Raw genomic sequence first — 57671 nt, forward strand, 5'->3', positions numbered from 1 at the left:
CTTGTGCTTCGATAAAACCGAGAAATTCCTGGTTGCTGACCAGATAGCGGCTAGCCTGGAAATCAGGCAGCTCCGCCTCATGATGGCCATATTCATTATCCCACCCATAAACAAGATCGGTTTTGTTCTTGCCCAGCACCACTTTCCCGGCCGGAACCGTAACCATCCCGTTTTCTGGCGCACTGCCGCTCTCGTGGCAAGGCTGCCAGGCAGAATGAGGCTGCACATAATCAAGTTTGTGCTGGCGGATCAGTACAGAAGACGTTTCCAGGTGAATACGCTCATGCTCCACCCCCATCACAATCGCCCACCACGGGCTTTCCCATGTAATTGGTAGTGTTAGTGATAATGAGCTGATGAGGGCATCTATCTTCTGACGCATGGTGCGGCGATAGGTCATCACCTCCTCAACAGTTGGCCAGTCATAATGCGTGGCATCCAGATCATCCCAGCTCATCTCATCTACACCCACGGCAAAGATGGATTCCAGCCTTGGGTTGATACGCTCCGTCAGCACGCCAGCCAAAACCAGCTTGTTGATAAAGAAAGTGGCGGTATGGCCCAGATAAAAAATCAGAGGATGGCGCAGAGAAATTGGTTTGATGTAATAGGCTGCATCACTGCGCAGAGTTTCGAACAACTGCTCATACCGATCCAGCGTCGTATGAAAATAGGCGCGTACTTCTTCGCGCTTGGCTTCGACATCATCACCGTCCAGCACGGGTGTTCTTTGAAACAATTCAGGTTTAACAGGCATAAGCTATTCAGGACAATGCTCCATCCTTCTTTAGAAATAGCAGATTATAACACCACTTGTATAATGATCGTCGTGAAGAACAGGATCAGGCAGCAACAACTACTCCCCGTGCGGTAATGAAGTAATAAAGTCGAGACCAGTAAGAATGGAATGAAAATACCGGGGTGGAAACCAAACCAAGTAAACATGAAATTAGAAGTTGTTATCGCCGGTATTTTTCCGGCCATAAAAAATTTGTTCCACGATTCAGCGCCTGGGAATGACCGCAAAAGTGTGCGGTTCACTTCTCCTGGCGTCAATGCAGTAATAGCGCCTGTGCGGCCGGTAACGTCCGTGGTTGTCACAGCAATGGCGTGGGGCGCAATCCCAAGGTGTCAGCAGCATATGTGTTTGATTTTAGACACTTTCTTGCCTGTATCTCAGTTCTTTTCACCGGCGGTATCCGTGTTTTTTACACTCTGGACATCAACAATCACATGCTTGGGCATGCTTGCGGCCAGCTTGGATACAGGCCCCTGATACCTGATTTTTTAATGCGCGCTCTAACGCACTCATGCCATCGACATCAGGGTTTTTCCATTTGGGGAAATGCGCGTAAACTGTTTCTCATTTCAGGTGGTCACTGGATGTCCGTCTGCAGTCTCCTCGCAAAGATGAAGGAGTGGGATAAGAAGGTGTGGCGGAAGGGTATTGATGAGCGCACAAAAAAAGCGCCAGTTGTCCGGCGCTTGAGTTTTATTAATAGTTACTTATTTTTGTAATTGTTCAGGCCTGTTTACGACGGCGATTCAGGCCAAATCCCAAAAGTCCGGCACCAAACAGCAACAGGCTGGTGGGTTCGGGAATTTCACTGCCACCGCCACCACCATTTTCTATGCTGCGCAGATCGCGAGCCAGTATGTCGAAATTGGAAAGATCTGGAGGGTTACCACCTTTGTTTTTAAAGGTTATCGTGAAAGTTCCTGCATTGTCTTTTTTGATCTCTCTGTCATCAAAGAAGTAAAAGGCACTGTTGTTACCGCCGTGTATAAAAACGAGAAAATCCATCTGGAATGGATCAGACCATGGACTAACTGCTAAGGTCCATGTGCCTTCTTTGGTTCCAGAGGCGGTTAATGAAAATGTAATACCCTCGTATGCGCCAGAAGCAAGTGCTCCTTTCTTGGATTGTAATAAACCTGTCCATGTTCCGGCAGTGTTGTCAGGTGGTAATCCAGTATCAAAAAATAATTGATTATCATTTGCATAGTTTGTAACTGTAGCGAGATCCTCACTTTTTATACTTCCCAAGCCATTTTCAATGAAGCTATCTGATGCAACGTCGTTAAAAGTTACATCCCCAACCGCACCTGCATTCGCAGTACCAACAATCATCGTCAACATTGCGCAGGCGATACCTGTTTTTAGCGTAGTTGTCAGACGAGTTGCATACTTCTTCTGAGGGGTGGCGATATACTCGCCGTAAAAAGTTTTATCCAATTTTGTCATTATAATTTTCCTCCTGAAATCTTATTATTAATTGATGAAATTCTATCCATTATATTAAGCACAAAACATGCCATATTATTAATTGATTGAAACATAATGAATATTTGCAGGCAACTTCATCAGAAGAATATTTATGTAAAATTTATCGACAAAAAAATGCCCTGTGAGAATAGGGCACTGAATGTTGGAAATTAAAAATAATAAAATGATTAATCAGGGAGTTTTTACAAAATCCTGGTATTACGATGCTCTTTGGGCTGTGGCAACCCAGATCAAAGCCGCTGGATTGCCTCAGGACAGGATGAAAGTTATACAGCCTTCCTAATTCCTGACGCTGACAGTTTGGCTGACAAATTCGCCATCCACGTTACCAGCTTCCACGGTAACGGTAAGCGTGCTGCCGCGCGGGGCGCTATCCCATGTATTCCAGCGGTAATTCAACGAGTTGCCGTCAATAGTAGTAAGGATGTTGCCATTCACTTTCAGGTTGATTTTGCGGGTGTTATTGTCGGCTTTCACTTTGACGTTCTCAAAAAGGCTGACTTTCTGTCCATCCTTGAGATTGAACTGGTTAATTTTGGGTAAAGGTGCTTTCTGTGGATTGTTGTCGGAATTTTTTACACTGACCACCACCGGTGAGGAAGTGCCCCGATTACCGGCAGCATCAAACGCATACGTCACCAGGGTATAGCTGCCATCGGCCAGCGTGGTGGTATTCCAGGTAAAACGGTTGCCCGGTTCGGTGTCTTCCATCGTCTGCTTGCCGTTAATGTGCAGTTCTGTACGCGCCACGCCGATGTTGTCGGAAAAATTTACACTTACGGGTACGTTACCGGAGACTGTGCCACCAGTGGGAGAGGTGATGCTGATGGTCGGCGGTGTGGTATCTGCCGCCGTATTTTTTACGGTGACTTTAACCGGGGCAGAGGTGCCCTGGTTACCGGCAGTATCAAATGCATACGCTACCAGGGTGTAGCTGCCGTCCGCCAGTGTGCTGGTATCCCAGGCGAAGGCGAAAGGTGGCTGGGTATCTTCGATCGCTTTTCTGCCGTTAACGTACAGCTCTACACGCACCACGCCCTTGTTGTCGAAATAATTGACATCCACTAACACATCTCCCAACACTGTGCCACCAGTGGGGGAGGTGATGCTGATAACCGGCGCAATGTTATCCACGTTAAATTGTGCATAAGCAGCATTTACCGCACCGGCAGCATTAATACGCCCGTGGCCGTAGTAGGCGTCATGGCCGGGATCACCGAGATCGAGAGAGGTAGTTTTGAGTATCTGATCGACATCTGCCGGGGCCAGATCCGGATTGGCGGAGAACATCAGTGCAGCGGTGGCGGCGACAATCGGGCTGGAGAAGGACGTGCCGGAAACGGAGCCGTACCCGCCGCCGCGCGTAGTGGTGTAAATACTTGCTCCAGGTGCAGCAACATCCACTGCGGGGCCGTAGCTGGACCAGCTGGCGCGTGTATCGTTACTGCCTGTTGCCGAGGCAACGATCAGCGCATCGCTGGGGGCATAACTGATATATCCGCTGGAATTGCCTGCGGCGACGACCACCACGCCTCCTTTGCTGCGCATATAGTTGGCAGCGGATTGCACAGTCAAGCTGCCGGCTGCGCCTTCATAGCTGATGTTGGCAACACGCGCGCCGTGATCAGCCGCCCAGCGAATGCCATCTGCCATGGCGCTGAAATAGGCGTAAGCGTTGGGATTGGCAATGCGTATTGGCATGATGCGTGCATTCCAGGCTACCCCGGCGCTGCCAATACCGTTATTGGCCGCTGCTGCCGCTGAACCGGCCACTTTGGTGCCGTGGCCATGTACATCGCTGGCATCGTCGTTACCATTGTAAATATTCCAGCCGGGAACCATGTTGGCGGCCAGATCAGGATGGTTACTGTCCACCCCGGTATCAAGAACAGCAATGGTTACGCCATCACCAGTAGCAATATCCCAGGCGACAGGTGCCTGGATTTTGGGTAGCGCCCAACTGCTGTTGAATGCGGGATCAGAAACCATTTGCGCTGGGCCAACCAGTTGATCCAGCTCAACCGCCTTGAAACGGCGATCTTTTTTGAGCTTGTTCATGACCTTGATTTCATCCACGCCATCGGGCAATTCGTAAATATGCGCACTTAGTCTGCTGAGTTTACGTTTGGATTTGACGCCATGCGGTCTGATGGCCTTATCAAACTCTTTTGCGGTCAACCCGGCACGCGGAATGAGCAGCAGACGACCTTTCGCCCAGCGGGAGGGAGAAGCGGTGGTTTTACTGGTTGATTTAGATCTGGCAGCTTCCCGAATATCCTTGCCTGGATTGGCATGGCTATTGCTGGAGAAGATGATCAGGAGAAACAGAAGAATTGAAAAACTGAAGCAATGATATAAGTGATCTGAAAATGGCAAATGAATTGATCTTGCATTTGACATGCACGGCTCCTTGGAAAGATAGGTTATAACGAAGCCGACCCGCAGTACGCATACCTGTATGAAGAAAGGGAGTGGATGCGAACTTCGGCAGTCCCGCTTTCCTGATGCAATCAGGATCGGAAACTTTGCGCCCCTGCCTCACGACAGGTTGGCCTTTGTCGGTTCTACATGATGCAAGACTGGATAACGACAGTTTCAGCGCTACTCTTTATACACATTGTGCTTGGCCAGTGTTGCACTGTGCTGGATTGCTTTGCACTGCTGTGCTCGCAAAGAGCGGGGTGGAGTATACCCATATCAATAAATGCATACCCTGCGAATTATAATTTTAGTGGTTTCGTACCAGGTTGCTTGCCGTTGCCCGTAAAATAGTGTGGAATATGCCGCATGAAAAACGACCAAAAATACAACATCAAGGTGCAAGTGCGTACCACTTATCTGCAGGATCAATCCGATCCCGCGCAGGAGCAGTATGTGTTTGCTTATACGATTACGATCAATAATATCGGCAGCGTGGCTTCGCAGCTGGTGAGCCGTCACTGGATCATCACTGGTGGCGATGGGGAGACACGGGAGGTGCGCGGATTGGGCGTGGTGGGAGAGCAGCCGCTACTTAAACCCGGCGAAAGTTTTGAATACACCAGCGGCACTGCGATTTCCTCAATCGCGGGTTCCATGAAAGGCTCTTATCAGATGGTGGCCGAGGATGGTTTTCATTTTTCGGTGGAAATTCCTGAGTTCATTCTGAGTGTGCCGCGCGTGCTGCACTGATTTGCAAACATCATGCCTGCAGACGTTATGCCTTACGGTACGCTATATCTGATCCCGACCCCGTTGGGGGAAGGCGATCTTAGCTGGATACTCCCTGCCGGAGTTCAGCAGCGAATCAGCCTGCTGGGGCGATTCATCGTCGAACATCCTAAAACAGCGCGTCATTTTCTTAAACAGGTAAATCCACTGTGCGTTGTGCAAACGCTCAAACTGGAAGTGCTGGATGAGCATACTCCCGCCGCTGAGTTGGAGGCACTGCTGGCGCCATTGCTTGCCGGGGAGGATATTGGTTTGTTGTCCGAGGCAGGCTGTCCGGCGATTGCTGATCCCGGCGGGATGCTTGTCCGGCTGGCACATCGCAGGCAGATTCGGGTGGTGCCGTTTGTTGGTCCTTCTGCAATTTTGCTGGCGTTGATGGCTTCCGGGCTGAACGGCCAGCGCTTCCGCTTTCATGGCTACCTGCCGGTTGCCCCGGAGGTGCGCAATAAAAAGATTATCCAGCTGGAAAAGGCATCCATCGCGGCGGATGAGACCCAGATTTTTATCGAAACACCTTACCGCAACCGGAAATTGCTGGAGGCACTAGTGCAGCAATGCCATGTGGAAACGGATTTATGTGTGGCCTGTAATCTGACCCAGGCAGATGAGGTTGTCCTGACGCAAATGATCAGTGAATGGCGGCCAGGCAGCAACTGGCCGGATCTGCACAAGAAACCGACGGTATTTTTACTGCATGGGCGGGGTTAAAGTAAACCCTGAAGCGGCTGCTGGATTACTTCGGCGTACTGCCTCAGGTATTTAGGGAATCTCTGTACGGTGGTTCTTACCCGCTTTTTAAGCCGATCTGCTTTTCATCCAGCGTTTCATAATGACGACAGCGGTGAGATCGCCTGTGACGTTGATAGTCGTGCGGCACATGTCAAGGATACGGTCAACACCGAAAATAATACCGATGCCGGCGGGAGGTACGCCGATGCCGGATAAAATGGTGGCCAGCACGACAATGCCAACGCCAGGGGTGGCGGGAGTGCCGATTGATGCACCCACGATGACGCACATCAGCAAGGCCATCTCGGTGAAACTCAGATCCACGCCGAAGATCTGACACAGGAAAATAGCAGCTACAGCCTGATAAAGTCCGGTGCCGTCCATGTTGATGGTTGCACCAATGGGGATGACGAAGCGGCTGATATCTTCACTGACACCCAGGTTGTTTTCTGCGGTACGGATGGATACTGGCATCACAGCTGCCGAGCTGGAGGTTGAAAAGGCCAGTAGTTGCACTTCACGGATCGCTCGTAAAAAAGTAGTTGGTGAATGGCCACCAAATACGGTTGCTCCGAACAGATACAAACTGAGAATAATGGCCAGCCCCGATAGTACAGAGGTCATATACCAGCCAATGGCGCTGAGGGCGTCAAAGCCCAGGTGAATCATGGCGTCGGTCATCAGGCCAAATACGGCATAAGGTGCCAATGCCATGGCCCAGTCGATAATTTGCATCGCGGCGCCTTGCCCGAACTGACATAGTGCCTCAAATGGTTTTACGATCTCGCGCGGCATGGTCAGCGCGGCAACACCAAAAAAGATGGCGATGATCACAATTTTGAGCATGTCGACGTGCAAAGCTGCTTCGACAAAATTGGAAGGAATCAGACGGGTAATGCGTTGTGGAACAGTCAGTTCATCCAGTATCGGTGTGCTGGAGGTCGATATTGCATCCGTTGCCATTGCATGGGCACTGGCACCCATCATGTGTCCTGGCTGGATAAAGAGAGAGAGTGCCAGGCCGATTGTGACTGCTACAAAAGAAGTCGCTATGAAATAGGGCACGATAAATGTACCCATCTTCTTTAGCTGCCGGGGTGAGCCGCTGCTCAGAATGCCCAGTACGATGGAGCAGATGATTAGCGGAATTACTACCATTTTCAGGATTTCCAGAAATACGGTACCGGGCAGGGCAATCCATTCTGCCGCAGTGAGTGCGATTTCATTTTCCAGCAATGCAAAGCCGCCGGGGGATAATGCAAGCCCTGTGATCGTGCCTAATCCCATCCCCAATAAGATCCTTGCCCATAGCTGCTGGGCAAGCAAAGAGCGCACAGATGTGAATATTTGCTGGTATCTGAAAAATGTCACGGCTAGCTTGCAAAGATTGGAGGTTGGACGTGACTCGGATTGCGAGTGGCCTTGATAGTTTGTAACGAAACCGGTCGCCAGGTTGTTAGAACCTGTTCAATAGCTTACTGAAGGGCGCATTACGGCGTTGAAATTGAACTCAAAATGTTCACTCACATACTTCAAGTATGCTCTGCTTTCTCGTTCAATTTTGCCTTGCACTGCATCCCTTGATCGAGATCTTGAACAGGTTCTTACAACATTGGTTGAATGATTGCTTCGATTTGCCGTTTTTTGATTCGCCCCAGGTGGGTATCGACGATCGTGCCATTGCGATCAATTGTGACGGTAAAAGGCAGGGCGCCTTGCGGGTTGCCCATGGCTTCTGTCAGGGTAAAGGCATCGAATTCTCCGACCAGTACGGGGTAGTTAATGTTGAATTCCTTGCTGAACGCGGTTACTTTTTCGGCATTGTCTATGGCAATTCCAACGATAACCAGATCTTTCTGGTGGTATGTTGCATAGGTATCAATCAATTCCGGAATTTCATCCCGACAGGGCAGGCACCAGGTTGCCCAGAAATTGATAACAATGATTTTTCCCCGCCATTGCGACATGGCCTGGGGGATACCTTCCGGGGTGGATAACGTTGTGTTGAAGAATGTTTCTGCTGCAGCTTTCTTGACGTTATCCGGCAGGGAGGTTGTGATACCCATTTCTCTGGATTTGTAGGCAATACCAGCGGCCAGTGAAAGAATGGCAACAATAATGTAGAACGAAAACTTGTTGGGCTTGGACATAAAGGATTCCGGAAAGAAGTAGATATTTACGCGGTACAACAGATACCGGATCAATTTGGCATTTGCTGTACCGGCGCACTCAAGACGCAGCGAGTATCGCTATGTCTGCAAAATGGTGTAAGTGTGGCTGGTCGCTGTCTGGTTGTCAGAGCAGTATTGCATCCAGCACGGTAACAAAGTCTTTTTTGTCGAGGTAGCCAATAATCTTGATGTCAGGAATCTCAACTCCCTGCTTATCAAAAAACAGAATTCCAGGTGGACCGAAGAGTTTGAAACGCTTGAGCAGTTCGGCGTCATCTGCTGTTCCTTCGGTTACGTTGATCTGAACCAGTTCGACATTCTTCAAACGCGCCTGGACCTGTGGATCGGTAAAGGTGAAGCGTTCCATTTCCTTGCAGGAAATACACCAGTCGGCGTAAAAGTCGATCATGACGTAACGTCCCTGCGATTGGCGGATGAGTTCATCCAGCTCTGCAACTGTTTTTATTTGCTTGAATGGCAGGGGGGCATTCATGCCAGCCGGGGATTCAGCAAGCTGTGCGGAAGGGAGGGATGCAGTCAGGTTAAATTTCGACAAGGGTTGCAGGACATCCCGACTGCCGGAAAGTACGCCGATGAGTAATGCCACACCGGTCAGTAATGCAATAACGCCGATCCCCTTGAGAAATTTACTGAAGCCAGAGGCCTGATTGGGTAGTGGATCAAGCGCATGCAGGTAGATGGCTGAAATGATCAGTAACGCTGCCCAGAGCAGCATGTGGACGACTTCTGTAATTACGGGAGAGATCAGCCAGATGGCCACGGCCAGCAGCAGGACACCAAAAAATTGCTGAATGGATCTCATCCACGCCCCAGCTTTAGGCAATAGCGCGCCAGCAGAAACACCGAGCAACAGCAGTGGAACGCCCATTCCCAATGCCATGACAAACAGGGCGGATCCGCCCAGCACTACATCACGAGTCTGGCTGATATAGATCAATGCGCCAGCCAGTGGGGCGGCAACACAGGGGCTGACGATCAGTGCGGACAGTGCGCCCATCCCAAACACGCCAGCCAGTTGGCCGCCCTTGAAATGACTGGTTTCTTCCATCAGCTTGTTTTGTATGAAAGCAGGCATTTGCAGTTCGTAGAAACCAAACATGGAGAATGCCAGTGCAGTAAAGATGAGTGCGAATGTTCCCAGTACCCAGGCATTTTGCAGTGCGGTGGATAGCATGGCCCCGGATAAGCCTGCGGCAGCACCAGCTGCGGCATAAGTGATCGACATCCCCAGTACATAGGCCAGTGCCAGTATGAAGCCGCGTGTTTTCGACATTTGCTGTCCTTTGCTGGCGATGATTCCGGACAGAATTGGCAACATGGGGAATACGCAGGGCGTGAAAGCGAGCAGCACGCCAATGCCAAAAAAGCCACTCAGAATCAGCCAGAAATTGCCGCTGGCGAACAGGCGTTCTATTTTGTAGGACTCTGTTTCAAATAATGGAGCAGGTTTGGCAGGTGGTTGAAACAATTCGGCAGTGGAATCTGCGCTGGCTGCTTGTACATTGCTGCTGATGGCACCGGCGGCTGTGTCCACCACGGCCTTCAGGGCGGGCAGCAGTAGTTCATTTTCTTTGTTGATCGGCGCATAGCACACACCGATTGGTTCGTTACAACCCTGGTAGGTAGCAGAGAGGGATAGCTGCTCCGGAGCAGATGATTCGCGGCGCAGTGTGATAACAGCTTCCAATGGCTGGTAGTACACTTCAGTGTTGCCAAAGAGCTGGTCATTCTTCATTTTCCCTGATGGCAGGGTGACTTGCTCAATGTGAATCCCTTCACTCTTTGATTCAAAAGCAATCTTGTCACGATAAAGATAGTAATCCCTGGCCGGTGCCAGGCGGGCAATCAGTGTGTGATCATCCCGTACTTCGAGGGACAGCTTGAAGGCCTCATCCGGTGGCAACAATTCCTGCTCGGTCTGATCGATACTCATCCCCAATCGTTGCAGAATACTCATCAACCCCCCGGACCGGCTTTCTTCGGCCATGGTGTGCGTACTGATCAAGCATAGTGACAGTAAAATCAAAATGAATTTTATCCAGCGCATTGGTTATCCTGGTTAAACATCTGTTTCGGTTGTTTCATTAGCGACCCACTGCAAGTAAGCAGGCAACCCGTTATCGAGAGGGACAGCAATAACTTCAGGGAGTTCGTAGGGGTGCTGTGATTTGATCGTTTGTTCCACAGCTTGGTATCGTTGCCGGGTAGTTTTGATCAGAACCGGTATTTCACTGGCCGTTTCAATTTGACCCTGCCAGCGATAAATTGAAGTGCATCCCTGCAGGATATTGACACATGCTGCCAGCTGTTGGTCAACCAGTACTTTTGCCAGCTTCCTGGCGCTTGTTTCATCCGGAAGGTTGGTCAGAATGAGTAAAATTCGAGATGATTCGGTCATTTCATGTGGTTTTAGGTATTGTTGCCCCGGCATAATAATGATCTAAGTTTCTATGATATTCTATTGTAGTTTAAATGCGGTTTCTCGTGGCAATGAGCAAGATAGTGTGAGACAGTACAATGAAGAATCTGTTTTTGTTACTCCAATCCCTTATGATCATTTTTCCGATTGGTGTTTTCTTTACCTACATCATTATGGATGAAGGTGATCAGTTTACCTATGAACATTATCTAATGACGACACTGAGTTCCATTCCCTTTTTTCTGGTTCTGCTGATTAAATATTTTATATCAGGATTTGATGACAACAAGTAGCGTTAGCGTTTCCAGATCAGGTCCGCGTAAAAACCGGATGTTTTGGTATGTGTTAACAGTGGCCGTACTATTTTGTTTCCGGAACCAGCCACTATAAGTGAAATGAGTAGACTTACCCATCTTCTGATTATTTCTATCGTTTGTGTATGTATATTGCCACTGCCGGCTCGGGCTGAAAAAGGCTATGCCAGCGATCAGGTGGAAGTGTTAGTACGAACGGGCCCCAGTCATAAACATGCAATTGTGAAGGTGTTGAAAAGTGGTGCTGAGCTAGAAGTGCTGGAGCGCGACCGGAAGAGCGGGTATGCCAGGGTCAGGACAGCTGGTGGTGCTGAAGGATGGGTGTTGACACGGCACCTGATGGCCGAGCCGGCAGCGAGAGTGTTACTCGAAGCATTAAGCAACCAGTTTTCAGGCGATGACAATCGCCCGGATAATCCGCGTGCGCAGGCTGATCTTATCAGGCATGAGTATGAAACACTGATGCAACGGGCAACGATGCTTGAGAAGAATAACAATCAACTGGAGGCGGAGCTATCCAAAATAAAGCAGTTGGCCGCCAATGCTGTACAGCTTGATAATCAGAATCAGGAACTACGGCAGCAAACAGATGTTTTAACGGCAAAACTTGGCAAACTTGAGCAAGAAAATCAGACGCTGGGCAAGCAGGTCGAACGTGAGTGGTTTTACGCTGGAGGATTGGTGCTGTTTGCCGGTTTATTTTTGGGGCTAGTTATTCCACGTATTCAATGGCGCAAACGGTCACGCTACAGTGATTTTTCTTAAGGGTACCTCGTCTGAAAGCCAATCTTCAGAAGTGATCTTAATGCAGGATCAATGCACTCGGGTGCTGAATACGTATTGAAAAATGGTTTTTCTTGCGTGATACCCAGCCACGTACCTCCAACGGCTTGTTCAGATAAGTTTCCAGACGTGGGAATAAGGCCAGATCCTGGTTGGCAATAGAGATGTCGATATTTTTGCCGATGATAAGGCGGCTGAATCGGCGATTGCGTTTGAGTGCCGTGACCTTTACCCGGTAGCGCTGCCAACCAAATGGTTTTTCGGTTAGTTTGACCAGCTGACGTGGCTGGTATTGCTTCATTGACCAGATCCCCAGTTTCTTTGTTTCTGCCCGTTGTTGTGCCTTGATCAGGGTATTGGCATGCAGCAGGTTTGGAGATATCAGTGTGACAACAGCTAGCCCTTTTTCCACCAGAGACAGGTTGATATGTTCTCCATCTGCAAGATATAGATGAGCAAGCATTCTTTTATAGTGATCTTGCGTTTGCCGATCATGTTCCAGATAAACACTGCGTCCTTGTAGTTTTCCTTGCAGCCATTTTTTTGCTTCAATCCCGCCTGGCTCTGCCGGATGAAACCGGTTTTCGATCTCGGGTGCATTCACACCCAGCAATCTTACCCGTTTGTTATTCTCAAGCACGACGGTATCGCCGTCGATAACTCTAGTGACCCGATATTTGCTCCGTACTGGCTGAGCAGCAAGTTGCAGAGGTTTTGCAGTTGGGGTGGGGATATCAGAATAGAGGATTCGACCATGGGGATTGATAGAGCGATAGATGGTGTCAGCCAGCCCCGGTTGGGCATGCAGAAAAATCAGAAAGATTGTAAAGAGACAAAATTTCAGGAAAGAGAGTGACGGGTTGAGTGGTATCCGGGGGGCTCTGGTAAAATGCATGAATTGGATTATGTTAGGGGAATGTTCGGGTTGGAATGTCTATGCGGCCAGTATTGGAATTAGGATGCAACCTTGGAGATGTTACGCATGTCACTGAAATTTTGGAAGTTAAAAGACAAAAACTGATGGCTACCAGTCCGTTGATTGAATTCAGGAACGTTAATTTTGCCTACGGTACCCGGCCAATTCTGAAAGGTGTCGATATGAGCATATCGCGCGGACAGGTGATTGCCATCATGGGAGGGAGCGGGTCAGGAAAAACGACGCTATTGCGGTTGATTGGAGGTGAAATCAGGCCTTTGGTTGGATCTGTCAGCGTAGCGGGGCAGGTTGTACATGAGCTAGGCCGGAATGAGTTATTCAAGTTACGACGTAAAATGGGTATGCTATTCCAGTTTGGTGCATTATTTACCGATTTGTCAGTGTTCGATAATGTTGCTTTTCAGATGCGTGAACACACGAATTTGCCTGAATCAATGATCCGGGATCTGGTGCTGATGAAATTGCACGCGGTCGGTTTGCGTGGTGCCCAGCATCTGATGCCGGCACAGCTTTCTGGCGGAATGGCGCGGCGCGTGGCACTGGCGCGTTCGATTGCGCTGGATCCTATGCTGATGATGTTCGACGAACCGTTTACTGGTCTGGATCCAATATCATTGAGCGTGATTGGCAGTTTGATTCGCCGCTTGACCGATACACTCGGCATGACTTCCATTATGGTGACACATGACATTCAGGAGTCGCTGCGGATTGTTGATTACGTTTATTTTCTGGCCGACGGGGTGATTGCTGCGCACGGAACGCCTGATGAGGTACGTGCATCAAAAGTGCCGTTCGTACACCAGTTCGTTCATGGTGAAATAGATGGCCCGGTGCCCTTTCATTACCAGGCACAGGCTTATTCTCAGGATTTGGGAATAGGCGTTGGAAGCAATGCCTGACTGGATATTATCAGCATGAATACAGGGAGTGATCAGTTTGGCTAGACGGATCAGGATCGTTATCGAATCCATTGGGCATAGGATGGTTGATAGCATCTGGCGACTTGGATGTGCAACTCATTTTATGCTGTTGGTATTGCTGAAATCTGTTCCCGGTTTTCTGCGTTTTCGTTTGATTACGCGCGAGATCTATTATGCCGGAGTGATGTCGCTGATTATTATTCTGGTATCCGGGCTATTTGTCGGCATGGTGCTGGGATTGCAGGGTTATGAAACGCTGCAGAAATTTGGTTCCGAATCAGCGGTGGGAACATTGGTGGCGTTATCTCTGGTGCGCGAACTGGGGCCAGTGATTGCTGCATTGCTGTTTGCCAGCCGGGCAGGTTCAGCCATGACTGCCGAAATCGGACTGATGAAAGCAACCGAGCAACTGGCCGCCATGGGTATGATGGCAGTGGACCCGATCGCGCGCATCGTTGCGCCGCGATTCTGGGGTGGAGTTTTTTCGATGCCGTTGCTGGCTGCCATGTTTTCTGTGATGGGTGTGTTTGGTGGCTATCTGGTGACGGTGATTTTTATCGGTGTGGACGAGGGCTCTTTTTGGTCACAGATGCAAAGCTCGGTTGATTTCCGTTATGACATTGTAAATGGTGTCATCAAAAGCTGTTTCTTTGGTGTGGTGGTGACGGCCATTGCCGTGTTTGAAGGATTTGATGCACCGCCAACGGCAGAGGGGGTGTCGGGCGCAACGACCCGTACAGTGGTTACTTCCGCGCTGGCAATTTTGGGTCTGGATTTTGTTTTAACTGCATTTATGTTCAGAGGGGTAAGCTGATGCAACGTACCATGATGGATTTTTGGGTGGGCCTGTTCGTCATGGCGGGGATTGGTGCATTGCTGATTCTGGGGTTAAAAGTAGGTAACCTTACGGATTTTCAGACAGATAAAAGCTATGTACTGGTGGGTAATTTCGAGAATATCGGTGGTTTAAAGGTACGTGCGCCCGTAAAAAGTGCGGGTGTAGTGGTGGGCCGTGTCACAGATATTCAGTTTGATGTGCAGACCTATGATGCGGTGGTAACCATGAAGGTGGATACGCGCTATCGGTTTCCTAAGGATACATTTGCTAGCATTTTGACCTCAGGGTTGTTGGGGGAACAGTATATCGGATTATTACCAGGTGGGGATGAGGAGATGCTCGCAGATGGTGAAAAGATTATGAAAACCAACTCGGCGATTGTGTTGGAGGAGATGATCGGGCGCTTCTTGTTCGATAAGGCTTCAGAGAAAAAAAATTTGGATCCGGAAATTTGAAACAGGCGATAAAACATGAAATTATTATTTAATAAGATTATTTTTCTGGCGTTACTGGTTATTGCGCTCCCTGCAGCAGCACAGGACTCTTCACCTGATGCACTGATTAGAAATACAGTTGATGAAGTGATCACCATACTCAATCAGGATGATGGTATCAGGGCAGGCAACCAGGATAAGGTATTAAATCTTATCCGGGAAAAAATATTGCCGCATTTTAACTTCACACGCATGACCCAGCTGGCGATGGGTAAAAATTGGTCACTTGCCGGTCCGGAACAAAAGAAATCACTGGTTAGGGAATTCCGCACGTTACTGGTGCGAACCTATTCCAACTCGCTGACCAGCTATCGTGATGAGATCATCAAGGTCAGCCCAACCAATGTCAACCCGCAGGATACCAGGGCAACAGTCAAGACTCAGGTGATCCAGGGGAGTGGTAAACAGCCGGTGCCGATCGACTATTCCATGGAAAAAAGTAGCAATGGCTGGAAGGTTTACGATGTAACTGTTGCCGGTGTCAGTCTGGTGACCAATTATCGGGGCACCTTTAACAGTCAGATCAGAAACGGTGGTGTGGATGGTCTGATCACAGCACTTGTGGAGAAAAATACATCCATGCAGAGCAAGTAAACAGGCATGGATACGGAAACCGGTATTCGCGTGGAGAAAGATCGTCTTTTTATTCATGGTCCGATAGTTTACGATAATGCGGTTGAAGTCACTCGAGCAGGTGTGGCGGCAATCAAGCTGGACAATCGGGTGATAGACCTGGCAGAGGTTACCCAGGTGGATTCTTCGGCTGTTAGTATGCTACTTGAATGGGTACGTGCTACTCAGATACACGGCCGGAAAATTGAATTTATCAACCTGCCGGGAAATCTGGTTGGTCTTATTGAGTTATATGACGTAGATACTTTAATTCCATCCGGCTGTACAGGTAAATCCGATTGATCGGGCAGGTGTTACCGTTCCTTGTTTTGTTTAATAAATTCTGATTGTTTCCCGTGATGAGATGACCCCAGCTATCGAGATACAGCGGCTAGGCAAGTGCTATGGTGCGCTGGTTGCGCTGGATAATGTCGATCTGGTTATTCAGCCAGGTGAATTCTTCGCGTTGTTGGGCCCTAATGGTGCAGGTAAAACCACGCTGATCAGTATCCTGGCTGGTTTAACCCGTGCAAGTCATGGGACTGCCAGCGTTATGGGGTACGATGTCTTGTCCGGTTATCGTGAAGCGCGAAAAAGGCTGGGTGTGGTTCCACAGGAACTGGTATACGATCCCTTTTTCACCGTACGTGAAACACTGGTGATCCAGTCAGGTTATTTCGGTCTTAAACGAAATGATGTCTGGATTGATGAAATTTTGCATCATCTTGATCTCACAGAAAAAGCACATGCGAATGTACGCGCCTTGTCAGGTGGTATGAAGCGGCGTTTATTGATCGCACAGGCATTAGTACATAAACCTCCGGTGATTATTCTTGATGAACCGACAGCAGGCGTAGATGTGGATTTACGTCAAAGTTTGTGGCAATTCATCCGGCAACTTAATCTTCAGGGGCATACGATTGTTCTGACCACGCATTATCTGGAAGAGGCCGAAGCCTTGTGTAATCGTGTGGCGGTGCTCAAGCAGGGAAAAATTATCGCACTTGATAGTATGCATAACCTTGTGCACAGCACGCGGGGTTACACACTGGAGTTTCGTTTGTCTTCGGAGAAATTGCCATCCGGTTTACAGGCATGGCCAGGTAAACAGGATGGCTGTCTGCACAGTCTGAAAATAAAGGACAGTTCAGAGATTGAAACGGCGTTGTCAATATTACGAGAATCTGGAATACAGGTGTTTGATATTAAACTGCTTCAGCCTGACCTTGAGTCGGTATTCATGAAGCTTATGGAAGCTGATTCGGCAGGTAGCGCATGACCGGTTTTTATACCTTGTTTTACAAGGAATTATTGCGTTTCTGGAAAGTCAGTTTGCAGACGATACTGGCGCCAATCTTGTCCAGCTTGCTTTATCTACTGATTTTTTCTCATGTACTTGCTAATCGGGTGCAAGTTTATGATGGTGTTACTTATGCTGTATTTCTGATTCCCGGGTTGGTAATGATGACGGTTTTGCAAAACTCCTTTGCTAATTCATCTTCCAGCCTGATCCAGTCGAAAATAACGGGGAATCTAGTATTCGTCCTGCTGTCACCCCTGTCTTACCTGGAAATCTTTCTGGCCTATATCAGTGCCTCAACATTGCGTGGACTCATGGTTGGCATGGGTGTGTATGCTGCTGCCCTTCTATTTTATCCGTTGCCCCTGCAGTCGCCACTCTGGGTTATATTATTTGCGTTGCTTGGTAGCGCTCTGCTGGGAGTGCTAGGCGTCATTGCCGGGATTATGTCGGATAAGTTTGATCAACTGGCTGCTTTTCAGAATTTCATTATTCTACCGCTGACTTTTCTTTCCGGTGTGTTTTATTCCATTCATTCTCTGCCACCTGTATGGCAGCTTCTGTCGCATCTGAATCCGTTCTTTTACATGATCGATGGTTTCCGCTATGGTTTTTTTGGTATCTCTGATATTTCGCCTTATATCAGCATGAGCGTTGTGCTGTGCTGTCTCATCGTGATTTCAGGGTGGGCATTATGGATGCTGAAAAGCGGCTACAAAATACGCTCGTAAGCGAAATGGAATAGCTTTTATATTTTTATGGATAAGGAGTAGTTGTGGTTACAGCAGAGTCAATCGAACATTCAATTAAAACTGCGTTGCCTTGTACCTGGATCAAGGTAATAGGGGATGACGGCCATCATTTTAGCGCTGTGATCGTCAGCGAGCAGTTTCAGGGGAAGAATATAGTCAAACAGCATCAACTGGTTTATCAGGCGCTTGGTGACCGGATGCGCGAAGAAATCCATGCGTTATCCATGAAAACCTACACGCCCGAACAGTGGGAAACAGCAAAAAAATCAGCTGATTGATTGTATGGCTGTTCCTGATTACGTCAGTCCGCCCAAGACGAATAACATTGTTTCCTCAATCATCGAACAGCGGGCTGGCCGGGTATTCCAGTGCTTCCTTCATGGCTACCAGTGATAGCACGGCTTCACGCCCATCGATAATGCGGTGATCATAGGAAAGCGCGAGGTAGTTCATGGGCCGAATGACGATCTGACCATTTTCAACTACCGGGCGCTCTTTAGTGGCATGGATACCAAGAATAGCACTTTGTGGCGGATTGATGATCGGCGTGGAGAGCATTGATCCGAAGACACCGCCGTTGGTAATAGAAAAGGTGCCTCCCGTTAGCTCTTCTATGGTCAGTTTTCCATCCTGCGCTCGTTTAGCCAGATCAGCAATCTGTCTTTCAATTTCAGCAAAGGTAAGTTTGTCTGCATCGCGAATAATGGGCACAACCAGGCCGCGCGGGCTGGCTACGGCTATGCCGATGTCGTAATATTCGTGATAGATGATGTCGTTTCCATCCACCGATGCGTTGATGATGGGGAATTTTTTAAGTGCTGCGATAGCTGCCTTAATGAAGAATGAGGTAAACCCGAGTTTGATGCCGTGTTCTTTCTCAAAACTGACCCTGTAACGGGCACGTAAATCCAGAATGGCCTGCATGTTGACTTCATTGAATGTCGTCAGAATAGCTGCGGTGGATTGGGACTGTACCAGCCGTTCTGCAATACGCATGCGTAGACGGGTCATGGGCACACGTTTTTCTTGTCTTGCGGATTGTTCTGTTTGAGAGGCTGATGAGGCTGTGTCAGGCTGAATTTTTCTGACAGGCTGATTCGATGAGGAATCTGGTTGTTGGCTAGTGGCAGAGCTTTCTCGATTCTTGATGTGGTTTAATACATCTTCCTTGGTAATTCGTTCACCACGGCCGGTGCCATGTATGGCTGTTATTTCCTTGGCAGTCAGACCATTCTCGTCTGCGACTCTTTTTGCAGCCGGCATAAGCGGGCGGCCTGGTTGTGGTGATACGTCGTCGGTCTTATCAGCTGCTGGCTGTTTGGGATCGTCAACAGATTCAGCCTGAGCGGTTTGTGCAGGTTGCTGTGGATCTGTTTTCAAGCCTTTTGCTGCAGTGTCGATACGAGCGATGATTTCCCCGCTGGTGACGATAGCCCCATCATTTTTGACGATTTCAACCAGAACACCGGATTGCGGGGCAGGGAGCTCCAGAACCACCTTATCTGTTTCAATATCAATCAGATTTTCACCGCGTTCAATATGTTCTCCCTGTTTTTTAAGCCAATTGATCAGCGTACCTTCTGTCACTGATTCTGAAAATACGGGGACTTTGACTTCGATCAGCATGATGATTTCTCCATAACCTTGTCAGATTGTGTCGCGAAATGCCGCTTCAATTAATTCTCTTTGCCTGAATCTATCCATTGCGAAATACCCGACCGAGGGGGAAGCAGATGAAGGCCGGAGTGCATATCCTAGTTTTTGATCTGGTCGCATGTGGCGCAGCAGGTAGTGCTGAATACGATGCCAGGCACCCTGGTTACCTGGTTCTTCCTGGCACCAGAGGATTTCTTGCGTGCGTGCGTAGTGATTGATTTCCGCCTGAAAATCTTCGTGCGGAAATGGGTAAAGCTGCTCCAGTCGAATGATGGCCATATTGGTGATGGCATGTTCACGTCGATAGGCGATCAGCTCATAGTATATTTTTCCGCTGCAGACGATCAGACGCTTTATTTTCTCTGTTGCAAATGTTCCTGTTTCAGAAATAATAGGCTGAAATTGGTCGTTTGCCAGTTCTTCCAGAGATGAGACTGCTTCCTTGTGACGCAGCATACTTTTTGGGGTAATGACGATCAGCGGTTTGCGTATCGGCCGGATCATCTGTCGCCGGAGTAAATGAAAGATCTGTGCCGGCGTGGAAGGGATACATACCTGGATATTGTATTCAGCACACAGCTGCAGGAATCGTTCCAGGCGCGCGGAGGAATGTTCTGGTCCCTGTCCTTCATAACCATGCGGCAAAAATAAAACCAGGCCGCACAGGCGTCCCCACTTGGCTTCACCTGAAGCGATAAACTGATCGATCACAACCTGAGCGCCGTTGGCAAAATCTCCAAACTGCGCTTCCCAGATGACGAGTTCATCCGGTCGCGCCGTGGCATAACCATATTCAAAACCCAGCACTGCTTCTTCTGAGAGGATTGAATCAATCACAACGAAATCAGATTGTTTAGGAGTGATATAGCGCAGAGGAATATATATGCCATCTTCCCATTGATCCTGTTCACGATTCTGGTCATGCAGGACAGCATGGCGGTGAAAAAATGTACCGCGTCCACTATCCTGTCCGGAAATACGCACCGGATAACCTTCTTTCAGCAAGGCGGCATAGGCCAGGCTTTCGGCCATCCCCCAATCAAGCGGCAAGCTGCCTTCACCCATTTTTCGCCGATCTTCAATGACTTTCTCAACCCTGGGGTGTAATTGGAACGTGGCTGGAATAGTGGTCAGGCGCTCAGACAGATGTTTCAGATCTTCAATAGATACACCGGTTTTTACCGGTTGATTCCATTTCGCGGGGGATAGGAAAGGCGCCCAGTTGGCTGTATTGGGTGATTTGTAGTCGTAGCATATCGTGGTGTTGGGGTTGCGGCCTTCGTCCATGGCATCCTGATAGGATTGCACCATAGCTTCTGCATCGGCTTCCTTGATGACACCCTGTTGGATGAGTCGGTCAGCATAGAGTTTACGAACCCCGGGGTGTTGATGAATAACACGATACATGGAGGGCTGGGTAACCATGGGCTCATCTTGCTCGTTATGACCCAGTTTTCGGAAACAAACCAGATCAATCGCGATGTCCTTGCGGAACTGCATGCGAAAATCAAGCGCTATTTCAGTTGCCAGTATGACTGCATCAGGATCATCTCCGTTGACATGCAGGACCGGCGCATCAATCATCTTGACGACATCTGTGCAATACAGTGTGGAGCGGCTGTCACGCGGGTCTGATGTGGTGAAACCAATCTGGTTATTGATGACGATGTGAACCGTTCCACCTGTACCGTACCCTCGTGTTTGTGACAGGTTCAGTGTTTCCATGACAACACCCTGCCCGGCGAAAGAAGCATCGCCGTGGATCAGCACCGGAACGATCAGATCACCATTTTTATCGCCAATTCGGTGTTGGCGTGCGCGTACAGAGCCTTCCACCACCGGGTTGACGATTTCGAGGTGTGACGGATTGAACGCAAGCGCCAGGCGCATAACACCACCCGGCGTCATGACTGCGGAAGAAAATCCCTGGTGATATTTGACATCGCCGGAAGTCAGCTCCTGCGGCTGTTTGCCTTCAAATTCCTGAAACAGCTCGGAAGGCATTTTCCCCAGCGTATTGACCAGTACACTCAAGCGTCCGCGATGAGCCATTCCCATGACAATTTCCTGTACACCTGCTGTTCCCGCATGTTGCAGCAGTTTATCCAGCATTGGGATGAGACTTTCATTACCTTCCCCGGAAAAGCGTTTCTGGCCAACGTAACGAGTGTGCAGATATTGCTCCAGGCCTTCAGCAGCGGTCAGCCGCTCAAGAATATGGCGTTTGTACTCTGGGGTGAAATTGGGCTGGGAGCAGACGGATTCGAGTCGGTTTTGTAGCCAGCGTTTCTGTTTCACATCCGTGATGTACATGTATTCTGCACCAATGCTGCCGCAATAGGTTTGTTGCAATCTATGCAAAATTTCCTGCAAGGTGGCATGTTCCGGGCCGACAAGAGAGCCGGTATGAAATACCTTGTCCATGTCTACGTCAGTCAACCCGTGAAATTCCGGGTCAAGTTCGGGAACATCCTGTTTTTGCTGCAAATTGAGCGGGTCAAGATTAGCTCTGCGCACGCCCAGGAAGCGGTAGGTGTTGATCAGCTGCAGAACAGCAATTTGTTTACGTTCCTGTACTTCAAAGTCAATAGCTTGCTGTTCCGCCTGTTTTGAGGGAGTGTCGGAAAGGGAAGATTCATGCCGTGCAGCAGATCGAATCAGTGACTCGATAACCGGAGTATGGGAAATGTCCCGGATGGAAATACTTTCTGTTGGCTGCAGTGAGTCGAAATACAGGCGCCATTGATCCGGTACGCTGGTTTGATCTTCCAGATACTGGTCATAGAGCATTTCGATGAATGCCGCATTGGTACCGAACAGTTTTGAATCTTCTAAAAGTTGTTTTATCACGATAGCCACCTGAAGCCTGTGAAATTACCGCAACATATTTTCTGGGGGCAGAGAAAAAGACAAATGGCGAGGTACGGGTAATCTGCTGCTTGTCTTTTATTCTTGCCAGCTGTAGCCGCCAGGTTTGTAAATTTCCTGTTGATCAGATATAGCCATGATTGTCATGGTACATCTCTGCGCGGGACTCCAACATATAATTGGCGGGGTCTACCTATTTTCTGTTCCGGATCAGAGATCATCTCGTTCCACTGCGCAACCCAGCCAACGGTACGTGCGGTAGCAAAAATGGCAGTAAACATGGATGTTGGAATACCCAGCGCCCGTTGTACGATTCCCGAGTAGAAGTCAACGTTGGGGTACAGCTTTCTGGTAATAAAAAAGTCATCTTCCAGGGCGATTCTTTCCAGCTCCAGAGCAAGCTTAAACAGCCGGTCATTATGTAGCCCCAGTTCATCCAGTACTTCGTGGCAGGTGTCGCGCATCAGTGTGGCGCGTGGATCAAAGTTTTTGTAGACCCGATGGCCAAAGCCCATCAGCCGGAAAGGATCATTCTTGTCCTTGGCGCGGGTAATGTATTCATTGATGCGTGAAACGTCTCCGATTTCTTCCAGCATATTGAGGCAGGCTTCATTCGCGCCGCCATGCGCCGGACCCCATAAGCAGGTAATCCCGGCAGAGATGCAGGCAAATGGATTGGCACCGCTTGAGCCCGCCAGACGGACTGTTGATGTGGAAGCATTTTGCTCGTGATCCGCATGCAGAATCAGAATGCGATCCAGTGCCCTGACAATGACCGGGTTGGGAACATATTTCTCGGCTGGCGTGGCAAACATCATGTGCAGGAAGTTTTCCGTAAAGCCCAGATCATTACGAGGATAGATGAAAGGCTGGCCGATATTATATTTATAGGCAATTGCCGTAATGGTTGGTAGTTTGGCAATCAGACGAAATATGGATTGTTCACGATGTGGCGCATCAGAAACGTCCATGGCGTCATGATAAAAAGCAGACAATGCACCCACCACGCCGACCATGACCGCCATGGGATGTGCATCGCGGCGAAATCCGCTGAGAAACTTGATCATTTGCTCATGCAGCATCGTATGGTTTTTGATGTTATTGACGAATTGCTTTTTTTGGTCTGCTGTAGGCAATTCTCCATTCAGCAGCAGATAGCTGACTTCCATGAAGTCACAGCGGGTGGCCAGTTGTTCGATCGGGTAGCCGCGATACAGCAGGATACCTTGATCACCATCGATGAATGTAATGGCTGATTTGCAGCTGGCGGTGGATACAAACCCGGGATCGTAGGTGAACATATTGCTTTGAGCGTATAACGAGCGAATATCAATAACATCAGGACCCTCATTACCGGACAGAATGGGCAGTTCAATCGTTTTCTTGTTTTCACCCGGTGACAAAGTGGCAACATCTTGTGGGGGCATAATTTTCTCCATTTATCCTGCAATTCAAATTTTCCTGATAGATGACCAGGGTTTTGGTTAATTTTCCTGTAAAAGTCTCAATATGGGCCGAAATGCTTCATCAGGTACTCCCGTATTACGGGCAATCATATTCCACAGATCATGATCTGGGTACGTTAGTAGCGCTTCAAACAGTTCATGTTGCTGCTCATCCAGCTGTTCATAATGAGCATCCATGAAGCGCAACAGAACGATATCCAGTTCCAGCATGCCGCGACGACAACGCCAGCGCATGCGGGCCTGGTGGTTCATACCGTTTTATTCAGCATCATGATTTTTATACTTTCTATCGCGGCGGTCGGGTTTAATCCCTTGGGGCAGGCATCGACACAATTCATGATGGAATGGCAACGGAATAAACGGTAGGGGTCCTCCAGATCATCCAGCCGTTCAGAAGTGGCCTGATCCCGGCTGTCGGCCAGAAAACGATAGGCTTGTAGCAATCCGGCCGGCCCGACAAATTTGTCGGGATTCCACCAGAATGAAGGGCAGGCAGAGGTGCAACAGGCACACAGAATGCATTCATAGAGACCATCCAGGCGAGCGCGTTCTCCCTGGGATTGTAAACGCTCGGTTTCTGGCGGCGGGTCATTATTGATCAGATAGGGCTTGATTGAATGATATTGCTTGAAAAACTGGCTCATATCAACAATCAGATCGCGAATAATCGGCAATCCCGGTAGAGGCCGGATTTCCACAGGTTCACGCAGGTCAGCAAGCGGTGTGATGCAGGCAAGATTATTTCGACCATTGATATTCATGGCATCGGAACCGCACACACCTTCCCGACAGGAGCGGCGCAGACTGAGACTGTCATCAATGGCCTTGATACGTATCAGCGCATCCAGCAGCATTTTATCTGTCGGTGCGAGCTCAACGTCATAATCCTGCATGTACGGTTTTTCATCCTTGTCCGGATCATAGCGACTAATCGAGAACAGCATAATGCACTCCTTTTTCCGTTTATTTTAATTTGATCAGAAAAATACCTTGTTCCGAAAGAATACAGATGATTTTATGATAACGTTAAGAAGATGATTACAATGTACCAGGATCGGGGTCAGTTTTTTCGTTATCCGTGCATCTGATTTGATGGCCCAACCTGATGGGCAATGAACCGTTTAACTTGTTCGGCATCTGCTGTCATACGTTCAAAACGCTGGGGCAGTTTCTCCAGGTTATCGTATCCATCCGGTTGTTCCGGTACGAATCCGACTGCTTCCTGGATACTGTCCGCAAACTTGACTGGCAGTGCTGTTTCCAGGCAGATGAGTGGAACATCAGGTTCGCGCAATTCCATACCCACTTTCAGGCCATCTGCTGTGTGTGTGTCAATCAGGATATTGAATTTATGGTGTATCTTTCGAATAGTGGTGATGCGTTCAGCATGGTTGCTGGTTCCAGAAATAATGCCAAAATCCCTGATTTTTTTCCATAGATCAGTATCGGAAAGATCGAATGATCCTCCTTGATCAACCAATTTCCAGAGTTCTTTGATGCGTGCCGCATCCCGACCGGTCAGATCGAAGATAAACCGCTCAAAATTTGATGCTTTGGAGATATCCATTGAAGGGCTGCTGGTTTGCTTCGTTTCAGTTGTTGTGCGGGGACGATATAAACCGGTACGAAAAAACTCATTCAGCACATCATTTTCATTAGTTGCCAGAATCAGTTGCTTGATGGGTAGGCCCATCATACGGGCGACATGGCCGGCAAAAATGTTGCCGAAGTTGCCGGAAGGGACTGAAAAAGATACTGCTTCCCCGTTAGAGCGGGTAACTGCAAAATAGGCCTTGAAGTAATAGATAATTTGCGCGGCGATACGCGCCCAGTTGATCGAATTGACCGCACCGATCCGGTATTTTTGCTTGAATACCTGGTCGTTACTGACAGTTTTGACAATATCCTGGCAATCATCAAATACACCTTCGATAGCAATATTGAAAATGTTGTTATCCTGTAACGAGAACATTTGTGCGGTCTGAAAAGCACTCATTTTTCCGTAAGGTGACAACATGAATACGCGAATGCCCCGTTTGCCGCGCATGGCATATTCTGCACTGGAGCCGGTATCACCAGAAGTTGCGCCCAGGATATTCAATTCATCATTATTTTTTGCAAGCACATACTCGAACAGGTTGCCCAGGAACTGCATGGCGATGTCCTTGAACGCCAGGGTAGGGCCATTAGACAGGTGCAGCAGGTGCAGATTGGATTCCAGTGTCTGGACAGGAGTGACCTCCTCACTGCCAAAAATTTCGTCCGTATAGGTGCGTGTAATTAAGGTGCGCAAATCGTCGGCGGGGATGTCATCCATAAAACGCGACAGAATTTCAAATGCAAGCGACGGGTAGTCAAGCGAGCGCCAGGATTCAAGCTCTGCCGGGCTGATTTTAGGATAAGATTCAGGCATGGCCAGCCCGCCATCCGGAGCCAGTCCGCCTAACAGAATTTCAGTAAATGTTTTGGGCAGCATGCCGCCTCGGGTCGAGAGATAACGCATATTAGTCTGTGATAAACGAGGAAAGAAACAACCAGGTGCTTCGCGTTGGAAGCTGATCAATTCCGAAAGAAATCAAGGATTGAATTGAATATGAATACAGCAAAATTTGAAAAGCTGTGCAATTTTAACTGCCAAGCTCCTCAAGTCGAATCCGAATGATTTTATCAGCCATAGCTGGAAGGTTCTGTATTTTTTCAATAGCTGTATTGATGTTCTTTTCCCTGGTTTTGTGCAAAAGCATAATGATGTTGACCTTGTCTTCCCCATCTGCATGCTCTTTCTGGATCATTGCACTGATGGAGATTTCACTGTCTGCCAGGATGCGGGTGATATCGGCCAGCACACCAGGTTTATCCGTGACCTGCAGCCGCAGGTAATAGGCGGTTTCCACTGCCTCCATCGGTATGATGGGTGTGTCAGACAGCAGCTCCGGCAGGAATGCCAGCACGGGCACCCGGTGTTCCGGGCTGGAGGTGAGCAGACGTGTGACATCTACCAGATCAGCGATCACTGCGCTGGCAGTAGGTTCCGCACCGGCCCCGGCACCATAATACAGCGTCGGCCCGACTGCATCCCCTTTTACGATGATCGCATTCATTACACCTTCTACATTGGCAATCAGTCGTTTGACTGGAATCAGCGCCGGGTGGACACGCAACTCAATGCCATTGGTCGTGCGTTTGGTAATACCCAGCAGTTTGATGCGATAGCCTAATTCTTCAGCATAACGAATATCGTCATTGGCCAGTTTGGTGATTCCTTCGATGTAAGTTTGATCGAACCGAACCGGAATGCCAAAGGCAAGTGCCGCCATGATGGTGATTTTGTGAGCAGCATCGATGCCTTCTATATCATAGGTTGGGTCAGCCTCGGCATAACCCAGCTGCTGTGCGCTGGCGAGAACGGTGCTGAAGTCCAGCCCTTTGACACGCATCTCCGACAGGATGAAGTTACTGGTTCCGTTAATAATGCCGGCAATCCATTCAATGCGGTTGGCTGCCAGACCTTCTCGCAGAGCCTTGATGATGGGAATGCCTCCCGCCACGGCCGCCTCAAATGCGACGATAACATTGCGTTGTTGTGCGGCAGCAAAGATTTCATTGCCATGATTTGCCAGCAGTGCCTTATTGGCAGTAATGACATGTTTGCCGTGAGTAATGGCTTCAAGTATCGCTTGTTTGGCGATAGCTTGCCCTCCGATCAGTTCGACGATGATGTCAATGTCGGGATGTCTGGCAATTTCAAGTGCATCGGATGTGACGACGACATCGTCACCCGCGACCAGAGCACGTGCCTTTTCCTGATCCAGATCGGCGATCATGCGAATGATGATATTGCGACCAGTTCTGCGTGTGATTTCCTGCTGGTTGCGTTTCAGAACGGTATAAGTACCGCTACCAACGGTGCCAACGCCGAGCAGTCCTACATGAATTGGCTTCATAACGGAATTTTTTGTGTATCAATAAGGATAAACCGAAGATTATATACGGAATAAAGTGGAGTACGTTAGTTACCCGCTTGGTTACCGTGCTTTCCAGGAGGTAGGATTAGCAGCTGTGACGAGCGCGATAGCGGCCTAAAAACTGTGCGATACGGCCGATGGCTTCGGTTAGATCGTCACTGTTAGGCAGAAATACAATCCGGAAATGATCGGGCTGAGACCAGTTGAACCCGGTTCCCTGAACGATGAGTACCTTTTCTTCCAGTAGCAGATCCAGTGCAAATTGTTCATCATCTGTAATCGGATAATAGGCGGGGTCCAACCGCGGGAACAGGTACAGTGCGCTTTGGGGTTTAACGCAGGTCACGCCCGGAATGTCGGTGAGCAGTTTCCAGGCCAGGTCACGCTGGCGCTTTAGCCGCCCGGTGGGCATGGTGAGATCGTGAATACTTTGATAGCCACCCAGTGCAGTCTGGATGCCGAATTGTGCTGGAACATTGGCGCACAAACGCATGGATGCCAGCATATTGAGCCCGGCAATGTAATCCCGCGCTCGTGTTTTGTCGCCGGAGACAACTGCCCAGCCGGAACGAAAGCCAGCGGCGCGATAATTTTTGGATAAGCCGTTGAATGTTACAAATGGAACATCATTGGCCAACGAGGCAATTGAAGTATGGCGGGCAGAGTCATAAAGGATTTTGTCGTAGATTTCGTCAGCAAAAATGATCAGGTTGTTTTGTCGGGCAATTTCTATGATATCGCGCAACAAATCATCCGGATACAGTGCGCCAGTAGGGTTGTTGGGGTTGATGATGACGATTGCCCGGGTTCTGCTGTTGACCTTGGCTTTTATGTTTTCCGGATCCGGCAGCCAGTCAGATTGTTCGTCGCATATATAATGTCGCGCGATTCCGCCCGCCAGAGAGACTGCAGCCGTCCATAAGGGATAATCCGGCGAGGGAACCAGCACTTCATCATCATTTTCCAGCAGCGCCTGGGTAGCCAGCATGATCAGTTCTGATACGCCATTCCCGACGTAGATGTCATCCATCCGCACGTTGGCGATATTTTTTTCCTGCGTGTAATGCATGATCGCTTTACGAGCGGCGAACAGCCCTTTGGAATCGCAATAACCGGATGCGGCAGAAAGGTTTTGGATGACATCCTGCAAGATTTCGTCCGGCGCTTCAAACCCGAAGGAAGCAGGGTTGCCGATATTGAGCTTGATGATACGATGCCCATCTTCCTCCATCTGTCTGGCACGATCAAGAACCGGTCCCCGTATGTCATAGCAGACATGGTTGAGTTTGCTGGATTTTTTGATGGGTTGCATGGACGGATAGAGAAAATTCTATTTAAAATACGGAAAAAGCATACCATGTTACGCTGATTTTTATTAAAGGACATTTCTAAAAACTCAGCTGTGCGGGATGTGGTGCAAGGCGTATGGGCGCAGCAACGAGATCTGTCAAACAAGTAACAAGTAGATAGGTGAGGCAGGGAGTACCTGCACAACGTTGCTATTTGTCTGGAAAATCAATTGTTAGAAGTGTCCTGAATGAAAATGGTTGGGCTGATTATCCAGCCGGATCAAAGCTGAATTTTTCGTTACGAAAGGATTTATATGAAATTACATCTTTCGGATAACTCCGGTTTGAACATTTTTTCCGGTTACGGAGATGGTTATGTTGCGGTCAATCAGGTGCGGTATACAGATAGCATGATCGTGCTGCCGGAACAAATTGTTGAACACTGGCCAGTAAGCAGTATTAACCAGTTGGAAATGGAGCATTTTGATCCATTGCTGGCAGTGCAGCCGGAAATTATTTTGCTCGGAACAGGAATATCATTACAGTTTCCAAATGCATCGCTGATAAAAAAAATACTGGCTCGCGGAATTGGATTCGAGACAATGGATACGCACGCAGTATGCAGAACCTACAATATTCTGTCGTCTGAAGGAAGGCATGTTGCTGCCGCAATATTTGTCCGACCCCCAGACAGATAGCAATCCATGGTTCGTTCAGGTTATTTATTTTGATAAAAGAAGACGATAGTGCACAGATGTTATCGTATCCGTTCTGTTTTTCAATGAGAGTAAGTTATGGCTGGTCATCCTGACTATATTTTGTGGCTGGATCAGGTAGGTATGAACGATGTGGCGAGCGTAGGGGGCAAGAATGCCTCGCTGGGGGAGATGATCGGCAATCTTTCCCGCGCCGGGGTGAAAGTGCCTGGCGGATTTGCTACGACAACATACGCTTATCGTGAATTTCTCAGGATCAATGATTTGAATGATCGCATCAATCAATTATTGACCCCACTGGATGTTGACGATGTGGAGGCGTTGGCCGTTGCGGGTAAACAGATTCGCTCTTGGTTGCTTGCCGCCACGCTGCCGGATGATCTGGTAGAAGTAGTGACTCGGGCATACCAGAAGCTCATTGCTGATTCGGGTGAGAAAGTATCCTTTGCAGTACGTTCATCGGCAACAGCTGAGGATCTAGCGGATGCCTCCTTTGCCGGCCAGCAGGAGACGCTGCTGAACGTGCAGGGGCTTGATAACCTGTTCAGTGCACTCAGAAGAGTGTTTGCTTCACTTTATACGGACCGGGCGATTTCCTATCGGACCCATCACGGGTTTCATCATGATCAGGTATTTTTATCTGCGGGCGTACAACGGATGGCGCGCAGCGATAAAGGTGCCAGTGGCGTGATATTTACACTTGATACTGAATCTGGCTTTCGGGATGTGGTGTTTATTACTTCTGCTTATGGTTTGGGGGAAACCGTCGTACAGGGAACAGTCAATCCGGATGAGTTTATTGTTTATAAACAAAATCTTAAGGTGGGATTACCCGCAATTCTTTCCCGCCGGCTGGGAGCCAAGGCAACCGAGATGATCTATAGCGATGAGCAGGCAGGGCAGACGACCGTGGTACAGCCGGTATCGCCGGAACGAAGTCAGCGTTTCAGTTTGTCCGATGAGCAAATTGAATTATTGGCCCGACAGGCGGTGATCATCGAACAGCACTACAACCGGCCGATGGATATCGAATGGGCACTGGATGGAATAGATGGACAGATTTATATTGTCCAGGCCCGCCCGGAAACGGTGAAAAGCCGTGCCGAGCAATCAGTAGAACAATTTCACCTGAGCGGACGAGGCCCGGTGCTGGTGCAGGGGCGCGCGATCGGCCAGAAGATCGGACAGGGAACGGCGCGGGTCATTATGAGCGCGGGGCAGATGGCCGAGATTCAGCCGGGCGACGTGCTGGTAACGGACATGACAGATCCGGATTGGGAGCCAATCATGAAACGAGCCGCAGCGATTGTGACCAATCGTGGCGGGCGTACCTGTCACGCTGCTATTGTTGCGCGCGAGCTGGGCATTCCTGCGGTGGTCGGGTGTGAGCTGGCTACGACAAAAATCAGCGATGGCCAGGCGGTGACCATATCCTGTGCGGAAGGAGATACAGGTTTTGTTTATGAAGGTCTGCTTCCTTTTCAGCATACTTGTTCAGAGATCAGTAAGCTGCCTGAATTACCAGTCAAGATCATGTTGAATATCGGAAATCCTGCGCAGGCTTTTGCATTTTCACAACTGCCCAATCATGGAGTGGGGCTGGCACGTCTGGAATTTATCGTCGCCAACAATATTGGTATCCATCCCCGGGCCGTGCTGGAATTTGATGCGCTTCCGGATGATCTGAAAGCATCTGTCAGTAAGCGAACGACAGGTTACCCCGACCCGGTGTCTTTCTATATTGAGAAACTGGTGGAAGGTATTGCCACGTTGGCGGCAGCTTTTCACCCACATCCGGTGATTGTGCGTCTATCTGATTTTAAATCTAATGAATACGCGAATCTGATTGCGGGAGATCGCTTTGAACCACATGAGGAAAATCCGATGATTGGATTTCGTGGTACTTCACGTTATCTTGCTGATTCTTTTCGTGCCTGCTTTGAGCTAGAGTGTCGGGCTTTGCGCAAGGTACGTGATGAAATGGGTTTTACCAATGTTGAAGTGATGGTTCCTTTTTGTCGAACCCTGGAAGAGGCGCAGCAGATTACAGAATTACTGGCAGCTAATGGATTAAAACGCGGAAGCAATGGGCTACGTTTGATCATGATGTGCGAAATTCCTTCCAATGCTGTGTTGGCTGAAGAATTCCTCGAATACTTCGATGGGTTTTCCATCGGGTCTAATGATATGACCCAGCTGGTACTTGGGCTGGATCGTGATTCGGAGCTGGTTGCTCATTTATTCGATGAGCGTAATCCAGCTGTGAAGCGGCTGCTGAAAATGGCAATTGATGCTTGCCATAAACAGGGGAAATATATTGGTATTTGCGGCCAGGCACCCTCTGATTATCCGGATTTTGCACGCTGGCTGGTTGAACAGGGTATCAGCAGCCTTTCTCTTAATCAGGACACGGTAGTGAGCACCTGGCTGCATCTGGCGGACCGGGAGCAGTAGGGCGATGTTACAACGCAGCGTTTTTTTTCTGTCTGATCGTACGGGCATTACAGCGGAAACACTGGGTCATAGTCTGTTGACCCAGTTCGATGGAATAGAGTGGAAGAAGCACTATGCTTCTTTCCTGGACAGTGCAGCTAAGGTTCAGGAGATCATTGATCGTATCAATACAATTGCGAAGCAGGAAGGTCAGCCATCATTGGTGTTTAGCACATTGCTGGATCCGGTTATCCTCGCTTCTGTCCGTCAGGCTGATTGTTATCTTATTGATTTTTTTGAATCTTGTCTTGGTGTGCTGGAAACGGCGCTGCAACAGTCACCTGTGCGCATACCCGGACGCTCCCATATTCTTGGCCAGGATGCTTCCTATTTTCGACGTATTGCTGCGATTCAGTATGCGCTGAACAGTGATGATGGTAGTAACTCTAAAATTCTTGCCGATGCTGACGTGATTTTGGTAGGAGTATCACGCTCTGGTAAAACCCCAGTGTGTGTGTATCTGGCTTTGCAGTATGGAGTGCTTGCTGCTAATTATCCATTTACGCCAGAAGATATGGGAGTCGTGCGTCTTCCTTCGTTGTTACAACCACTGCGTGAGAAATTGTTTGGATTGACGTTGAGCACGTCACGGCTTCAGGCTGTTCGTGTGGAACGGTATCCGGGCAGTCATTATGCTTCATTCGTTGAATGCCAACGTGAACTTCAGTGGCAAAATGAACTGTACCAGCAGTTTAATATCCCGTTTATCGATACTACCGGAGTATCAATAGAAGAGATCAGTGCATCAATTATCAACCGGATGCGGCTGGAAAGACGTTTGTATGGAACCTGAATCAGTACCTATGCTGGATATGATAGGTAACAGTATGATTTTTATATCCTGATGGATTTCCAGTATCTGGATTTCCAGTATGTATTATCCAGGCTGGATATAGTGACTCCTTGACTGGATGAGGCATGAAGAAATTTCTTGCTATCCAGATAGATCCCTACATGCCAGGAACGCCCGCCTGTTTTGAAGAACACCAGATCTCCCGGCATAAGCTCATTCCGACTGATTTTTTCACCAAATTCTGCCTGGGAAAGCGCTGTTCTGGGCAATGTGAAGCCGAATTCTTCCTTGAAGATGATTCTGACAAGCGCAGAGCAATCTACCCCAGTGTGATCTGTACCTCCCAATCGATAGCGTGTGCCACGCCATTCCTGATATTGGCTGTACAGACGTTTCCGCACGAAAGACGGATCATTTTCCAGAATTCCCTGAGGAATCGCAAATCCGGATTTATGGGAATATCGTGAAATCTCATCACGCGTTGAATCTTTGGGAACCGAGCTGCATCCAGCTATCATACCTGCGCCGAGCAACAGAATGACAATGTGTTTTAAGGACATGTTTCAATTCATGTTGTTGGAATAAGAGGCAAGTATAACAAGAAAATAATCTGGTTGTGAAATAAGAAAGGTTCTTTTTAGCGAATGTCCTGGTAATTTGTCATATATGCAAATGTAATTCACACAATTGCTGATTATCCACTGTGCTCCGGCTTGTCCGTGATTTTCACCCAGGTATTGCGTAGTGATACGGTTCGATTGAATATCGGCTTTCCCGGTTTTGTATCTGCCAGATCAGCTACAAAGTAGCCATGGCGTTCAAACTGAAAACGCTGTTCTGCTTGAATTTCAAGTAAAGAAGGTTCAACGTACCCGACAATAATTTTCCTGGAATCCGGATTTAACGAGGTTTTGAAATCTTTACCTTCCGTGTCGGGATGTGCGTCGCTGAACAAACGGTCATATAATCTGATTTCAACAGCCTTGGCATAAGTAGCTGACAGCCAGTGAATATTGCCACGGACTTTTCGGGTTTCAGCCCCGGCAGTACCGCTTTTGGTAGCGGGATCGTAAGTGCAGTGAATCTCCAGGATCTTTCCCTGATCATCTTTGACAAGATGTGTGCATCTTACGATATATGCATAACGTAACCGCACTTCTGCCCCAGGTGCCAGGCGGAAGAAGCCTTTGTCTGGCACCTCCATAAAGTCTTCACGGTCAATATAAAGCCGTTTTGTCAGCGGTAGTTCGCGTGTGCCAAGTTCGAGTTTTTTTGGATGATTGGGTGCATAGCAGGTTTCCATCTGATCATCTGGAAAGTTATCTATGACCAGCAGCACCGGATTAAGGACAGCGATGCGGCGCGGTGCGTTTTCATTAAGGTCTTCGCGTAAGCAATCTTCCAGCACTGTCATATCAATCCAGGAATCTGCCTTACTGATACCGATTCGTTCCGCAAACAAGCGGATTGATTCCGGCGTATAGCCCCGACGGCGCAGACCTGCCAATGTATTCATGCGTGGATCGTCCCAGCCATCTACCAGTTTGTTCTCTACCAGTTCGATCAGTTTACGCTTGCTCATGACACTGTAAGTCAGATTCAGTCGCGCAAACTCGATCTGCTGCGGGTGGCAGGGAACTTTTTCACTTAATTGATCCAGTATCCAGTCATACAGTGGCCGATGATCTTCAAACTCCAGTGTGCAAAGGGAATGCGTGATCCGCTCCAAAGCATCGGAAATACAATGGGTGTAATCGTACATCGGGTAGATACACCATTTATCACCCGTGCGCTGGTGGCGGATATGGCGGATGCGATAGATAACCGGATCACGCATATTGATGTTGGGGGATGCCATATCAATTTTGGCGCGTAGTACGTGCGCGCCATCCGGAAACTCTCTTGCGCGCATGCGCCGGAACAAATCCAGACTTTCGGATGGCGGACGATCACGATAAGGGCTGTTTGTACCTGCTTCAGTCAAGGTTCCACGTAATCGGCGGATTTCATCTGCCGATAGGCTGTCCACATAGGCCTTGTCTTGCGTGATCAGATATTCTGCAAATTCATATAGCTGATCAAAATAATCGGAAGCGTAGTAAAGATGTTCCTGCCAGTCAAAGCCCAGCCAGTGGACTGATTCAATAATGGCATCGACGTATTCCTGAGCTTCTTTTTCCGGGTTTGTATCGTCGAATCGCAGATGACAGGCGCCGTTATATTCAAGCGCAAGCCCGAAATTCAAGCAAATGCTTTTTGCATGGCCGATATGCAGATAGCCATTTGGCTCGGGCGGGAAGCGTGTCTCTACGCGCCCGTTCCACTTACCGGTGCGGTTGTCTTCTTCAATGATATTACGAATGAAATGAGTAGGGGCTGAAGGTGTGTTCACAGATATTTTTCAGTTGAATTCAATAAGATGTTGATTATTTTCATGGAATAAATGACAGTACATAGATCGTAATATGTGCCCAGGCAGCGTGCGATGCCGTGTAACTGTAAGTTTCCTGCCAGATGGTTTTTCGTGAGCCCGTTAGAATGGAGCAGGTAAAGTAACTATATAATACACGTTGATTACGCATGCGGCAGCGGCTCCAGGATGTCCGTGCCGCTTGGTACGATACAGAGAGATTTTATACCAATAAAAATTACATAAAATTTGGAATAGATATGACCCAGGAAGATACATCCGGTATTTCCCAGGATGAAAACAGCCTTATTGCAGAGCGTTATTCTAAATTGACTGCATTGCGCCAGATCGGCAATGCTTTTCCGAATGATTATCGTCGGGATAGCCTGGCTCGTGACCTGCATGAAAAGTATGATAATGACTCAAGAGAAGAACTGGAAAGTGGGCAGGTTAAAGTAAAAGTTGCAGGACGCATGTTGTTTAAGCGTGTAATGGGAAAGGCAAGCTTTGCAACGATCCAGGATATGAGCGGGCGGATACAGCTCTATATCTCCAATGATCATACCGGAGAATCCGCTCACGAAGCATTCAGGCATTATGATCTGGGGGATATTCTCGGCGCGGAAGGTATTTTGTTCAAAACCAGGACGGATGAATTGTCATTACGGGTTACCCGACTTCGTCTTCTGACTAAATCCTTGCGCCCGCTACCGGAGAAATTTCATGGCCTTATCGATCAGGAACAGAAATACCGGCGACGTTACCTTGATCTGATTACAAATGAAGAAACACGCAAGGTATTCCTGGTTCGCTCAAAAATTATTCAGGCAGTACGTGAATTTCTTGTTAACCGGGGCTATCTTGAAGTTGAAACGCCGATGATGCACTCTATTCCAGGAGGGGCTACTGCTCGACCTTTTATTACGCATCATAATGCATTGGATATGTCACTGTATCTGCGTATCGCACCGGAACTTTACCTGAAGCGGTTGGTAGTGGGTGGTATGGAAAAAGTTTTTGAGATTAACCGTAATTTCAGGAATGAAGGTATATCCACTCGCCATAATCCGGAATTCACCATGCTGGAGTTTTATGAGGCTTATCAAGATCATCATTACCTGATGGATCTGACGGAATCCATGCTGCGTGAAGTTGCGCTGAAGGTGTTAGGAACTACTCGCATTGTCTATCAGCAGCGCGAAATGGATCTTGCCCGGCCTTTTGCCCGGTTGACTGTCATGCAGGCCATCCTAAAATACCACCCTGAAAATTCCGAAGCACAACTTAACAACAGGGATGATTTGATCAAAATTTTGCAGGCAAAGGGAATCGGATTCAATCCGGACAGTGGAATCGGCGGACTGCAATTGGCCTTGTTTGATGAAACAACCGAACATTTGCTGTTTGAACCCGTATTTATCGTTGATTATCCGGCCGAGGTATCGCCTTTGGCACGCCGCAATGATCAAAATCCGGAGATTACGGATCGTTTTGAGCTTTATATTGCCGGGCGGGAAATTGCGAACGGCTTTTCCGAGCTAAATGATCCTGAAGATCAGGCCAGTCGTTTCCTTGAACAGGCCAGGGCTAAAGAGGCAGGTGATATGGAAGCGATGCACTATGACGCTGACTATATCCAGGCACTGGAATACGGATTGCCGCCAACGGCAGGTGAGGGAATCGGTATCGATCGGCTAGTAATGTTGCTGACAGATTCTCCAAGCATCCGCGATGTTATTCTGTTTCCGCAGTTACGCAAGGAAGACTAGACGACAGGTACTGATCCCGTGGTGCGGCTCGGGATTCTTCCTCAAGCACGGGGTGTGATTGCCGATATTACTTTGTTTGTGCCGAGTCATGGAGTTCAACTATGTTTACTGGTTCTCTTGACAAACTGATATTCACCGTGCTGTTCTTGATGATTGGTGCGGGATTAATGAGAGTTGCGCTGGCTTCCGGCGCGCGACAAGATAAGATTGTGAATAGCCAGGAAATAACAGAAGAGTATTCAAAACCCCGTCAACAGGTAAAATCTAGTGTAACAGCAACTACTTCCTCTCCCAATAAGATTGATGGGAGTGCAGGCGGGCAGAAACGGTCAACCTATCGTCGTATATACAGCACCGATGCTTCCAGAACCTTGATTAATCCCGCCCGGCTTCCGGCTGATTATTGCGGAGTAGTGGAACACATCGTCCCCGTCATGCTTAACCCTGCCAATGATGGCAATACGGATACATTTATTTCAGGGATAGTCGCAGTTCCATTGGGCAGACACTGGGGAAGTTTTTTTACTGAAGTCGATGTCCTGGGTAATAGCAGCTACGTTCCGCCCGAGAGGAACATTGCCGAGCCGATTTATTACAGAATCAGCTTGCTGGCAAATGATGGCAATCGCTATGTGATAACCCAGCAAGTGCCCCCCGGGTTTCAACCGGGAGAGACAATCAGATTCAATGACGATGGTTTGCTGGAGAAAGCTGGTTGTGTGATGCGCGAACCCGATCCGCATCAGCCGGGCCGGTAAATTTTTCTTACGAATTCGGTCTCCTCGCACAATTCGAAGCATTCTTTCTTTCCTTGCCCCTTTACTCAAATAAGCCCTTTTTTATCAGGGAAGAATTCTGTTCTTTCCGTTCCTGTGTTTCTATTTAGTCACTACAAATTACTCCTGAAAATCACAATAACAGATTGATTTTTATGAGATACGCTATTATTTATGCTGATCGAATCGACCGGGAATGATAAGACCTGCGTTATTTTTCTGGTCGAAACGGTGATTGTCGATGCTCACGCCGAGTAAAATTTCTCATCAACCTAATTTGTTTGCAACCGATCTTTTATGGCAACTTGATCCTACGGATCCACTGTTGCAACTGGCAGTGTTGTCCCCTGGCACGAATTTGATGAAGTATTCTCGGTTCATTACAAGAAAGGAACAGGCGCATCTGGCAATTCAGCAGCGGGTATTTTGATCTGGGAATTACCGCAACCCTGCTTGTTTGAGCATTATCAGCGAGATTTCCTGTTGTATGGACAAGTGCTGCAGCAACAATCCAAAGACAGCAACAAGCTCTATTCACTGCATGAGCCGCAAGTGTACTGCGTGGCTAAAGGGAAAGATCACAAACAGTACGAATACGGTAGCAAAGCCTCCATTGCCAGCCATGAGCAAAATATGCACGACAACCATACGCTCCCGGCTATCTTGCATCATGTAGAAGCCTCGCGCGGCAAAGCCTGCCAGGCAGGCAGCAGTGTGTGATCGCGGTTATCGTAGCAAGCGTGAAGTCAACGGAATCCATCGTACTACCGGGCAAGACCCTCAAACAGGATAACCGTTACCAGCGAGACAGAAGGCGCAAGCAATGTAAAAGACGTGCAACCATTGAACCCATCATTGGTCATTTAAAAGCAGATTACCGAATGACAAAAAATGACCTGAAAGGCGCTATTGGTGATCACATCAACCTCTTGATGGCCGCTTGTGCCTGGAATCTGAAACAATAGCTGCCTGGCCATCTTTTTGCTGTATTTTCCGTGTAGGAAATACAGAAATCACCCCAATCTTCTGATAAAAACCTTAGTTCATGCGAATTAATCTGAATGAGCAATAGAAAATCAGATGTAATTCCAAAAACTGCAATCAGTAGCAAGTGTTTTTCAGTGGCGACTATTTAGATAAACCCTATAAAGAGTCAAGGAGAGGCGAAATTGAGTATGTGGAAGAACATTGCAAAACAGTGGGACATCATTGCAAAACAGTGGAACATCATGACCTTCTATCAACGCTTCGAAAGCGTGATTGCCCTTTTTCTCACACTGCTGATTACGTTAATTGTTATTGTAGCCACCTTCCGTTTATTTACCGGAGTTATCAGTGGCCTCGTGTTTGGTGCCATGGACCCGCTCGACCATAAAATGTTCCAAAACGTCTTCGGCGAGATCATGACGGTATTGATCGCGCTAGAGTTCAACCATACCCTCCAATACACGGTCACTCGGCAACAAAGCGTCATTCAAACGAAGGTCGTCTTGCTCATTGCCCTGCTTGCGATAGCTCGTAAAGTTATTATCTTGGATCTTAAGGAAATAACTGCCGAAAGCATGTATGGCTTAGCCGCTATAACTCTGGCAATAGGTATTGTCTACTGGTTATTGCGTGAGCGTGACGATCGTCTTCCTCAAACGCAGGCACTACAACGTCCCGAGAATACATCGACAGATGCCGAGAGGCATACAGCCTAACATGTCGTTTAAACGGGACGCCGCAAAAGCGCGGCGTAAGTGTCAGCAATGCGTGGAACAAGAGCAAGTCGGCGCACGATCAAAACACCGGCGCTGACTCAGGCACTTCCCTTGCACTACTTTAATCATCTGGGACTGAACACGTATGCAGAAGATCGTCTCTGCGTAACCACCTGATGAAGCGGCACAAGATTCGGAGTCGTAGAGAAGCGTTGCAGCGCTTTCCGCGACAAAAGCTGAAATCCCGCCAGATAAAAATGGCGGAAACGGTAATGCAAAACCAAATGCACCTGTCCTCTACTCTACACGGTTTTGGGCTCCCGTGGATGTAGCAGGCGAGCCGTGGTGAAAGCGAGAAACCGTGGTCTGTCCCCTATTTGCTAGAAGGCTTCGTCATTAGTAATACGCAGGAATTTGAGACGCTTTGTTTTTCAGCTTGAATATAGCGACCTACTGCGGGTTTACTGATGCCCAGTTGCCTGACCCGTTTTAATCCAACTGGCAATTTGTACAGCTCGCCGCGCTTGATGGCGCGCGGCCTCCAGCACTTCGCCTGAAACTGTTACGTCGCGGCTGGCGGTGGCGCTGGCACCATAGGGATTGCCGCCGGATTTATAGATACATTCGTTGGTGTAGCCAGGAGCGACGACGATCGCACCCCAGTGATGCATAATATTGTACAAGGTAAGCGTTGTAGACTCTTGTCCACCATGCAAATTTTGCGCGCTTGTCATTACGGTCGCCACCTTGTTGGCGAGCTTTCCAGCGGACCATAAGCCACCTGTGGAATCAAGAAACATTTTCATTTGTGCTGCCACGTTTCCATAGCGTGTTGGTGTGCTGAAAATAAAAACATCTGCCCAATCCAGATCATCCAGGCTTGCTTCTGGAATACCTTGAGCAGCTTTCATATAATTTTTCCAGCCTTCGTTTGATTCCAATTTTTCTGTCGGAATTAGTTCCATAACACGCGCCAGGCGTACTTCCGCGCCCGCTTCTTTCGCAGCATCGGCAGCAGCTTTAGCCAGTTGCAGGTTGTGGCCAGTAAGGCTGTAATAAATGACAGCAACTTTGATGGATTTCATTATAGTGAAACTCCTTATTAAATAGAATGCAATAATTTTTGACACCAAGACGAACATCCAGGATGCGATATTTAACTAAGCGGATTGACTCTGTCAGCATATAAAATAAAATTGCTCAGCAAAAGACATCTTGTCAGCTCCTTCCATCATCATCTGACCTTTGTGAATCATGTGCATGAGTTCAATGCGAGCCAAGCTATTTTTAGCGGATTGAAAAGATTTGAATCTGAGCATCGGTTTTGTTATTCGCTTCACTGCCAGATGGGCTTGTTCCACAATATTGTTGAGGTATTTGACCTGACGAACCATCATGAGCATCTCTCTGTTGGCATTGATCTTGTCAATTGCTGCTTTATGGGCGCCATTTTTATCCATCGTGATCCTTTCTCAGGAGCGCCATTGGCTTGCATGGCTATGTCAAAAAAGCATTTGGCATCACGCTCGGCCGTTAATTGAAAGTCGATCACCTTACCATCCTGTCTACAGTATGATAGAGGTATTTCCAAGTGCCTTTGATCTTAATATAAGCTTCGTCCATCCGCCAGCCAGGTGCTTATACTTTTTGAAAATTTCCCCCAGTAATGGTAAAAACCAGATCGCCCAACAGTTCACTGTAGAATGATCCACAAATACACCACGTTCCTCTATCATTTCTTCCAGTTGCCGGCAACTTAATGGATATGCCGCGTACCAGCGTATATGGACCAGAATCACCTCAGTCGAAAATCATATTCCTTTTATAACCAGCATGTAACCTCACCATCTTTTCGATGTCAACAGCCTACTACACAGAAGGTATCTATGATCTCGACGAGGCGTTGAGCGACTTCTCTCCGTATCTGCCGGGTCATCGCAAAATCGCTTGTGATGACCCGGGGGACAATGGATGGTTACCGGCGCGCCGAGCGATTGTTGATGCGCGGGAAGGCCATGCCCATACGTTGCACAAGCGGCGTCTCAGCGGATGACCCGCCAACGTGCACCCGGTAGGCGCCAGCGTGCGACACCCACTCTCCCTCGGCCCATGCTGCAAGGTTGTCCGGGTCGTCCGGCACGAACGAGGAGAAGGGGTGGTTGGGGGCGGAGGCGTCTATATCAACGGTGATGCGAGCACTCTCATTGAGCTCGAGGAATACCTTCTTGAATCTGACGAGACGTTTGGATGGTTGATCCGCCTGCCGTGGTAGTTCGAGGTAAATCTGCGATGCCTCAGCACCGGCGACAGAACCGGTGTTGGTAAGAGTGTACTCGACCGTCAATACGGGTACCAGTTCAACGAGCCGACGATAGAAGCGCTGTGGAATGTTTTCCCTGCCGGTGCCCGGAACCGGCACCTGTTCGAACACACGACGATATTTCCGCTTGAGCCTCAGATCGTTGTACTCGAAGGTCGTGAATGAGAGGCCGTGGCCGAAGGCAAACGCTGGCTTGACACCATTGGCCTCGTACCAACCCAAGTTTTCGGAATAGTGGCTGACAAGTTGCGGGCTGCCATCGCCGAGCGGAAATCCGGGGCCGCCGGGCAGACCGTTGTTCTCGCGTGTTCCCGGATACTGCATCTCGGTGGCGAAGGCCGCCTCGTGCTCGCTGGTCGGGAAGCTTACGGGCAGTTTTCCAGACGGATTGATGACCCCAAATAGGATGTCGGCCACCACGTCGCCGTCATCCTGACCCGGAAACCATGCGGCCACGAGGGCAGGCACTAGGTCAAGCCAGTTCATTATCACCCCCCCGCAGAATACAGCACCACGACGTTGTTAGGATTCGCCGCCGCAACCTCGCGCACGAGTTGATCCTGCTCGACACAAACCTCACCGGCCGCTTTTATGGTCCCGGGCAAACCGGAGTCAGAAGGATAGGACGGGTCCGGGTCGGATGGATCGCCATCGTTGGTGCACAGCGTGGGCAGCGTGAGCTTCAACAGATCACGTGTCTCGCGCGGATTGGTCCCCACCATGAGGATGACGACATCGGAATTCATTGCCAGATTGACGGCGGATGCGATATCGGTGCCATCATTGTAGGTCACCGTGGCGGATCCACCGATTTTGGTCAAGGTATTTTCGAGGCCTTGCTTCGGTGTCACCGTGTAGGGCGCCACAACCGTAGTGAGTTCGCTCGGACTGAGGTTGCGCGGTGGCATGGTGGCCGAACCGGCAAACCACTTGTGGCCGATCAAGGCGATTGATTGGACGTTGGGTTTCAATGGCAGGGTGCCGCCGTCATTCTTGAGCAACGTAATGCCCCCTTCCACGAGTGCACGCGCCTTGGCGGCGTTGGTGTCGAGATCCACATTGATGATCTGGTTGAAAGGATTTTCGAACTGGTCGAATTCGAACATTTTGACGTGGCGCGGCCTGAGTGCCGCGTCGATATGCTGTTCGGTGATATCACCCGCTGCCAGCGCTGCCATGATCTTGTTTTCGGTATAGAACCGCGGTTCGGAATCGAGTTCGTAACCAACGCCCGCCAGCAACGCATCCACAGTGCTATGCATCGCGCGCCGGTCACTTTCCACCCATCCATCGAAATCCCAACGCTGGCGTAAGGTCTGTACCAGCAGTGCATGGTTGTCGCAAGCGTAAGCGCCGTTAATGTGCGGGTACGCGCACATTAACGATGCGGGCTGGGCATCCTTGACTACCATCTCGAAAGGTAGCAGATAGAGTTCGTGCAGCGCACGGCTGGGAATGTGCACAGCTGCGGTCCAGCGTTCAAACTGAAACTCGTGTTCGTTGCCCGCAAAGTGCTTTGGCTGAGCCTGAACTCCGAGTATTACTTCGAATTACTTCCCCGTTGGAGTTATTGCGGAGGCGTCTGTAAACACTCCTGCCGATCAGAGGTAAGGCGTATTTTCCTGATTGGCAGATTCGCAGAAGTGTTGGCTAGGGGATATGACGCCCAAAAGTGTGAACTGATCTGGCAAAGTATGGAAAAACGATTATTGAAACGCACGTTTACTGATACCGATGGAGGTGTAATTGTGTTCGACTGAACAACTACCAATTGTTTTTGTGTGAGGGTTACCCCTTGATAACAGCCAGTGGTTGCAATTCAATTTGTACCTCGACCAAGTCTTTTTGGTGGTTCATCACTTCATCGATATCTTTATAAGAGCCTGGCGCTTCATCCAGATCTTTACGGCCGCGGATGGCGTGTAAAACACCGAGATCATCAAGGGCTTGGATTTCTTCCTCTAGGTCTAGTTTTTTGCGGGCTTGGGTACGACTCATAATGCGTCCAGCACCATGTGCGCAAGACTCGAAAGATTGTGCTTCACCTTTACCTTTTACCAGAAAGGAACCGGTACCTTGCGAGCCAGGAATCATGCCCCATTCACCTTTTCGCGCTCGTGTTGCACCTTTGCGATGAACAAGAACGGTTTCGCCAAAATGTTCTTCTTCGGCGGCAAAGTTATGTGGTTTATTAATAAATTCGCTGAATCCAACCTCAGGCCGAATCTCTCTAAATGCCGTTTTTACCCGCTCCATCATTAATTTTCGATTGGCTAGGGCAAACTCAAGGCAGTAGTCCATTTCATTTTTGTACAGTTCGAAATACTCAGATGACTCTGGAAGGTAGGCTAAGTCATTCGAGATATCTTCGCCGGCTGCCTTATTTAATGCTTTTGCTACATCATTGTAATGGTTGGCGACTGTAAAGCCGATATTGCGAGAGCCAGAGTGGATCATAATCCAAATATAACCATCTGAGCCTTTTTGGATTTCGATAAAGTGATTGCCGCCACCTAATGTGCCAATCTGATATAGGGCGCTTTCGTACTCTTGATTGACGATAGGCAGATCGCCTTTCCTTTCGGGCATCCAAGCTTCATCTTGCTGCGTTTTGTGGTGGTTGAAACCCACCGGAATGGTGTTGCGGATGATACTCATGATGGTTTTCAGATCCTCTGTTGAGATATCTGTCAGATTGGTCCGTAGGGAACACATACCGCAGCCGATATCCACACCGACGGCGTTGGGTACGATGACCCCCTTAGTGGCTAGGATAGCCCCGATGGGCATGCCGTAACCTTCGTGAGTGTCGGGCATAATGGCGATATGCTTAAAGGCAAATGGCAAATTGGCAAGATTGCGCGCCTGCTCCAACGCTCCCTCCTCCATTTGATCGGCTTCCAACCACAGCTTTATTGGCAGTTTTTCCGTTGTAATAATTGCTTTTCCATTAGTGTGCATAACAATATCTCCATATAATAATTATTGATAGCGGAGTCAGGTTTGGTCGGTCGAGCTGAAAACAAACAGAACATTTACATTTACCTAAGCTGAATTGAGCCTCCGTCCGCCATTAGTGTTTGTCCAGTCATATAGCGACTATCTTCGCTGAGTAAAAAGGCAACAACTGGAGCAACATCTTTTTGCGGATCGCCAAAACGCTGCAACGGAATATTGCTGGCAGATGCTGCGTATTGCTCCGGGTACTCAGCTTTCCAGTGAGCGACCCCTTCGGTCAAGGCCTTTGGTGAGACTACATTGACACGAATGTTGTCTTTAGCCCATTCGTTGGCGGCGACCCTGCTTAATCCGCGGATAGCTTCTTTGGCTGCTGTATAACTGGCTTGCTGCTCGAGTCCAAGGAGCGCTGCTCCTGAGCCAAAGTTGACGATGGAGCCGCCAGATTTTGTCAGCTCCGGATAAGCGGCTTTCATAAAGTATAACGTTGCATTAAAGCCGGTGCCAAAGGATAAAGCCCAATCTTCTTTGCTCAGCTCTATTAGTGGCTTTTGGGTGGACGCATGGGCATTATTGACCAGCCCTGTCAGCTTGCCAAATCTGGCTATTGCCAGTTCAACGGCTTGCTTGGCAACGGACTCACTGGAGACATCACCCTTTAAAAAAACAATCTGACCTGGATTGCTCTGCGCGATTGCTGTGCCTGCTGCTTCATTGATATCAACGACGACAACAGATGCGCCTCGCTGCGTTAATACAGTGGTGATTGCAGCACCTATCCCAGCGGCACCGCCAGTTACGATAATGACTTGATTTTCTAGATTATTCATTTCTGTTTCCCTTTTATAGGTCGCTGTACTTTGCACTGTCGTTTGAGCAAGTAATTACTGTCGCCTGGGACTGGGAACAGATTTATCCTGATAGACCTATCCCGTTCGATGGTTATCGACCTGTATAAGGAGATGGCGCCAGCAATCTTTCACGGCGTACCTGACAAGTAAAGCAGCGTTTGGCAGTCGGATACGCATCCAGCCTTTTGTAGCGGACAGGCTCTCCGCAGTCGATGCACAAGCCGTACTTCCCGGTTGCGATACGATCCTCAGCAGCAACGATGTCGCGCACCTCACCTATATCGCGAATGACTTCGGCCTCGGTGATGTCGCGGAGCAAGGAAGCTGTCGCCGTATCTCCAGAATCACCAGCTCCGCCAATAAGATCGACATAGTATTCGTTGCGGGAGCGTGCCAATACCTGGCGAATTTCACCAAGTAAAAGGCTCTTGCGTGCATCGATCCGTTGCGCAAAGTGTGTGATCTGTTCTTTTGTCAGGGAATTTTCAGGGGTGTTCATGGCATCGTCCTTAGCAGGTTGCAGGAATGAGTGTCGATTGGTGCCGGCACAATGCACCATCGATAATTCCAAATTATACTTATCGCATATTATTTCCGTGTTACGTTTTGATAGTATTACTTACCTATAATAGTACGTCTTTTGCAGACGCACTCTGAATGAACCGCCCCGGGTTTTGAGGAGGCTCCACTATCTGAGAGTCTGTTCAAAGTCTTTTGAGTAGAAGGGCCAGGAAGGCCAGGTGAATAAACTGCAAGCTGGTGTTGAGTAAGCGCTCACAGTTCTTCCACAGCCGTCGATTCTTCTCCAACCAGGCAAAGCTGCGTTCCACCACCCAACGCTTGGGGATAACGACGAAGGTATGCAACTCACTGCGCCTGGCGATCTGAACCGCGACAGTCTCGCTCAGCACATCGCGTACACCTTGAGCAAACGGCTCCCCCACATAACCGCTGTCCGCCAACACCGCCACCACCCGGCCCAGGCCTGAACGACAACGCCGGAAAGCCTGCAACGCACCTTTGCGATCGGTCACTTCCGCTGTCGTCACCGCAATGGCATGCGGCAAACCCTGGGTATCGACCGCGATATGACGCTTGATGCCCGATACCTTCTTGCCTGCGTCATAGCCCTTCTGGCTCGCCGTGTCCGTGTTCTTCACGCTCTGCGCGTCCACGATCAAGAATGACGTGCAGGCGTTGCGCCCCTGTCTGGTATGAACCTCGCCAACCTGATTTTTTTAATGCCTGCTCCAGCAGGCTGCCTCCTTCGCGCGGCTCACTCCAGATGGCCCAGTATGAGTGGACAGTGCGCCACTTGGGAAAGTCATTAGGCAGGGCTCGCCACTGGCAGCCGCTCTTGAGCAAATACAGCACCGCACAAAAAACCTCGTACAGATCTATTCGTCGAGGGCTGGTCTTCCTGCGCGCGCTCTCCAGCAAAGGCTTGATAAGCTCGAATTGTTCACGACTGATGTCGCTCGGGTAACTTCTTCTCATCTTCCGAGTTTCTCATACTCCCAAAGACTTTGAACAGGTTCTGAGAAGATGGAGCCATGAACAAATCAAATAAATATTCCCCCGAAGTAAGAGCGCGCGCAGTCCGTCTGGTGCAGGAACACCGCAGTGAGTATCCCTCGCTGTGGTCGACGATTGAATCCATTGCGCCGAAGATCGGCTGTTCAGCCCACACATTGCTTGAATGGGTGCGCAAACACGAGACTGATACCGGCTTGCGAGACGGTGTGACCAGCGAAGAGCGCGACCGCATCAAAGCCCTGGAACGCGAAGTAAAGGAATTGCGCAAGGCGAATGAGATTCTGAAGCTGGCCAGTGCTTTTTTCGCTCAGGTGGAGCTCGACCGCAAACTCAAATCCTGAGATCGTTCATCGACCAGTACCGCGACGCCCATGGGGTCGAGCCGATCTGCAAGGTTTTGCAGGTCGCCCCATCAGGGTATCGGCGATATTCCGCGCAACAGCGTAATCCGGCTTTGCGCAGTGCCCGCGTCCTGCGTGATGATGAACTGCTGCCGTGACATGGTTTAATAAACCGGACAGTCCAGTTAAGAGAAAATAACCTTAACTGGAGGAAGCAATGGAAACGAGAAAGCAGTACACAAAAGAGTTCAAACTAGATGCCATCAGTCTGGTATTGGATCAGGACCACACACCATCGGAAGTATCCCGAAGCCTGGGAATCAATGCCAATATGCTGAGGAGATGGATCAGAGAATATCAGGCAGATAATACGGGTCAGGCATTCCGAGGCAATGGGAAGCTAACACCGGAGCAGGAGGAAATTAGAAAGCTCAAGATCCAGATCAAGCGGCTGGAAATGGAGAAGCGCATCTTAAAGGAAGCGACGGTCTTTTTCGCGAAAGAAACGAAGTGAAATATTCGTTTATCACCCAAAGGAAAAAGACCTATCCGGTCGGCTTGATGTGCCGACTCATGGGTGTAAGCCGCAGTGCCTACTATGATTACGTTCGTTGTGCTAACAATTGTTCTACCGACCCGTGCCATATAGAAATACTTGGAGCAGTACGGGAGATAGCAAAATCCAGTCATCATAGCTATGGCAGTCGCAGAATCGGAAAAGCGCTGAATGCACGGGGTTATCCGGTTGGTCGCAGGAAGGCTCGAAGCCTGATGCAAGAAGCAGATGTGCAAGTGAGGCACCGGAAAAAGTACAAGGTCACAACTAACAGTAATCACAAACAACCGATATTTGAGAATAGGCTGAATCGGCAATTTGATGTTGCAGCCCCCAATCAAATCTACGTTGGTGACATTACCTGCATTTGGACCCGGGAAGGCTGGTTGTATCTGGCGGTGGTCATTGATTTGTTTTCCAGGAAGGTGGTGGGTTGGAGCATGAGTTCAAGAATGAAAGCAAAGCTGGTTTGTGATGCATTGAGAATGGCTGCCTGGCAGCGTCAACCACAACCTGGATTGATTGTACATTCAGATCGTGGATCGCAATATGCCAGCAAGCAGTACCGCCAACTTTTAAAAATACACGGCTTTATCGGCAGTATGAGTCGTAGGGGAAATTGTTGGGATAATTCAGTGGCTGAAAGCTTTTTCGGTAGCCTTAAACGGGAGCAAATCCACTGGCAACATTATCCAACCCGCCATAAAGCACAACAAGATGTACTGCAGTATATTTCCATGTTCTATAACAGCCAGCGACTGCATTCATACCCGGGTTACAAAAACCCGAATCAATATGAGATGGAAATGGAAATAGTGAAAAATGTTGCTTAACTAGAGTGTCCGGTTTTACTTGACCAGGTCAGTTCACTTGACCCGTGGGTGCGGCTTTACATGGTGAGAGATTTAGCCCTAACAAGGCAAATCACCGGCAGGCAAAAGCGTCACGTCTTTTGCTGTCGCAAAACCCGCGCCACTTTTGCCTGCCGGTGATTTGCGGCGTTATGCGGCAATCCATAGCACAACTACAAAATAGTAGACAAACTAGAGAGAAAACATGGCTGATCCAAACTGTAATTATTGCAAGGGAACCGGACAATTCAAGTGCAATCGATGCGCAGGGAGCAAATCGATTGCCTGCGATTTCTGTCATGGCCGAGGCGGAGATCCAAATCCCGGTGGAGCTACCTGTCCGCGCTGCTTAAATTCCGGGAAGGAAAAGTGTCCCGATTGTAGTGGTACCGGCAAAGGTCCTTGCCCGGCGTGCTAGATCACGAGTGATGATCTGTGCCGCCATAACCAGGGTGTCAATTTTGTTCCGGCGCTGCGCCGTACCACCTCCAGCGGATGTACAAACCTGCGATCCGCACACTGCTTACACCGGCGTTAGGTTATACGCGATGACAGCTCACGCCATGAACAGTGGATAACGAGTTTTATCTATATAGTCATCCTAGTCATCCAGGACCTGAACCAATAATCCACATCGAAATTCTTGCTTGGAGGGGGAAATCAGGTGGTCGTTCGGATTGAAAATACTGTGGAATATCCGGGTACTATAATTTGTGCAGCAGTTCTTTCTCTGAATAGGAGAAATGATGAAGGTTTTATGGCGCACTGGATTGGCCAGGTACTGACCGTAAAAAATCAATACCTGGAATACATCAATATTATTTTGCTCGGGCAAAACTGCCTGAGTTATTAGATTTACTGTCTCTGAGTGGACGTCTGCGAGTATCACGAGCAAAAGGTTGGCTAAACTCGCTTTTTTTGTCTCCTCTGAAGCCTTGGGCAGTTGTGCGTGTGCTGGCGTCATTTGGCCATGAACGTCTGGTTTTGTGTGCGGCAGAAGAGGGTCTCTTTCCGGACTTATCGTCATTACGGCTGAACCTCGGTTTTGTGCGAGGTTCCATACCAGGTACAACTTGGAATTCAAAGTGATTGCCGGTAAACCGCTCTATTCTTTTGAGGTGAATGCCATCTTTACCAGATGCAAACGAGACGGCAATGCCGGAAGCTCCTGCCCGGCCAGTTCGTCCAATACGATGCACGTAGTCTTCTGCAAACTTAGGCAGGTCAAAATTAATGACGTGAGTAATATCAGCAATATCAATTCCGCGCGCGGCGACATCAGTAGCAACCAGTATTTTGAGCCGCCCCTGACGCAATCCGGTTAAAGTACGCGTGCGTTCACGCTGGGTCATATCTCCGTGCATGGCGGCAGCTTTGTGTCCTTGAGCAGAAAGATTGTCTGCCAGAGAATCAGCATCACGTTTCGTTGCAGTAAATACGATTGCCTGTTTGATGGTTGTATCACACAGCAAATGATCAAGTAACCGGTTTTTATGAGTGAGATCATCCACGTAATGCATACGCTGTTCAATATGATCAAGTTTTGCGTGCTGAGATGCGATCTGGATACGTTTAGGCATTTTCAGTAAACGTGTAGCAATTTTTTCGATTGCAGTATCCAGTGTTGCCGAAAATAGCAAGGTCTGCCTGTTTGTCGGTGTTGAGGAGGCAATACGCTCGACATCATGAATAAATCCCATGTCCAGCATGCGGTCAGCCTCGTCCAGCACCAGCATTTCCAGCCGTGAGAAATCGATCCGCCCCCGCTCAATGTGATCAATCAAGCGCCCTGGTGTGGCAACCAGTACGTCAACAACTTGTGATAGAAGTTTATTTTGCAATGGATAGGGCATCCCACCCAGAATACTGACAACATTGACGCGCGGCAGGAATTTTCCGTATTTGCTGGCAGCTTCGGAAACTTGCAGGGCCAGTTCGCGCGTGGGAGTCAGAACCAGTATGCGTGGACCGCGGCCCTGAATTTTTGCTGGAGTGGCAAGACGATGCAGTGCCGGCAGCATGAAAGCAGCTGTTTTTCCGGTTCCAGTCTGTGCGCTTGCCATTACATCGTGGCCAGCAATTAATTCGGGAATAGCTTGTTGCTGGATAGGGGTGGGAGAGGTATAACCCGCTGCCAGTACGGCTTTTACAATTGCGGGATGTAGATTCAAATTTTCAAATGACATGTCGGTTTTCCTGATGATAAAGAAATTCAATGCGCAAACAGGAACGTACCGCAACAAATAATTGCTGGTACCACTGGCGCATACATAAACACATCGCTGCTAACCAGGGATACTGCACAATTTCAAGAAGAAACAGAGGAATCTGGAGAGGTCAGGAACGATGAAACTAGATAAACCCTACCTTGAGGCAGGGTGGCAAGTATACAGTAACTACACAAAAGAAAAAGTTAAATTTTTGTGTGGTGTGGTTGGAACGAGTGGTCGATTAGCGTTCGATAGGCTTGAAACGGATACGTTTGGGTTTTGCTCCTTCTTCACCAAGACGTCGCCGTTTATCAGCCTCGTATTCCTGATAGTTGCCCGTGAAAAATATGACTTGCGAATTGCCTTCAAAAGCCAGCATATGTGTTGCGATACGATCCAGGAACCATCGGTCGTGCGAGATTACCAACACACATCCGGCAAATTCCAACAGTGCATTTTCCAGTGCTCTCAAGGTTTCAACGTCAAGGTCGTTGGATGGCTCATCCAACAATAACACATTTCCTCCGGATATCAGTGTTTTGGCCAGATGTAACCGGCCTCGTTCTCCGCCGGAAAGTGTTCCTGCAATTTTTTGCTGATCAGGACCCTTGAAGTTAAAGCGGCCAAGATAGGCGCGTGACGGGATCTCGTGTTTGCCAACGATAAGCAGATCATTTCCATCTGAGATGACCTGGAATACAGTCTGATCACTAGGTAATGCATCACGTGATTGATCTACATAGGCAATTTTTACGGTTTCACCTATCTTAATCTCGCCTGTATCCGGTTGTTCCTGTTCAGTAATCATGCGAAACAGAGTGGATTTTCCGGCACCATTGGGACCGATAATTCCGACAATCGCGCCGGGTGGTATCCGGAAATTCAGGTTGTCAATCAGCAGGCGATCGCCAAATCCTTTGGAAACATTGTTAAATTCGATAACTTCATTTCCCAGCCTATCTGCGACAGGAATAAAAATTTCCTGTGTTTCGTTGCGCTTCTGATATTCCTGCGAGCTGAGTTCTTCAAATCGGGCTAGGCGAGCTTTAGATTTTGCCTGCCTGCCTTTAGGATTTTGCCGTACCCATTCCAATTCTTGCTTGAGTGATTTCTGGCGAGCAGATTCTGCGCTATCTTCTTGTTTCAGGCGTGCTTCTTTTTGCTCCAGCCAGCTCGAGTAGTTTCCTTTCCAGGGGATGCCATGACCACGATCAAGTTCCAGTATCCATTCCGCTACGTTGTCCAGAAAATATCGATCATGAGTGACGGCTACTACCGTGCCTGAGAAACGTGCAAGGAATTGTTCGAGCCATTCTACAGATTCTGCGTCCAGATGGTTGGTAGGCTCATCTAGAAGTAGCATATCCGGCTTGGATAGAAGTAATCTGCACAGGGCAATACGGCGTTTTTCCCCTCCTGAGAGATTCTGGATCAAAACATCCCACTCCGGAAGGCGTAGTGCATCAGCAGCTATTTCCATCTGTTGAGTCAGATTGTCTCCATTTTGTGCAGTTAATATTGCTTCTAGCCGCGATTGCTCGGCTGCCAGTGTATCGAAGTCAGCGTCCGGTTCGGCATAGGCTGCATAAATGGCTTCCAGTTGTTGTTGTGCATTGAGTACTTCTCCTAATCCTTCCTGGATTGCTTCGCGAACGGTGAGATCGGGATCGAGTTGTGGTTCTTGTGGTAGGTACCCGATTTTGAGATCTGGCATAGGGGTGCATTCCCCTTCAAAGTCTTTATCTATTCCGGCCATGATCTTTAATAGCGTGGATTTGCCAGAGCCATTCAGGCCAAGCAGACCAATTTTTGCGCCTGGGAAAAAACTGAGTGAAATATCTTTAAGAATAACGCGTTTGGGAGGAACAATTTTACCAACGCGATTCATAACTAAAACGTATTGAGCCATAAATGCTTTTCTAATCCTGAATTTGAATTGATCTGGACATTCTAGAATCTGGGAAGATTCCGCAGAGGGTTATACATGAAAAGAAAGGAAGGCCGTTCGTTTAATGTCGGCATTGCAGGGTAATGATTTACATAGAGCTATATTAAGAGGCAAATGTGTAAAAGGCAAATGTGTAAAAGGCAAATATTGGGGTGAGTTGTTTGTCTGGGCAAATACAGGCTATCAGGGAAGAGTATGAAAATTACAGTGCACTATAAATCAGGAGTTTCTCAGGTTTTTATTGTTCCTGCAGAAATACAGGTTACTGAATTTCGGAAAATGGCGGAGGAGGCAGGAGGAGACGTGCTCAAAGTTGAGTTTTCATCTTTTAATCCAAAATCTTACCAATATTATGCTGGCGAAGGGAAATTCTAGGAGATGCTCTGGAAAAACGTATAAAATACACTTATCTTCCCTGTTTCGATTGGTTTGAGTATTGTGGCGCCTGGTAATTATATGCTTGTTAATAAAGATTAAATTTAATAATTCCTGAAATTTATTAAGTTAAAGATAATAATTGGCCAATCGATATAATCTAGTTCCTGTGGTTTGCCTGCGGGCCTCATTTGTGTGCATTAGAATGCTGACGCTTTTTTCTGATAAAAATGAATGATGTTAACTATGCTTGGTTTTTAAATGGTAGACACATTCAGTACTCCTGTAAAAAGATAAAATTACTTTTACAGTCTGGGTGAATATTTATCCATTTGATAAATAAACGTTAATGTGACGTTCTGATTATAGATACATAATGTATGTTGTCACCATTGTTATAGTGAAAAAGTTTGGGTGAGGGCGCTCTAGTCTTTTTATTGAGGGTTTCGTGTGAATATTTCTATTAAAACCTGGATAACTAATCTGTCGGTTATTTTTTATCTGTTTTTGCTCAGTAGTTGTACGACTTATCCGTTACTTGGTACACAAGGGGAGCAGGTCCCGCATGATTATCTGATTGGGCCGGGTGACACATTAAACATTATTGTTTGGCGCAATCCAGAAATATCCATGAGTGTTCCGGTTCGTCCAGATGGAAAAATTACAACGCCTCTGGTAGAGGATTTGCCGGCAAGTGGAAAGACCTCAACTGAATTGGCGCGTGATATCGAAGAGACGCTTGCAAAATATTTGCAGCAGCCAGTAGTGACAGTTGTCATAACTGATTTTGTCGGGCCATTCGGTGAGCAGATCAGGGTAATCGGTGAGGCTTCACAGCCACAGGCGCTGCCGTACCGGGAGGATATGTCGCTGATGGATGTCATGATTGCTGTGGGAGGTTTGACTGATTTTGCTGCAGGAAACAGGGCAAGGATCATTCGGAGCGTTGATGGTAAACAGCAGCAATTTCGCGTCAGGCTGGATGATTTGATCCGGGATGGTGATATTTCTGCCAACGTACCGGTTTATCAGGGAGATGTGCTGGTTATTCCTGAAAGTTACTTTTGATTAATTTGCGTGCAATCGTGATAAATGGCGAGGTGATCCGATATGAGTGATTTGATTGCTCAGATACTGGTTTACATCAAAGGGATTTGGAAATACAGATGGGTTTCAGTTGGATCTGCATGGATTATTGCGGTTGCGGGTTGGTTTTTCGTTTATAAGATGCCGGATAATTATCAGGCATCTGCGCGAATTTACGTTGATACTCAGAGTATTTTGCGACCATTAATGGCAGGGATGACTGTATCACCCAATCCAGATCAGCAAATCACCATAATGAGCCGGACGCTTATTAGTCGGCCAAATGTCGAGAGAATTGTTCGTATGGTAGATCTGGATATTAAGGTCGCAGATGATAGTGCCAAAGAAAAGCTGGTGACCTCATTAATGAATGATATCAAGCTTAAAACGACAGGTAGCGATAATATTTTCATGATTTCGTATGACGACAAGGATCCCAAGCTGGCCAAAGATATTGTTCAAGCTCTGTTGACTATTTTTGTTGAAGGCGGGCTGGAAGGAAAAAAGCAGGATTCTGCTTCTGCGTTACGTTTTATTGATCAGCAAATTGCTGCTTATGAAGAAAAATTGGTTGCTGCTGAGGCAGCCCTGACTGCTTTCAAGCAAAAGAATCTTGGTTTTTTACCCGGGCAGGGTGGAGATTACTATAGCCAGCTGGTTGCGGCGGCTGAAGAGCTGGAAAAAGCCAGGCTTTCCTTGCTTGAAGCTGAGCAAGCTCGTGATGCGGTCAAGAAACAGATAACGGGGGATGAGCCGATGCTGTTACTGGAGGTAGGTGAAGCATCACCACAAAGCATTGTCAATCCGGAAATTGATGCACGAATTCAATCCCTGAATACTGATGTGTCAACACTTTTCTGGACACAAAGTTAAGCAGCATTTTGCTGCAACTCGAAATCAACAGGCGATATATACCCATTAGCTGAATGCAATCGCTCTCGGTTGTAAAACACTTCGATATATTCAAACACAGCCTGTTTAGCTTCTTCCCGAGAATGAAACGTTTGATGATGGATCAATTCTATTTTTAAGGTATGGAAGAAGCTTTCCGACACGGCGTTGTCCCAGCAATTTCCCTTCCGGCTCATGCTTTGTTGGATGCCATGCTGCTTTAGTAATTGCCGGTGACTTTCTGAGGCGTATTGGCTACCCCGATCGGTATGCCATAACAGGCCTTTGTCGGGTTTACGTTTCCAAATAGCCATCTGGAGCGCATCGTTGACTAACTGTGTTTTCATATGTGCGGCCATTGACCAGCCTACGACCTGCCGGGAAAACAAGTCGATCACGACCGCCAGATACAACCAGCCTTCCAGGGTATGAATATAAGTGAGATCGCCCACATATACCTGATTTATCTGATCTATGGAAAACTGACGATCCAAATAATTAGGCGCAATAGGCAATTCATGCTTTGAATGAGTGGTAGCTTTAAATCGACGTTTGGTTTTACAGGCCAGTCCGGCTTCCTTCATTAGCCGGCTTATTCGCCGCCGACCCACGGATCGGCCTTGGTGAGACATAGCTATTTTGAGACGGCGGGTGCCGTATGTATTCCGGCTTTTTTTAAATAATTTTTTTACAATACTGCTGAGTTGCTCGTCTTCTCGTTCCCTGAATGAAGGAATTCGATGCAGCCAATCATAGTAAGCACTCTGTGAGACCTGTAAAAATCGGCACATCGATAACACGGTGAATTCACCTTGATGCTGTTTGATCCAGGCGTACTTCACCGTTGCTCCTTGGCAAAGTACGCGGCAGCCTTTTTTAATAGGTCGCGCTCCTCGGTCAGTCGGGCAACCTCTTTTTTTAGCCGCTTTAACTCTTCATAGAGATGTTCGTCAGTGCGCACTGCCTTTATGTTATCAACCGGTCGACTGTATTTACTGATCCAGGTATGTAAGGTGTTTTCATTCACGCCAATTTCTCTGGCGGTTTGGGCTACAGGTTTATCCGATTCAATGGCCAACTTTACCGATGACTCCCTAAATTCAGCTGTATAGACTTTGGGTTTTTCTTGGATCATTTAAATACATTCCTTCTTTCAGTTATTTTAAGGAATGTGTCCGGTTTAGTGTAGCCACATCAGGACCAGGGGGCGCGCGTAACCACGGTCTGTCATTGGCATCCGGACGCTACATATGGTTCGTTGACTCCGATGACGACATCAATCCCTCCGCAATCGGTACTGTGAGACGCTTGGGTACCTGCGATTATGACTTTATCGACTTTGAGGTGAAACATTTTTCCGATGACGAAGGGCGGATCAAGCCGTCAGCGGGTCTACGAGCGGGCGCCTTAGAACTTCTTGAGGGTGAATATTACACCAAGAAGGTGACTCGCTACTCTCTGTTACACACTGTCGGCTGGCTCTGGACCAAGGTATTTAGGCGAGAATTCCTCGTAAATCATGGAGTTTTCTATCCAGAATATTGTGTTTACGAAGACACGCCGCTATTCTTCTGGCTTCCTTTTATTGTAAAGCGATTCTACAAATCTAACGATGTCGCGTACTTCCATCATCAGGAACAGGAATCTGTTACCAGATCTGTGGGTCACAAAGGTCCTCGCTTCTATGATCGCCTACCTACTGCTTCATACGGCCTCATGCTGACCAGTAGGTTTACTTGTAGTCGCAGTGAGCGCTTGCTCAGTGAGGAAAAGTTCAAACTCATTTTTCTTCTTCATACCCTCAAGATTCTCTACATCTCCGGTGATTGGCTAATGATCCCTCGCGTGATGAGGTTTTACCGAGAAGAGGCACGTCGACTTGGCGTTAGTATAAGCCCACTGCGGATGATTTCTAAAAGCCGACTGGTTTTATTCATTGCTCCTTGGTTATTATCGTACTTATACCCATCCCAGCGTAACTACTTTGATAAGCTTCATCTACACGCGTGGGGGGTACCCATACAATATCCCACATCTGAGAATGTGTTATAAATGGT

The 57671-nt window shown here is 48.3% G+C and carries 52 protein-coding genes, 3 pseudogenes, 1 riboswitch and 1 other annotated feature (1 of these 57 only partly in view); of the genes and pseudogenes, 26 read left to right on the forward strand and 29 right to left on the reverse strand.

Annotated features, from left to right (window positions below):
- Positions 1-757 carry the 5' portion of a 5-histidylcysteine sulfoxide synthase gene (gene ovoA, locus ACZ5EJ_RS03710; RefSeq protein ID WP_464557505.1) on the reverse strand. Its footprint begins 1361 nt before the window's first position, so only the first 757 of its 2118 coding nucleotides appear in the window; it begins with the start codon at positions 755-757; the stop codon falls past the left edge of the window.
- Positions 758-1143: 386 nt separating this feature from the next.
- On the opposite strand from ovoA, the gene ACZ5EJ_RS03715 reads away from it, so the two are divergent.
- Complete coding sequence (locus ACZ5EJ_RS03715) at positions 1144-1518, forward strand: hypothetical protein (RefSeq protein WP_464557506.1); 375 nt, start codon at positions 1144-1146, stop codon at positions 1516-1518.
- Positions 1519-1522: 4 nt separating this feature from the next.
- Here ACZ5EJ_RS03715 and ACZ5EJ_RS03720 read toward each other — a convergent pair whose 3' ends face one another.
- Both ACZ5EJ_RS03720 and ACZ5EJ_RS03725 read right to left on the reverse strand, forming a co-directional pair.
- A complete protein-coding gene (locus ACZ5EJ_RS03720) occupies positions 1523-2245 on the reverse strand; it encodes a PEP-CTERM sorting domain-containing protein (protein ID WP_464557507.1) in 723 nt (240 codons plus the stop codon).
- Positions 2246-2566: 321 nt separating this feature from the next.
- Complete coding sequence (locus ACZ5EJ_RS03725) at positions 2567-4687, reverse strand: S8 family serine peptidase (protein ID WP_464557509.1); 2121 nt, start codon at positions 4685-4687, stop codon at positions 2567-2569.
- Between the two features lie 83 nt (positions 4688-4770).
- A riboswitch (cyclic di-GMP riboswitch) is annotated at positions 4771-4851 on the reverse strand.
- A gap of 223 nt (positions 4852-5074) precedes the next feature.
- Between ACZ5EJ_RS03725 and apaG the strand changes: the two genes are divergently transcribed.
- Positions 5075-5458, forward strand: a complete 384-nt coding sequence (apaG, locus tag ACZ5EJ_RS03730) for a Co2+/Mg2+ efflux protein ApaG (protein WP_074929227.1) — start codon at positions 5075-5077, stop codon at positions 5456-5458.
- Positions 5459-5470: 12 nt separating this feature from the next.
- Positions 5471-6205: an SAM-dependent methyltransferase gene (locus ACZ5EJ_RS03735; RefSeq protein ID WP_464557510.1), complete on the forward strand. Its 735-nt coding sequence runs from the start codon at positions 5471-5473 to the stop codon at positions 6203-6205.
- An 87-nt stretch (positions 6206-6292) separates the two neighbouring features.
- On the opposite strand, the gene ACZ5EJ_RS03740 is transcribed toward ACZ5EJ_RS03735, so the two are convergent.
- The 4 genes from ACZ5EJ_RS03740 to cutA form a co-directional block, all read right to left on the reverse strand.
- Positions 6293-7597 carry a dicarboxylate/amino acid:cation symporter gene (locus tag ACZ5EJ_RS03740; protein WP_464557511.1) on the reverse strand — a complete coding sequence of 435 codons (1305 nt, stop codon included), beginning with the start codon at positions 7595-7597 and terminating at the stop codon, positions 6293-6295.
- 233 nt (positions 7598-7830) lie between these two features.
- Entirely contained in the window at positions 7831-8376 is a 546-nt protein-coding gene (locus tag ACZ5EJ_RS03745; protein ID WP_464557513.1) for a TlpA family protein disulfide reductase, read from the reverse strand.
- A gap of 145 nt (positions 8377-8521) precedes the next feature.
- A complete protein-coding gene (gene dsbD / locus ACZ5EJ_RS03750; protein ID WP_464557514.1) occupies positions 8522-10465 on the reverse strand; it encodes a protein-disulfide reductase DsbD in 1944 nt (647 codons plus the stop codon).
- A 12-nt stretch (positions 10466-10477) separates the two neighbouring features.
- The gene (gene cutA / locus ACZ5EJ_RS03755; protein ID WP_041353448.1) at positions 10478-10816 is read right to left on the reverse strand and encodes a divalent-cation tolerance protein CutA; all 339 of its coding nucleotides are present in this window, start codon (positions 10814-10816) and stop codon (positions 10478-10480) included.
- Positions 10817-10935: 119 nt separating this feature from the next.
- Here cutA and ACZ5EJ_RS03760 point away from each other — a divergent pair, with 119 nt between their 5' ends.
- Positions 10936-11130 (forward strand): hypothetical protein, encoded by a 195-nt coding sequence (locus ACZ5EJ_RS03760; RefSeq protein WP_011633936.1) that lies wholly within the window; start codon positions 10936-10938, stop codon positions 11128-11130.
- A 102-nt stretch (positions 11131-11232) separates the two neighbouring features.
- Positions 11233-11916, forward strand: coding sequence for a TIGR04211 family SH3 domain-containing protein (locus ACZ5EJ_RS03765; RefSeq protein WP_011633937.1), 684 nt, complete (start codon positions 11233-11235; stop codon positions 11914-11916).
- A 37-nt stretch (positions 11917-11953) separates the two neighbouring features.
- Here the strand turns inward: ACZ5EJ_RS03765 and ACZ5EJ_RS03770 are convergent, their stop codons facing one another.
- Positions 11954-12829, reverse strand: a complete 876-nt coding sequence (locus ACZ5EJ_RS03770; RefSeq protein ID WP_011633938.1) for a thermonuclease family protein — start codon at positions 12827-12829, stop codon at positions 11954-11956.
- Positions 12830-12954: 125 nt separating this feature from the next.
- On the opposite strand from ACZ5EJ_RS03770, the gene ACZ5EJ_RS03775 reads away from it, so the two are divergent.
- The 8 genes from ACZ5EJ_RS03775 (at position 12955) to ACZ5EJ_RS03810 (ending at position 18065) form a co-directional block, all read left to right on the forward strand.
- Positions 12955-13770 (forward strand): ABC transporter ATP-binding protein, encoded by an 816-nt coding sequence (locus tag ACZ5EJ_RS03775; RefSeq protein WP_011633939.1) that lies wholly within the window; start codon positions 12955-12957, stop codon positions 13768-13770.
- Between the two features lie 37 nt (positions 13771-13807).
- Positions 13808-14605: a lipid asymmetry maintenance ABC transporter permease subunit MlaE gene (gene mlaE, locus ACZ5EJ_RS03780; RefSeq protein WP_011633940.1), complete on the forward strand. Its 798-nt coding sequence runs from the start codon at positions 13808-13810 to the stop codon at positions 14603-14605.
- Positions 14605-15084: an outer membrane lipid asymmetry maintenance protein MlaD gene (gene mlaD / locus ACZ5EJ_RS03785; protein WP_011633941.1), complete on the forward strand. Its 480-nt coding sequence runs from the start codon at positions 14605-14607 to the stop codon at positions 15082-15084. The genes mlaE and mlaD overlap by 1 nt, the downstream gene beginning before the upstream one ends.
- Before the next feature lie 15 nt (positions 15085-15099).
- Positions 15100-15717: an MlaC/ttg2D family ABC transporter substrate-binding protein gene (locus tag ACZ5EJ_RS03790; RefSeq protein ID WP_011633942.1), complete on the forward strand. Its 618-nt coding sequence runs from the start codon at positions 15100-15102 to the stop codon at positions 15715-15717.
- A gap of 6 nt (positions 15718-15723) precedes the next feature.
- Positions 15724-16038, forward strand: coding sequence for an STAS domain-containing protein (locus ACZ5EJ_RS03795; protein ID WP_011633943.1), 315 nt, complete (start codon positions 15724-15726; stop codon positions 16036-16038).
- Between the two features lie 61 nt (positions 16039-16099).
- Positions 16100-17014, forward strand: coding sequence for an ABC transporter ATP-binding protein (locus ACZ5EJ_RS03800; protein ID WP_011633944.1), 915 nt, complete (start codon positions 16100-16102; stop codon positions 17012-17014).
- A complete protein-coding gene (locus ACZ5EJ_RS03805; protein WP_011633945.1) occupies positions 17011-17766 on the forward strand; it encodes an ABC transporter permease in 756 nt (251 codons plus the stop codon). The genes ACZ5EJ_RS03800 and ACZ5EJ_RS03805 overlap by 4 nt, the downstream gene beginning before the upstream one ends.
- A gap of 44 nt (positions 17767-17810) precedes the next feature.
- Positions 17811-18065, forward strand: a complete 255-nt coding sequence (locus tag ACZ5EJ_RS03810) for a BolA family protein (protein ID WP_074455525.1) — start codon at positions 17811-17813, stop codon at positions 18063-18065.
- A 55-nt stretch (positions 18066-18120) separates the two neighbouring features.
- On the opposite strand, the gene odhB is transcribed toward ACZ5EJ_RS03810, so the two are convergent.
- The 8 genes from odhB to ACZ5EJ_RS03850 form a co-directional block, all read right to left on the reverse strand.
- A complete protein-coding gene (gene odhB / locus ACZ5EJ_RS03815) occupies positions 18121-19413 on the reverse strand; it encodes a 2-oxoglutarate dehydrogenase complex dihydrolipoyllysine-residue succinyltransferase (protein ID WP_011633947.1) in 1293 nt (430 codons plus the stop codon).
- A 21-nt stretch (positions 19414-19434) separates the two neighbouring features.
- Positions 19435-22293, reverse strand: a complete 2859-nt coding sequence (locus tag ACZ5EJ_RS03820; RefSeq protein ID WP_011633948.1) for a 2-oxoglutarate dehydrogenase E1 component — start codon at positions 22291-22293, stop codon at positions 19435-19437.
- 161 nt (positions 22294-22454) lie between these two features.
- A complete protein-coding gene (gene gltA, locus ACZ5EJ_RS03825) occupies positions 22455-23738 on the reverse strand; it encodes a citrate synthase (protein WP_011633949.1) in 1284 nt (427 codons plus the stop codon).
- Positions 23739-23795: 57 nt separating this feature from the next.
- Positions 23796-24029 (reverse strand): FAD assembly factor SdhE, encoded by a 234-nt coding sequence (locus ACZ5EJ_RS03830; RefSeq protein WP_011633950.1) that lies wholly within the window; start codon positions 24027-24029, stop codon positions 23796-23798.
- On the reverse strand, positions 24026-24721 hold the full coding sequence (locus tag ACZ5EJ_RS03835; protein WP_011633951.1) for a succinate dehydrogenase iron-sulfur subunit: 696 nt from the start codon (positions 24719-24721) through the stop codon (positions 24026-24028). The genes ACZ5EJ_RS03830 and ACZ5EJ_RS03835 overlap by 4 nt, the downstream gene beginning before the upstream one ends.
- 128 nt (positions 24722-24849) lie before the next feature.
- Positions 24850-26280, reverse strand: coding sequence for a threonine synthase (gene thrC / locus ACZ5EJ_RS03840; RefSeq protein ID WP_011633952.1), 1431 nt, complete (start codon positions 26278-26280; stop codon positions 24850-24852).
- A gap of 124 nt (positions 26281-26404) precedes the next feature.
- Positions 26405-27721, reverse strand: coding sequence for a homoserine dehydrogenase (locus tag ACZ5EJ_RS03845; protein ID WP_011633953.1), 1317 nt, complete (start codon positions 27719-27721; stop codon positions 26405-26407).
- Between the two features lie 106 nt (positions 27722-27827).
- On the reverse strand, positions 27828-29054 hold the full coding sequence (locus ACZ5EJ_RS03850; RefSeq protein ID WP_011633954.1) for a pyridoxal phosphate-dependent aminotransferase: 1227 nt from the start codon (positions 29052-29054) through the stop codon (positions 27828-27830).
- A gap of 291 nt (positions 29055-29345) precedes the next feature.
- Between ACZ5EJ_RS03850 and ACZ5EJ_RS03855 the strand changes: the two genes are divergently transcribed.
- The 3 genes from ACZ5EJ_RS03855 to ACZ5EJ_RS03865 all read left to right on the forward strand — a co-directional run bounded on the left by ACZ5EJ_RS03855 (position 29346) and on the right by ACZ5EJ_RS03865 (position 33033).
- Complete coding sequence (locus tag ACZ5EJ_RS03855) at positions 29346-29729, forward strand: Mth938-like domain-containing protein (RefSeq protein WP_011633955.1); 384 nt, start codon at positions 29346-29348, stop codon at positions 29727-29729.
- 96 nt (positions 29730-29825) lie between these two features.
- On the forward strand, positions 29826-32201 hold the full coding sequence (gene ppsA / locus ACZ5EJ_RS03860; protein ID WP_074455522.1) for a phosphoenolpyruvate synthase: 2376 nt from the start codon (positions 29826-29828) through the stop codon (positions 32199-32201).
- Between the two features lie 4 nt (positions 32202-32205).
- A complete protein-coding gene (locus tag ACZ5EJ_RS03865) occupies positions 32206-33033 on the forward strand; it encodes a pyruvate, water dikinase regulatory protein (protein ID WP_011633957.1) in 828 nt (275 codons plus the stop codon).
- Between the two features lie 41 nt (positions 33034-33074).
- Here ACZ5EJ_RS03865 and ACZ5EJ_RS03870 read toward each other — a convergent pair whose 3' ends face one another.
- The gene (locus ACZ5EJ_RS03870) at positions 33075-33593 is read right to left on the reverse strand and encodes an NlpC/P60 family protein (RefSeq protein ID WP_011633958.1); all 519 of its coding nucleotides are present in this window, start codon (positions 33591-33593) and stop codon (positions 33075-33077) included.
- 134 nt (positions 33594-33727) lie between these two features.
- On the reverse strand, positions 33728-35425 hold the full coding sequence (locus ACZ5EJ_RS03875) for a glutamine--tRNA ligase/YqeY domain fusion protein (protein ID WP_011633959.1): 1698 nt from the start codon (positions 35423-35425) through the stop codon (positions 33728-33730).
- A 278-nt stretch (positions 35426-35703) separates the two neighbouring features.
- On the opposite strand from ACZ5EJ_RS03875, the gene lysS reads away from it, so the two are divergent.
- The 4 genes and pseudogenes from lysS (at position 35704) to ACZ5EJ_RS03895 (ending at position 39691) form a co-directional block, all read left to right on the forward strand.
- On the forward strand, positions 35704-37212 hold the full coding sequence (gene lysS, locus ACZ5EJ_RS03880; protein WP_041353714.1) for a lysine--tRNA ligase: 1509 nt from the start codon (positions 35704-35706) through the stop codon (positions 37210-37212).
- Positions 37213-37313: 101 nt separating this feature from the next.
- On the forward strand, positions 37314-37970 hold the full coding sequence (locus ACZ5EJ_RS03885) for a hypothetical protein (protein ID WP_011633961.1): 657 nt from the start codon (positions 37314-37316) through the stop codon (positions 37968-37970).
- A gap of 435 nt (positions 37971-38405) precedes the next feature.
- Positions 38406-39044, forward strand: a pseudogene (locus tag ACZ5EJ_RS03890) (transposase); the annotation flags it as partial.
- Positions 39045-39163: 119 nt separating this feature from the next.
- Positions 39164-39691, forward strand: coding sequence for a phosphate-starvation-inducible PsiE family protein (locus ACZ5EJ_RS03895; RefSeq protein WP_011633962.1), 528 nt, complete (start codon positions 39164-39166; stop codon positions 39689-39691).
- 461 nt (positions 39692-40152) lie between these two features.
- Here the strand turns inward: ACZ5EJ_RS03895 and wrbA are convergent, their stop codons facing one another.
- The 8 genes and pseudogenes from wrbA to ACZ5EJ_RS03935 form a co-directional block, all read right to left on the reverse strand.
- Positions 40153-40776 carry an NAD(P)H:quinone oxidoreductase gene (wrbA, locus tag ACZ5EJ_RS03900; RefSeq protein ID WP_011633963.1) on the reverse strand — a complete coding sequence of 208 codons (624 nt, stop codon included), beginning with the start codon at positions 40774-40776 and terminating at the stop codon, positions 40153-40155.
- Positions 40777-40869: 93 nt separating this feature from the next.
- Positions 40870-41490: pseudogene (locus ACZ5EJ_RS03905) on the reverse strand (IS6 family transposase).
- A 176-nt stretch (positions 41491-41666) separates the two neighbouring features.
- A complete protein-coding gene (locus ACZ5EJ_RS03910; protein WP_011633964.1) occupies positions 41667-42497 on the reverse strand; it encodes a glycoside hydrolase family 3 C-terminal domain-containing protein in 831 nt (276 codons plus the stop codon).
- Positions 42498-42499: 2 nt separating this feature from the next.
- Positions 42500-43552 (reverse strand): glycoside hydrolase family 3 protein, encoded by a 1053-nt coding sequence (locus ACZ5EJ_RS03915; RefSeq protein ID WP_256328250.1) that lies wholly within the window; start codon positions 43550-43552, stop codon positions 42500-42502.
- A gap of 247 nt (positions 43553-43799) precedes the next feature.
- Positions 43800-44972, reverse strand: coding sequence for an RtcB family protein (locus ACZ5EJ_RS03920; RefSeq protein ID WP_011633966.1), 1173 nt, complete (start codon positions 44970-44972; stop codon positions 43800-43802).
- Positions 44973-45052: 80 nt separating this feature from the next.
- A complete protein-coding gene (locus ACZ5EJ_RS03925) occupies positions 45053-45799 on the reverse strand; it encodes an SDR family NAD(P)-dependent oxidoreductase (protein ID WP_011633967.1) in 747 nt (248 codons plus the stop codon).
- A gap of 112 nt (positions 45800-45911) precedes the next feature.
- Positions 45912-46319, reverse strand: coding sequence for a TraR/DksA family transcriptional regulator (locus tag ACZ5EJ_RS03930; protein WP_011633968.1), 408 nt, complete (start codon positions 46317-46319; stop codon positions 45912-45914).
- Positions 46320-46524: 205 nt separating this feature from the next.
- Positions 46525-47317, reverse strand: a protein-coding gene (locus ACZ5EJ_RS03935) for an IS5 family transposase (RefSeq protein WP_166484990.1) whose coding sequence is annotated in 2 segments (ribosomal slippage) — positions 46525-47059 and positions 47058-47317 — 795 coding nt in all. Because the reading frame shifts where the segments join, the coding sequence is not laid out codon by codon here.
- 56 nt (positions 47318-47373) lie between these two features.
- On the opposite strand from ACZ5EJ_RS03935, the pseudogene ACZ5EJ_RS03940 reads away from it, so the two are divergent.
- Both ACZ5EJ_RS03940 and ACZ5EJ_RS03945 read left to right on the forward strand, forming a co-directional pair.
- Positions 47374-47852: pseudogene (locus ACZ5EJ_RS03940) on the forward strand (transposase); the annotation flags it as partial.
- Positions 47652-47768: a sequence feature (AL1L pseudoknot), on the forward strand. Its footprint overlaps the pseudogene before it by 117 nt.
- Positions 47853-47914: 62 nt before the next feature.
- A protein-coding gene (locus ACZ5EJ_RS03945; protein ID WP_242500206.1) for an IS3-like element ISNieu2 family transposase occupies positions 47915-49086 on the forward strand; the annotation gives its coding sequence in 2 pieces (ribosomal slippage) (positions 47915-48164 and positions 48164-49086; 1173 coding nt in all).
- An 836-nt stretch (positions 49087-49922) separates the two neighbouring features.
- Here the strand turns inward: ACZ5EJ_RS03945 and ACZ5EJ_RS03950 are convergent.
- Both ACZ5EJ_RS03950 and ettA read right to left on the reverse strand, forming a co-directional pair.
- Positions 49923-51290, reverse strand: coding sequence for a DEAD/DEAH box helicase (locus ACZ5EJ_RS03950; RefSeq protein ID WP_011633973.1), 1368 nt, complete (start codon positions 51288-51290; stop codon positions 49923-49925).
- A gap of 265 nt (positions 51291-51555) precedes the next feature.
- Complete coding sequence (gene ettA, locus ACZ5EJ_RS03955; RefSeq protein WP_011633974.1) at positions 51556-53223, reverse strand: energy-dependent translational throttle protein EttA; 1668 nt, start codon at positions 53221-53223, stop codon at positions 51556-51558.
- A 234-nt stretch (positions 53224-53457) separates the two neighbouring features.
- Between ettA and ACZ5EJ_RS03960 the strand changes: the two genes are divergently transcribed.
- The 3 genes from ACZ5EJ_RS03960 (at position 53458) to ACZ5EJ_RS03970 (ending at position 55596) form a co-directional block, all read left to right on the forward strand.
- Positions 53458-53637: a hypothetical protein gene (locus ACZ5EJ_RS03960; RefSeq protein WP_041353454.1), complete on the forward strand. Its 180-nt coding sequence runs from the start codon at positions 53458-53460 to the stop codon at positions 53635-53637.
- 450 nt (positions 53638-54087) lie between these two features.
- Positions 54088-54705 (forward strand): XrtA/PEP-CTERM system exopolysaccharide export protein, encoded by a 618-nt coding sequence (locus ACZ5EJ_RS03965; RefSeq protein ID WP_011633975.1) that lies wholly within the window; start codon positions 54088-54090, stop codon positions 54703-54705.
- Positions 54706-54747: 42 nt separating this feature from the next.
- Entirely contained in the window at positions 54748-55596 is an 849-nt protein-coding gene (locus ACZ5EJ_RS03970; protein WP_464557519.1) for an XrtA system polysaccharide chain length determinant, read from the forward strand.
- Here ACZ5EJ_RS03970 and ACZ5EJ_RS03975 read toward each other — a convergent pair.
- Positions 55593-56749 (reverse strand): IS3 family transposase gene (locus ACZ5EJ_RS03975; protein ID WP_160803619.1). Its coding sequence is split into 2 segments (ribosomal slippage): positions 55593-56479 and positions 56479-56749, totalling 1158 coding nucleotides; the frame shifts between segments, so codons are not numbered across the junction. The two genes, ACZ5EJ_RS03970 and ACZ5EJ_RS03975, sit on opposite strands and share 4 nt — an antisense overlap.
- Before the next feature lie 8 nt (positions 56750-56757).
- Between ACZ5EJ_RS03975 and ACZ5EJ_RS03980 the strand changes: the two genes are divergently transcribed.
- Entirely contained in the window at positions 56758-57666 is a 909-nt protein-coding gene (locus ACZ5EJ_RS03980; RefSeq protein ID WP_464557711.1) for a glycosyltransferase, read from the forward strand.
- Positions 57667-57671 lie beyond the last annotated feature (5 nt).

This window comes from Nitrosomonas sp. TNE100, assembly GCF_055387135.1.

Bases quoted from the DNA above. Each gene is read 5' to 3' on its own strand.
- ACZ5EJ_RS03720 (WP_464557507.1), bottom strand. From the start codon at position 2,245: ATGACAAAATTGGATAAAACTTTTTACGGCGAGTATATCGCCACCCCT.
- ACZ5EJ_RS03725 (WP_464557509.1), bottom strand. From the start codon at position 4,687: ATGTCAAATGCAAGATCAATTCATTTGCCATTTTCAGATCACTTATAT.
- apaG (WP_074929227.1), top strand. From the start codon at position 5,075: ATGAAAAACGACCAAAAATACAACATCAAGGTGCAAGTGCGTACCACT.
- ACZ5EJ_RS03735 (WP_464557510.1), top strand. From the start codon at position 5,471: ATGCCTGCAGACGTTATGCCTTACGGTACGCTATATCTGATCCCGACC.
- ACZ5EJ_RS03745 (WP_464557513.1), bottom strand. From the start codon at position 8,376: ATGTCCAAGCCCAACAAGTTTTCGTTCTACATTATTGTTGCCATTCTT.
- dsbD (WP_464557514.1), bottom strand. From the start codon at position 10,465: ATGCGCTGGATAAAATTCATTTTGATTTTACTGTCACTATGCTTGATC.
- cutA (WP_041353448.1), bottom strand. From the start codon at position 10,816: ATGACCGAATCATCTCGAATTTTACTCATTCTGACCAACCTTCCGGAT.
- ACZ5EJ_RS03760 (WP_011633936.1), top strand. From the start codon at position 10,936: ATGAAGAATCTGTTTTTGTTACTCCAATCCCTTATGATCATTTTTCCG.
- ACZ5EJ_RS03765 (WP_011633937.1), top strand. From the start codon at position 11,233: ATGAGTAGACTTACCCATCTTCTGATTATTTCTATCGTTTGTGTATGT.
- ACZ5EJ_RS03770 (WP_011633938.1), bottom strand. From the start codon at position 12,829: ATGCATTTTACCAGAGCCCCCCGGATACCACTCAACCCGTCACTCTCT.
- ACZ5EJ_RS03775 (WP_011633939.1), top strand. From the start codon at position 12,955: ATGGCTACCAGTCCGTTGATTGAATTCAGGAACGTTAATTTTGCCTAC.
- mlaD (WP_011633941.1), top strand. From the start codon at position 14,605: ATGCAACGTACCATGATGGATTTTTGGGTGGGCCTGTTCGTCATGGCG.
- ACZ5EJ_RS03790 (WP_011633942.1), top strand. From the start codon at position 15,100: ATGAAATTATTATTTAATAAGATTATTTTTCTGGCGTTACTGGTTATT.
- ACZ5EJ_RS03795 (WP_011633943.1), top strand. From the start codon at position 15,724: ATGGATACGGAAACCGGTATTCGCGTGGAGAAAGATCGTCTTTTTATT.
- ACZ5EJ_RS03800 (WP_011633944.1), top strand. From the start codon at position 16,100: ATGACCCCAGCTATCGAGATACAGCGGCTAGGCAAGTGCTATGGTGCG.
- ACZ5EJ_RS03805 (WP_011633945.1), top strand. From the start codon at position 17,011: ATGACCGGTTTTTATACCTTGTTTTACAAGGAATTATTGCGTTTCTGG.
- odhB (WP_011633947.1), bottom strand. From the start codon at position 19,413: ATGCTGATCGAAGTCAAAGTCCCCGTATTTTCAGAATCAGTGACAGAA.
- gltA (WP_011633949.1), bottom strand. From the start codon at position 23,738: ATGCCCCCACAAGATGTTGCCACTTTGTCACCGGGTGAAAACAAGAAA.
- ACZ5EJ_RS03830 (WP_011633950.1), bottom strand. From the start codon at position 24,029: ATGAACCACCAGGCCCGCATGCGCTGGCGTTGTCGTCGCGGCATGCTG.
- ACZ5EJ_RS03835 (WP_011633951.1), bottom strand. From the start codon at position 24,721: ATGCTGTTCTCGATTAGTCGCTATGATCCGGACAAGGATGAAAAACCG.
- thrC (WP_011633952.1), bottom strand. From the start codon at position 26,280: ATGCGTTATCTCTCGACCCGAGGCGGCATGCTGCCCAAAACATTTACT.
- ACZ5EJ_RS03845 (WP_011633953.1), bottom strand. From the start codon at position 27,721: ATGAAGCCAATTCATGTAGGACTGCTCGGCGTTGGCACCGTTGGTAGC.
- ACZ5EJ_RS03850 (WP_011633954.1), bottom strand. From the start codon at position 29,054: ATGCAACCCATCAAAAAATCCAGCAAACTCAACCATGTCTGCTATGAC.
- ACZ5EJ_RS03855 (WP_011633955.1), top strand. From the start codon at position 29,346: ATGAAATTACATCTTTCGGATAACTCCGGTTTGAACATTTTTTCCGGT.
- ppsA (WP_074455522.1), top strand. From the start codon at position 29,826: ATGGCTGGTCATCCTGACTATATTTTGTGGCTGGATCAGGTAGGTATG.
- ACZ5EJ_RS03865 (WP_011633957.1), top strand. From the start codon at position 32,206: ATGTTACAACGCAGCGTTTTTTTTCTGTCTGATCGTACGGGCATTACA.
- ACZ5EJ_RS03870 (WP_011633958.1), bottom strand. From the start codon at position 33,593: ATGTCCTTAAAACACATTGTCATTCTGTTGCTCGGCGCAGGTATGATA.
- lysS (WP_041353714.1), top strand. From the start codon at position 35,704: ATGACCCAGGAAGATACATCCGGTATTTCCCAGGATGAAAACAGCCTT.
- ACZ5EJ_RS03885 (WP_011633961.1), top strand. From the start codon at position 37,314: ATGTTTACTGGTTCTCTTGACAAACTGATATTCACCGTGCTGTTCTTG.
- ACZ5EJ_RS03895 (WP_011633962.1), top strand. From the start codon at position 39,164: ATGTGGAAGAACATTGCAAAACAGTGGGACATCATTGCAAAACAGTGG.
- wrbA (WP_011633963.1), bottom strand. From the start codon at position 40,776: ATGAAATCCATCAAAGTTGCTGTCATTTATTACAGCCTTACTGGCCAC.
- ACZ5EJ_RS03910 (WP_011633964.1), bottom strand. From the start codon at position 42,497: ATGAACTGGCTTGACCTAGTGCCTGCCCTCGTGGCCGCATGGTTTCCG.
- ACZ5EJ_RS03920 (WP_011633966.1), bottom strand. From the start codon at position 44,972: ATGCACACTAATGGAAAAGCAATTATTACAACGGAAAAACTGCCAATA.
- ACZ5EJ_RS03925 (WP_011633967.1), bottom strand. From the start codon at position 45,799: ATGAATAATCTAGAAAATCAAGTCATTATCGTAACTGGCGGTGCCGCT.
- ACZ5EJ_RS03930 (WP_011633968.1), bottom strand. From the start codon at position 46,319: ATGAACACCCCTGAAAATTCCCTGACAAAAGAACAGATCACACACTTT.
- ACZ5EJ_RS03950 (WP_011633973.1), bottom strand. From the start codon at position 51,290: ATGTCATTTGAAAATTTGAATCTACATCCCGCAATTGTAAAAGCCGTA.
- ettA (WP_011633974.1), bottom strand. From the start codon at position 53,223: ATGGCTCAATACGTTTTAGTTATGAATCGCGTTGGTAAAATTGTTCCT.
- ACZ5EJ_RS03960 (WP_041353454.1), top strand. From the start codon at position 53,458: ATGAAAATTACAGTGCACTATAAATCAGGAGTTTCTCAGGTTTTTATT.
- ACZ5EJ_RS03970 (WP_464557519.1), top strand. From the start codon at position 54,748: ATGAGTGATTTGATTGCTCAGATACTGGTTTACATCAAAGGGATTTGG.